The 42,954-nt window shown below is 59.3% G+C and carries 34 protein-coding genes and 5 pseudogenes; 22 read left to right on the forward strand and 17 right to left on the reverse strand.

The features are described from left to right. Together HX884_RS11160 and HX884_RS11165 are read right to left on the reverse strand one after the other, a co-directional pair. Positions 1-311: pseudogene (locus HX884_RS11160) on the reverse strand (hypothetical protein); the annotation flags it as partial. A 98-nt stretch (positions 312-409) separates the two neighbouring features. Continuing rightward, positions 410-865, reverse strand: a complete 456-nt coding sequence (locus tag HX884_RS11165; protein ID WP_178328160.1) for a hypothetical protein — start codon at positions 863-865, stop codon at positions 410-412. A gap of 22 nt (positions 866-887) precedes the next feature. Here HX884_RS11165 and HX884_RS11170 point away from each other — a divergent pair, with 22 nt between their 5' ends. After that, the gene (locus HX884_RS11170) at positions 888-1,178 is read left to right on the forward strand and encodes a hypothetical protein (protein WP_178328159.1); all 291 of its coding nucleotides are present in this window, start codon (positions 888-890) and stop codon (positions 1,176-1,178) included. Here the strand turns inward: HX884_RS11170 and HX884_RS11175 are convergent. After that, positions 1,094-1,975 (reverse strand): annotated as a pseudogene (locus HX884_RS11175) (LysR family transcriptional regulator). The gene HX884_RS11170 and the pseudogene HX884_RS11175 sit on opposite strands and share 85 nt — an antisense overlap. Positions 1,976-2,080: 105 nt before the next feature. On the opposite strand from HX884_RS11175, the gene budA reads away from it, so the two are divergent. The 4 genes from budA to HX884_RS11195 all read left to right on the forward strand — a co-directional run bounded on the left by budA (position 2,081) and on the right by HX884_RS11195 (position 5,956). Next, positions 2,081-2,860: an acetolactate decarboxylase gene (budA, locus tag HX884_RS11180; protein WP_094916046.1), complete on the forward strand. Its 780-nt coding sequence runs from the start codon at positions 2,081-2,083 to the stop codon at positions 2,858-2,860. Continuing rightward, positions 2,832-4,553, forward strand: a complete 1,722-nt coding sequence (gene alsS / locus HX884_RS11185) for an acetolactate synthase AlsS (protein WP_176601416.1) — start codon at positions 2,832-2,834, stop codon at positions 4,551-4,553. The genes budA and alsS overlap by 29 nt, the downstream gene beginning before the upstream one ends. 20 nt (positions 4,554-4,573) lie before the next feature. Next, positions 4,574-5,344, forward strand: coding sequence for a (S)-acetoin forming diacetyl reductase (locus HX884_RS11190; protein WP_013097651.1), 771 nt, complete (start codon positions 4,574-4,576; stop codon positions 5,342-5,344). Between the two features lie 138 nt (positions 5,345-5,482). After that, positions 5,483-5,956, forward strand: coding sequence for a cold-shock protein (locus HX884_RS11195; RefSeq protein WP_023620402.1), 474 nt, complete (start codon positions 5,483-5,485; stop codon positions 5,954-5,956). 44 nt (positions 5,957-6,000) lie between these two features. On the opposite strand, the gene betA is transcribed toward HX884_RS11195, so the two are convergent. Genes betA through betI form a run of 3 tightly spaced genes read right to left on the reverse strand, consistent with a single transcriptional unit; the run spans position 6,001 to position 9,752 of the window. Further along, the gene (gene betA / locus HX884_RS11200; RefSeq protein WP_013097649.1) at positions 6,001-7,665 is read right to left on the reverse strand and encodes a choline dehydrogenase; all 1,665 of its coding nucleotides are present in this window, start codon (positions 7,663-7,665) and stop codon (positions 6,001-6,003) included. Positions 7,666-7,678: 13 nt separating this feature from the next. After that, entirely contained in the window at positions 7,679-9,151 is a 1,473-nt protein-coding gene (betB, locus tag HX884_RS11205; RefSeq protein ID WP_178328161.1) for a betaine-aldehyde dehydrogenase, read from the reverse strand. 13 nt (positions 9,152-9,164) lie between these two features. Then, complete coding sequence (gene betI / locus HX884_RS11210) at positions 9,165-9,752, reverse strand: transcriptional regulator BetI (protein WP_178328174.1); 588 nt, start codon at positions 9,750-9,752, stop codon at positions 9,165-9,167. A 128-nt stretch (positions 9,753-9,880) separates the two neighbouring features. On the opposite strand from betI, the gene betT reads away from it, so the two are divergent. Continuing rightward, positions 9,881-11,914 carry a choline BCCT transporter BetT gene (gene betT / locus HX884_RS11215; RefSeq protein WP_013097646.1) on the forward strand — a complete coding sequence of 678 codons (2,034 nt, stop codon included), beginning with the start codon at positions 9,881-9,883 and terminating at the stop codon, positions 11,912-11,914. Positions 11,915-12,006: 92 nt separating this feature from the next. Here the strand turns inward: betT and entD are convergent, their stop codons facing one another. Together entD and HX884_RS11225 are read right to left on the reverse strand one after the other, a co-directional pair. Then, positions 12,007-12,654, reverse strand: coding sequence for an enterobactin synthase subunit EntD (gene entD / locus HX884_RS11220; RefSeq protein WP_178328162.1), 648 nt, complete (start codon positions 12,652-12,654; stop codon positions 12,007-12,009). 82 nt (positions 12,655-12,736) lie between these two features. Beyond that, positions 12,737-14,977, reverse strand: a complete 2,241-nt coding sequence (locus HX884_RS11225) for a TonB-dependent siderophore receptor (RefSeq protein WP_013097643.1) — start codon at positions 14,975-14,977, stop codon at positions 12,737-12,739. A gap of 67 nt (positions 14,978-15,044) precedes the next feature. Here HX884_RS11225 and fes point away from each other — a divergent pair, with 67 nt between their 5' ends. Genes fes through entF form a run of 3 tightly spaced genes read left to right on the forward strand, consistent with a single transcriptional unit; the run spans position 15,045 to position 20,399 of the window. Beyond that, positions 15,045-16,322, forward strand: coding sequence for an enterochelin esterase (gene fes / locus HX884_RS11230; protein ID WP_256737127.1), 1,278 nt, complete (start codon positions 15,045-15,047; stop codon positions 16,320-16,322). Positions 16,323-16,332: 10 nt separating this feature from the next. Then, entirely contained in the window at positions 16,333-16,545 is a 213-nt protein-coding gene (locus HX884_RS11235) for an MbtH family NRPS accessory protein (RefSeq protein WP_058650478.1), read from the forward strand. Then, positions 16,542-20,399, forward strand: a complete 3,858-nt coding sequence (gene entF, locus HX884_RS11240) for an enterobactin non-ribosomal peptide synthetase EntF (RefSeq protein WP_178328164.1) — start codon at positions 16,542-16,544, stop codon at positions 20,397-20,399. Before HX884_RS11235 ends, entF begins: the two co-directional genes overlap by 4 nt. A gap of 86 nt (positions 20,400-20,485) precedes the next feature. Here the strand turns inward: entF and fepC are convergent, their stop codons facing one another. Genes fepC through fepD form a run of 3 tightly spaced genes read right to left on the reverse strand, consistent with a single transcriptional unit; the run spans position 20,486 to position 23,279 of the window. Beyond that, the gene (gene fepC / locus HX884_RS11245) at positions 20,486-21,286 is read right to left on the reverse strand and encodes an iron-enterobactin ABC transporter ATP-binding protein (protein WP_020684607.1); all 801 of its coding nucleotides are present in this window, start codon (positions 21,284-21,286) and stop codon (positions 20,486-20,488) included. Further along, entirely contained in the window at positions 21,283-22,275 is a 993-nt protein-coding gene (fepG, locus tag HX884_RS11250) for an iron-enterobactin ABC transporter permease (RefSeq protein WP_178328165.1), read from the reverse strand. The genes fepC and fepG overlap by 4 nt, the downstream gene beginning before the upstream one ends. Next, on the reverse strand, positions 22,272-23,279 hold the full coding sequence (gene fepD, locus HX884_RS11255) for a Fe(3+)-siderophore ABC transporter permease (protein ID WP_178328166.1): 1,008 nt from the start codon (positions 23,277-23,279) through the stop codon (positions 22,272-22,274). The genes fepG and fepD overlap by 4 nt, the downstream gene beginning before the upstream one ends. Before the next feature lie 108 nt (positions 23,280-23,387). Here fepD and entS point away from each other — a divergent pair. Continuing rightward, positions 23,388-24,636, forward strand: a pseudogene (gene entS, locus HX884_RS11260) (enterobactin transporter EntS). Positions 24,637-24,682: 46 nt separating this feature from the next. On the opposite strand, the gene fepB reads toward entS, so the two are convergent. Continuing rightward, positions 24,683-25,642, reverse strand: coding sequence for a Fe2+-enterobactin ABC transporter substrate-binding protein (fepB, locus tag HX884_RS11265; RefSeq protein WP_178328167.1), 960 nt, complete (start codon positions 25,640-25,642; stop codon positions 24,683-24,685). Positions 25,643-25,830: 188 nt separating this feature from the next. Between fepB and entC the strand changes: the two genes are divergently transcribed. From entC to entH, 5 genes are read left to right on the forward strand one after another with little or no spacing between them, the layout of a single operon-like run. Continuing rightward, the gene (gene entC / locus HX884_RS11270; RefSeq protein WP_029883761.1) at positions 25,831-27,006 is read left to right on the forward strand and encodes an isochorismate synthase EntC; all 1,176 of its coding nucleotides are present in this window, start codon (positions 25,831-25,833) and stop codon (positions 27,004-27,006) included. A gap of 9 nt (positions 27,007-27,015) precedes the next feature. Then, positions 27,016-28,626, forward strand: coding sequence for a (2,3-dihydroxybenzoyl)adenylate synthase EntE (gene entE, locus HX884_RS11275; RefSeq protein WP_095427322.1), 1,611 nt, complete (start codon positions 27,016-27,018; stop codon positions 28,624-28,626). A 10-nt stretch (positions 28,627-28,636) separates the two neighbouring features. Then, the gene (locus HX884_RS11280; RefSeq protein WP_020684613.1) at positions 28,637-29,491 is read left to right on the forward strand and encodes an isochorismatase; all 855 of its coding nucleotides are present in this window, start codon (positions 28,637-28,639) and stop codon (positions 29,489-29,491) included. Then, positions 29,491-30,243: a 2,3-dihydro-2,3-dihydroxybenzoate dehydrogenase EntA gene (entA, locus tag HX884_RS11285; protein ID WP_178328168.1), complete on the forward strand. Its 753-nt coding sequence runs from the start codon at positions 29,491-29,493 to the stop codon at positions 30,241-30,243. Before HX884_RS11280 ends, entA begins: the two co-directional genes overlap by 1 nt. Then, positions 30,243-30,656 carry a proofreading thioesterase EntH gene (gene entH, locus HX884_RS11290; protein WP_020684615.1) on the forward strand — a complete coding sequence of 138 codons (414 nt, stop codon included), beginning with the start codon at positions 30,243-30,245 and terminating at the stop codon, positions 30,654-30,656. Before entA ends, entH begins: the two co-directional genes overlap by 1 nt. Before the next feature lie 67 nt (positions 30,657-30,723). On the opposite strand, the gene HX884_RS27630 is transcribed toward entH, so the two are convergent. Further along, positions 30,724-31,062, reverse strand: coding sequence for a M20/M25/M40 family metallo-hydrolase (locus HX884_RS27630; RefSeq protein ID WP_375138600.1), 339 nt, complete (start codon positions 31,060-31,062; stop codon positions 30,724-30,726). Positions 31,063-31,083: 21 nt separating this feature from the next. Then, positions 31,084-31,901 (reverse strand): annotated as a pseudogene (locus HX884_RS27635) (M20/M25/M40 family metallo-hydrolase); the annotation flags it as partial. Between the two features lie 208 nt (positions 31,902-32,109). Here HX884_RS27635 and cstA point away from each other — a divergent pair. Continuing rightward, on the forward strand, positions 32,110-34,215 hold the full coding sequence (gene cstA / locus HX884_RS11300) for a pyruvate/proton symporter CstA (protein WP_178328169.1): 2,106 nt from the start codon (positions 32,110-32,112) through the stop codon (positions 34,213-34,215). Positions 34,216-34,319: 104 nt separating this feature from the next. Continuing rightward, entirely contained in the window at positions 34,320-34,517 is a 198-nt protein-coding gene (locus HX884_RS11305) for a YbdD/YjiX family protein (protein ID WP_013097627.1), read from the forward strand. On the opposite strand, the pseudogene HX884_RS11310 reads toward HX884_RS11305, so the two are convergent. From HX884_RS11310 to HX884_RS11320, 3 genes and pseudogenes are all read right to left on the reverse strand, one after another. Next, positions 34,514-34,612 (reverse strand): annotated as a pseudogene (locus tag HX884_RS11310) (transcriptional regulator); the annotation flags it as partial. The gene HX884_RS11305 and the pseudogene HX884_RS11310 sit on opposite strands and share 4 nt — an antisense overlap. 71 nt (positions 34,613-34,683) lie before the next feature. Continuing rightward, positions 34,684-35,427 carry an SDR family NAD(P)-dependent oxidoreductase gene (locus HX884_RS11315; protein ID WP_013097624.1) on the reverse strand — a complete coding sequence of 248 codons (744 nt, stop codon included), beginning with the start codon at positions 35,425-35,427 and terminating at the stop codon, positions 34,684-34,686. A gap of 57 nt (positions 35,428-35,484) precedes the next feature. Next, positions 35,485-36,573 carry an oxidoreductase gene (locus HX884_RS11320; protein WP_178328170.1) on the reverse strand — a complete coding sequence of 363 codons (1,089 nt, stop codon included), beginning with the start codon at positions 36,571-36,573 and terminating at the stop codon, positions 35,485-35,487. A gap of 159 nt (positions 36,574-36,732) precedes the next feature. Between HX884_RS11320 and HX884_RS11325 the strand changes: the two genes are divergently transcribed. The 5 genes from HX884_RS11325 (at position 36,733) to HX884_RS11345 (ending at position 42,914) form a co-directional block, all read left to right on the forward strand. Continuing rightward, positions 36,733-38,235, forward strand: coding sequence for a sugar ABC transporter ATP-binding protein (locus HX884_RS11325; RefSeq protein ID WP_178328171.1), 1,503 nt, complete (start codon positions 36,733-36,735; stop codon positions 38,233-38,235). Next, a complete protein-coding gene (locus HX884_RS11330) occupies positions 38,232-39,227 on the forward strand; it encodes an ABC transporter permease (protein WP_178328172.1) in 996 nt (331 codons plus the stop codon). Before HX884_RS11325 ends, HX884_RS11330 begins: the two co-directional genes overlap by 4 nt. 19 nt (positions 39,228-39,246) lie before the next feature. Beyond that, on the forward strand, positions 39,247-40,311 hold the full coding sequence (locus HX884_RS11335) for a sugar ABC transporter substrate-binding protein (RefSeq protein WP_178328173.1): 1,065 nt from the start codon (positions 39,247-39,249) through the stop codon (positions 40,309-40,311). Positions 40,312-40,735: 424 nt separating this feature from the next. Then, positions 40,736-41,812 carry an IS110 family transposase gene (locus HX884_RS11340; RefSeq protein WP_000227969.1) on the forward strand — a complete coding sequence of 359 codons (1,077 nt, stop codon included), beginning with the start codon at positions 40,736-40,738 and terminating at the stop codon, positions 41,810-41,812. A gap of 46 nt (positions 41,813-41,858) precedes the next feature. Next, the gene (locus HX884_RS11345; protein ID WP_249166330.1) at positions 41,859-42,914 is read left to right on the forward strand and encodes an LVIVD repeat-containing protein; all 1,056 of its coding nucleotides are present in this window, start codon (positions 41,859-41,861) and stop codon (positions 42,912-42,914) included. Positions 42,915-42,954 lie beyond the last annotated feature (40 nt).

The following is a 42,954-nucleotide window of genomic DNA, read 5'->3' on the forward strand; positions in this document are numbered from 1 at the left end:
TCATCGGGCATTATCTGAACATAAAACACTATCAATAAGTTGGAGTCATTACCAAGCACATAAACATCGCAAAGGTAGGCGAAGGTAGCGTAATCTGTTATCAGGCGAGCAAAACCAATCTGATTTTCTTTATGGTAGACGCCGAAGTTAAGGCTGTTTTCGACTGACGCAGAGACAATATCCAGAGGAATGCCTTTTGCCCAGGTCGATCTCGTTAAATATCGATGGATGGCCTGTACATCCAGTTTTTCTCTGTCTGTACTCACCAGGTAGTTATTCTTACTCCATTCATATTTCTCTGAAATATTCACTTTTGTCCTGCCCGTAAGTGAGTGGGGAAATCTACCTTATCATTCGCTATCGAAATTGTAATGCCTGAATCGTCCGGGATTATCAGCCGCTACCTGGCTCAGTGCGCCGGGATATAAGGCTCTTTCACAAACTCCGCCAGCAGCCAGACCATATCGTGCAGCAGCCCGGTCAGGTCTTTTGCCACGTCCGCAGGCAGCGTACCGCCCCTTACCGCACGCGTAAGTGCCAGCGCATAATCCACCTGCAACATCGTCTCCTGCCAGCAGTCCGGCACACAGGAAACGATCTTTTCCCCCGCAATCAGTTGCTCAACCAGATGCGAGGGGAGTTCTGCATCGCAACGTTCACGCAGGCGTTTCAGTACCGCCAGCAGACGCTCGCAAAGGATGGCATGGGTAAAGGCATCGTCGGTTTCAATCAGCACGCTGACACAGGCGGCGCAGCTGTCTGCCAGTTCGAACAGATCCGCAGAATCGGGAAGGGGCAGATGAGTAAGGTGATACACCGCGCTTTCTTCAGCGAGCGAGTAAGAAAATCCAGGGAGAGTCGTCATTGGGTATCCTCTTCAGGTAAAAATGTCGCGTCATGCTTGTGGGTTCCTGGCCCCGGTTGCGGATGTGCCGCAACGCAGGCACTTTACGGCGGCAAAAAAAGGAAGGAAAGGGATGCCCATGAATTACATAAGGTTGCTTGCAGGTTTGCGAGGCGGCTTCCAGAAGGGCATTGCCGGATGGCGGTTACGCCGTATCCGGCCTACAAAAACTACCAACCAAACCGGCCACTACTCCTCGCTTATCATCGTCAAGAACCGCTTCACTGTCCGCGAGCGTTCAAAGCGCCGCCAGCAGAGCGCGATATCGGTATAAAGCTCCGGTGAGCTCAGCGCGTGGTAGGTGACATTCGGCGGAGAGATGGCCGCCATCGATTTCGGCACCAGCGCGAATCCACCGCCTGCAGAGACCATGCTCAGGGAGGACGAGAGCTGAGACGACTGCAGCGCGTGCTGTACGTCTATTCCGGCCCGTTCGCAACAGCTGTAAACCCGGTCGAACAGGCCGGGCGCGACCTACTGCGGGAACAACACCACTGGCGTATCCCGGAGTTGCTCCAGCGCCAGATCGCCGCTTGTTGCGAGCGGATGGTCGCGATGCAGTGCCACCACCATCGGCTCCCGGTCGAGGATTTTTAACTCGAATGCCTTGCTGCTCTCACACGGCAGCCGCACGAAGGCGATATCCAGTTCCCCCTCCGCCAGCATCGCCGTCAGCGAAGACATATTGGCCTCCACCTGGTGTACCTGCACCGCCATGTTCTGTACCTGAAACTGACGAATGAGCGCGAAAATTTTGGGATGAAAAGCATCTGAACTGGTGATGCCAATCGACAGGTTGCCGTTCAGACCGCGCGCGATGCCGCGGGCTTTCTCCAGCGCGGCGTCGCTCAGCGCCAGGATCTTACAGGCATCCTCGTAGAAGGCTTCTCCCGCTTCGGTTAGCTCCACACCTCTCGTCAGACGCCTGAACAGCGGCGTGCCCACTTCCTCTTCGAGCCGTTTGATCTGCTGACTCAGAGGAGGCTGTGAAATACCCAGCGCTTTGGCCGCCCTGGTGAAGTGTCGCTCGCGTGCAACCGCGACAAAATACCGCAGATAACGAAGTTCCATATCTAAAACGTCTCAAACCAGCATGGATTCTATATTGGAACTCTCTGCTGAATCGGGTCAACATTTATTTAACCTTTATAAATAAAGTTGAAGAGGACGAGCATGATGATGCACTCATCTGCCTGCGACTGTGAGGCGAGCTTATGCGAGACCCTGCGCGGGTTCTCCGCTAAACATCCTGACAGCGTGATCTATCAGACATCGCTAATGAGCGCCCTGCTAAGCGGCGTCTACGAGGGGGACACCACCATCGCCGATCTGCTGGCACACGGTGATTTTGGTCTGGGCACCTTCAACGAGCTGGACGGCGAAATGATTGCCTTCAGCAGCCAGGTGTACCAGCTGCGCGCCGACGGCAGTGCACGCGCCGCGAAGCCAGAGCAGAAAACGCCGTTCGCGGTGATGACCTGGTTCCAGCCGCAGTACCGCAAAACCTTTGAGGCGCCGGTCAGCCGTCAGCAGATCCACGACGTGATCGACCAGCAAATTCCCTCGGATAACCTGTTCTGCGCGCTGCGCATCGACGGCAACTTCCGCCACGCCCACACCCGTACCGTACCGCGTCAGACGCCGCCATACCGCGCGATGACCGACGTGCTGGACGACCAGCCGGTGTTCCGCTTTAACCAGCGTGAAGGGGTGCTGGTTGGGTTCCGCACGCCGCAGCATATGCAGGGCATCAACGTGGCCGGCTATCACGAACATTTCATTACCGACGACCGTCAGGGCGGGGGACATCTGCTGGATTACCAGCTGGAGAGCGGCGTGCTCACCTTTGGCGAAATACACAAGCTAATGATTGACCTGCCCGCCGACAGCGCGTTTTTACAGGCCAACCTTCACCCCAGCAACCTTGATGCAGCGATCCGTTCCGTCGAAAACTAACAGGAGAACTACCGTGAACAGTGAGAAACAGTCACGTCAGTGGGCGCACGGCGCCGATATGGTTGTCGGCCAGCTGGAAGCGCAGGGTGTTAAGCAGGTGTTCGGGATCCCGGGGGCGAAAATCGACAAAGTCTTTGACTCCCTGCTCGACTCGTCCATTGAGATCATCCCGGTGCGCCACGAGGCGAATGCGGCGTTCATGGCAGCGGCGGTAGGGCGTCTGACCGGCAAGGCCGGGGTGGCACTGGTTACCTCCGGGCCGGGCTGTTCCAACCTGATCACCGGCATTGCCACCGCCAACAGCGAAGGCGACCCGGTGGTGGCGCTGGGCGGAGCGGTGAAGCGGGCGGATAAAGCCAAACTGGTGCACCAGAGCATGGACACGGTTGCCATGTTCAGCCCGGTCACCAAATACGCAGTGGAAGTCAGCTCTCCGGATGCGATTGCTGAAGTGGTATCGAATGCGTTTCGTGCCGCCGAGCACGGCAGGCCGGGGGGCGCGTTCGTCAGCCTGCCGCAGGATATTGTTGACCAGCCCGCCACGGGCGCGATTTTACCGGCCAGCGGCCCGGCGCTGATGGGCCCGGCTCCCGAATCGGCCATCAACGATGTGGCGAAGCTCATCGACAAAGCCAAAAACCCAGTGATCCTGCTGGGGCTGATGGCGAGTCAGCCTGCCAACAGCGCGGCGCTGCGTAAGCTGCTGGAGAAAAGCCGTATTCCGGTCACCAGTACCTATCAGGCCGCCGGGGCGGTGAACCAGGAGCACTTCACCCGCTTTGCCGGCCGCGTCGGTCTGTTCAATAACCAGGCGGGCGACAGGCTGCTGCATCTGGCGGATCTGATTATCTGCATCGGCTACAGCCCGGTGGAGTATGAGCCTTCCATGTGGAACAGCGGCGACGCCACGCTGGTGCACATTGATGTGCTGCCGGCCTATGAAGAACGCAATTATGTACCGGATCTGGAGCTGGTGGGGGATATCGCCGAAACGCTGAACCTGCTCGCTAACCGGATCGATCACAAGCTGGAGCTGAGCCAGCGTGCGTCAGAGATCCTGGTCGATCGCCAGCATCAGCGCGATCTGCTCGATCGCCGCGGTGCCTCGCTTAACCAGTTTGCCCTGCATCCGCTGCGTATCGTGCGGGCCATGCAGGACATCGTGAATAACGACGTGACCCTGACCGTTGACATGGGCAGCTTCCACATCTGGATCGCCCGCTACCTTTACAGCTTCCGGGCGCGTCAGGTGATGATCTCCAACGGTCAGCAGACCATGGGCGTTGCGCTGCCGTGGGCTATTGGCGCGTGGCTGGTCAACCCGGGGCGCAAAGTGGTCTCGGTGTCCGGCGACGGCGGCTTCCTGCAGTCAAGCATGGAGCTGGAAACCGCCGTGCGTCTTAACGCCAACGTGCTGCACATCATCTGGGTGGATAACGGCTACAACATGGTCGCCATTCAGGAAGAGAAAAAATACCAGCGCCTTTCCGGCGTGGAGTTCGGCCCGGTCGATTTCAAAGCCTATGCCGATGCCTTTGGCGCCAGGGGTTTTGCCGTGGAGAGCGCCGATGCCCTTGAACCGACGCTGCGTGCGGCGATGGATGTGAATGGCCCGGCCGTGGTGGCCATTCCCGTTGACTACAGCGATAACCCGCTGCTGATGGGCCAGCTCCATCTCAGCCAGATTTTGTGACTCACTATAAGGACAGAGAAATGCAAAAAGTTGCTCTCGTAACCGGCTCAGGCCAGGGGATTGGTAAAGCGATTGCGCTGCGCCTGGTGAAAGATGGCTTTGCTGTCGCTATCGCCGACTATAACGATGAGACGGCGCGAGCCGTTGCCGATGAAATCATCCGTAACGGCGGTAATGCCATCGCCGTGAAGGTGGATGTCTCTGACCGCGACCAGGTGTTTGCGGCAGTTGAGAAAGCCCGCACCGCGCTGGGCGGTTTCAACGTGATTGTGAATAATGCCGGGATTGCGCCGTCTACGCCCATCGAATCCATCACGCCGGAGATTGTCGACAAGGTCTACAACATCAACGTCAAAGGGGTGATCTGGGGCATGCAGGCCGCGATTGACGCGTTTCGCAAAGAGGGACACGGCGGCAAGATCATCAACGCCTGCTCCCAGGCGGGCCATACCGGTAACCCCGAACTGGCGGTATACAGCTCCAGTAAGTTCGCGGTTCGTGGCTTAACCCAGACCGCAGCACGGGATCTCGCGCCGCTGGGGATCACCGTTAACGCCTACTGCCCGGGCATCGTGAAAACGCCAATGTGGGCGGAGATTGACCGCCAGGTGTCAGAGGCGGCAGGTAAACCGCTTGGCTATGGCACCGAAACCTTTGCCAAACGTATTACGCTTGGCCGCCTGTCCGAACCGGAAGATGTCGCCGCCTGCGTTTCGTATCTCGCCGGGCCAGATTCCGACTACATGACCGGCCAGTCTCTGTTAATCGATGGTGGGATGGTGTTCAACTAAAAACGTAATACTAATAAGCTCTGACATGAGTTTTCCCCTGCCCCCGTGCAGGGGCTTTTTTTTGTCTCCTCCGCCATTGTGCATTACACTGCGCGCTGCATAACTTTAGTCATGACGATTTGACAGGCGGTAACAGCGATGAACGGTACAATCACAACGTGGTTTAAAGATAAAGGCTTTGGATTTATCAAAGATGAAAACGGTGACAACCGCTATTTTCATGTGATTAAGGTCGCCAACCCTGATCTGATCAAGAAAGATGCGGCGGTGACTTTTGAGCCAACCACCAATAACAAAGGCCTTTCCGCCTATGCGGTGAAGGTGATCCCGGAAAGTAAGCACCTCTATATTGCGGGCGAGCGCGTGAAGCTCACCTCCATCAAATCCTTCGTGGTGTTTAGCGAAGAAGAGCCTGCGGATACGGGCATCGACAAAGAGAACGCGGTGCTGTCTGTCGGGCTGCTGATGAACAACATCAAACCGAAATCCGACAAAAAGCCGGGCGAAATGCGCACGGTGAAGAAGCTGGCGATCACCACCTTCCAGAACACCACGCTGATCTTTACCGAAGATGAAATCGATATCGATGCCACGGTTAAGCTGCTGAAGTAATTTGTTGCCGGGTGGCGGCTACGCCTTACCCGGCATCAGGCAACTCAGCGTCTTACCGGCGCTCCGTTCGCCACGTAATACGCCGCTGTACTTTTCGCCAGCGGCTCGCGCCCGCGAATGGCATCAGCAATTTTCTCACCGATCATAATGGTGGTGGCGTTCAGGTTGCCGGTGATGATCTGCGGCATGATCGACGCATCCACCACGCGTAACCCTTCCAGCCCGTGAACGCGGCCTTCGCCATCGACTACCGCCATCTCGTCATAGCCCATTTTGCAGCTTCCACACGGGTGGAAGGCGGTTTCGGCGTGGTTGCGCACGAACTCGTCCAGTTGCTCGTCGGTCTGACACTCAACCCCCGGGCTGATTTCGCGGCCACGGTATTTGTCCAGCGCGGGCTGATGCATGATTTCGCGGGTGATGCGGATCGCATCGCGGAACTCCTGCCAGTCCTGCTCGTGGGACATATAGTTGAACAGGATCGCCGGATGCTGGTGCGGATCGCGCGATTTAATACGCACGTGCCCGCGGCTTGGTGAGCGCATCGACCCAACGTGACACTGAAAGCCGTGCTCTTTCACCGCGTTGGAGCCGTTGTAGTTAATCGCCACCGGCAGGAAGTGATACTGAATGTTCGGCCACTCGAACTCCTCGCGACTGCGGATAAAGCCACCCGCCTCGAAGTGGTTGCTCGCTCCCACGCCGGTGCCGCCAAACAGCCACTCGGCGCCAATCTTCGGCTGGTTCCACCACTGCAGGGCAGGGTAGAGGGAGACCGGCTCTTTGCATTCGTACTGGAGATACATCTCCAGGTGATCCTGCAGGTTTTCGCCCACGCCGGGCAGGTCATGCACCAGCGGAATATCAAACTGCTTCAGCAGTTCCGCGTTGCCCACGCCGGAGCGTTGCAGGATCTGCGGAGAGGCAATCGCCCCGGCGCACAACAGCACCTCTTTGTTTGCCGATGCTTTGGACGGAATGGTGCTTTCGCCTTCCAGCCACTCGACGCCCACGGCGCGCTTGCCGTCAAAGAGAATGCGATCGGTCATGGCATGGGTACGGATGGTCAGGTTCGGGCGCTGCTTCGCCTGGTCCAGATAGCCGCGCGCGGTGCTGGCGCGTCGGCCCTGCGGCGTAACTGTTCTGTCCATCGGGCCGAAGCCTTCCTGCTGATAGCCGTTGAGATCGTCCGTGCGCGGGTAGCCCGCCTGTACGCCCGCTTCCACCATTGCCTCAAACAGCGGGTTCACGCCCGGTTTGGAGGTGGTGACGCTCACCGGGCCGTCGCCGCCGTGGTAGTCGTTTGGACCCACGTCGCGGGTTTCAGCCTTACGGTAGTAGGGCAGGCAGTTGAGGTAGCTCCAGTGGTCCAGACCTGGCTCTTTTGCCCAGTTGTCCAGATCCATCGCGTTGCCGCGCACGTAGCACATGCCGTTGATGAGCGATGACCCGCCAAGCCCTTTACCGCGTCCGCATTCCATGCGGCGGTTATTCATATAGGGCTCTGGCTCGGTTTCGTACGCCCAGTTGTAGCGCTTGCCCTGCAGCGGGAATGCCAGTGCGGCAGGCATCTGGGTGCGGAAGTCAAAGCGGTAATCCGGGCCGCCCGCTTCAAGCAGCAGAACGGTGGTATTCGGATCTTCAGTCAGTCGTGTTGCCAGAACGTTGCCGGCAGAGCCGGCACCAATAATGATGTAGTCAAATTGCAAAAAAACCTCCCGGTTAAAATATGGACTGGAATTTACCCATCTCAACCTGGATGGACTTCACCTGGGTGTAACTCTGGAGCGTCATCACGCCGTTTTCGCGGCCGATACCGGAGTGTTTGTAGCCGCCAACCGGCATCTCTGCCGGGGATTCACCCCAGGTGTTGATCCAGCAAATACCCGCCTCAAGCTGATGAATAGCGCGATGGGCCCGGTTCAGATCGGCCGTCACGATGCCTGCCGCCAGCCCGTAGTCGGTATCGTTGGCGCGGCGAATGGCTTCTTCATCGGTTTCGTAGGTGAGAATGGACATCACCGGCCCGAAGATCTCTTCGCGCACGATGGTCATCTCGTCGGTGCAGTCGGTGAACACGGTCGGAGCGACCCACGCGCCGCTGTCAAAGCCTTCGCCCTTCAGCACGTCACCGCCGCACAGCACGCGCGCGCCTTCCTCTTTGCCTTTGGCGATATAGCGCAGCACATTGTCGCGGTGCGGGAAGCTGACCAGCGGGCCAAAGTTGGTGCTTTCATCGAACAGATCGCCCGCGCAGATGCGGCCCACGCGTTCAACGATTTTCTGCTCAAACGCGGCCTTGAACTTCGCGGGTACGAACACGCGGGTGCCGTTGGTGCAGACCTGGCCGGAGCTGAAGAAGTTGGCCATCATCGCGATGTCGGCAGCGAGATCGAGATCCGCGTCGTCAAACACAATCAGCGGGGATTTGCCGCCCAGCTCCATCGTCACCTCTTTCAGGGACGAGGCCGCCGAGTTCGCCATCACCTTTTTGCCGCTGGCGACGCCGCCGGTGAAGGAAACTTTCGCGATGCCCGGGTGTTCGGTCAGGTACTGGCCGGTCTCCGCACCCACGCCCGGCAGAACGTTAAACACGCCGTCCGGCAGGCCCGCTTCGGTGTAGATTTCCGCAAGCTTCAGGGCGGTGAGTGGGGTGACTTCGCTCGGCTTGAAGATCATCGCGTTGCCCGCCGCCAGCGCCGGGGCGGATTTCCACAGGGCGATCTGGATCGGGTAGTTCCACGCGCCAATACCCGCCACCACGCCCAGCGGCTCGCGACGGGTGTAGACGAAAGAGGTATCGCGCAGTGGGATCTGGCTGCCTTCCAGCGCCGGGATCAGCCCCGCGTAGTACTCCAGCACGTCCGCACCGGTGACGATATCCACGGTTGAGGTTTCCGAATACGCTTTACCGGTGTCGAGGGTTTCCAGCTTCGCCAGTTCGTCGTTCCGCTCGCGCAGGATATCGACGGCGCGACGCAGAATGCGCGAGCGCTCCATGGCGGTCATTGCCGCCCAGATTTTTTGCCCTTGCCGGGCACTCTGGACGGCGCGATCGACATCTTCGCGCCCGGCGGCCTGTACGGTCGCCAGAACGTCGCCGTTAGCCGGGTTAATGGTCTCGAAGGTGCGACCGCTGGTGGCGGATGTATAACCACCATTGATATAAAGCTGCTGTTCTGCCATTCGGGACATAAATTCTCCTCGGTTATTCGGTCGGTAAATGCTGGCTGATAAAGTGGCTGGTGAGCGACTGGGCTACGTTTTTATCCAGCGGTTTGCCGCTTAGCGCGGCGCGCAGCCACAGCCCGTCGATCAGCGCTGCAAGCCCGTAACCCGCCTCCTGCGCCTGTTCACGCGGCAGTTCGCGGCGGAATTCGTACACCAGGTTTGAAAGCAAACGGCGGCTGCTTACCTGTTGCAACCGGTAGAGCATCGGCTGATGCATGCTGCTCGCCCAGAAGGCCAGCCAGGTTTTCATTGCCGCGCTGCTGATCTGGGTTTCATCAAAGTTGCCGCCGACAATCGCCTGCAATCGTTGCTCTGCGCTGCCATCCGGCAGGGCATGCAGGCGGCTCAGAACCGCGTCGCGCAGCTGGCCGGTGATGTCGCGCATGGTCGCTTCCAGCAGGCCATTTTTATCTTTGAAGTAGTGACTGATGATCCCGGTTGAGACTCCCGCCCGACGGGCGATCTGCGCGATGGTTGCGTCATGCATTCCCACTTCATTTATTGCTTCCAGCGTGGCGTTGATCAGTTGCCTGCGCCGGATCGGCTGCATCCCCACTTTGGGCATTTTTGCCACTCCATTCATCAGCGTTGGTTAACCATTAAAGCGGTTTTTGATTGGACGTTCAATATAAAATGTGTCTTAATTGTTGCGGATTTGGATTTTAATAGTTACAAAAAAAGTGGGGATACTGGATGACAGATCTTTCGCAAGACAGAGAAAAGGACAAAATCAATCCGGTTGTTTTTTATACATCCGCAGGACTGATTTTGTTGTTTTCCCTGATGACGATCTTCTTTAGCGACTTCTCTGCCGAGTGGATTGGGCGCACCCTGAACTGGGTGTCGAAGACCTTCGGCTGGTACTATTTGCTGGCGGCGACGCTCTATATTGTCTTTGTTGTCTGCATTGCCTGTTCGCGCTTTGGTTCGGTGAAGCTCGGGCCCGAGCAGTCAAAACCCGAGTTTAGTCTGTTAAGCTGGGCGGCGATGCTGTTTGCCGCCGGTATCGGCATCGACCTGATGTTCTTCTCCGTGGCCGAACCGGTCACGCAATATATGCAGCCGCCGGAAGGGGCAGGGCAGACGATGGAGGCCGCGCGCCAGGCGATGGTCTGGACGCTGTTCCACTACGGACTGACCGGCTGGTCGATGTACGCCCTGATGGGCATGGCGCTCGGATACTTTAGCTATCGTTATAATTTACCCCTCACCATTCGCTCTGCGCTGTACCCCATTTTCGGTAAAAAGATTAACGGCCCGATAGGGCACAGCGTCGATATTGCGGCGGTGATCGGCACCATCTTCGGTATTGCCACCACGCTTGGCATTGGCGTGGTGCAGCTCAACTACGGGCTGAGCGTGCTGTTTGATATCCCGGATTCGCTGGCGGCGAAAGCCGCGCTGATCGCGCTGTCGGTGATTATCGCCACCATCTCGGTCACTGCCGGCGTGGATAAGGGGATCCGCGTGCTTTCCGAGCTGAACGTCGCGCTGGCGCTGGGGCTGATTCTGTTTGTGCTGTTTGTGGGCGACACCTCGTTCCTGCTCAATGCCTTAGTGCTGAACGTGGGTGACTACGTGAACCGCTTTATGGGCATGACGCTGAACAGCTTCGCCTTCGACCGCCCGGTGGAGTGGATGAACAACTGGACGCTGTTCTTCTGGGCGTGGTGGGTGGCGTGGTCGCCGTTTGTCGGCCTGTTCCTGGCGCGTATTTCACGTGGTCGCACCATCCGCCAGTTCGTGATGGGCACGCTGATCATTCCGTTCACCTTTACCCTGCTGTGGCTGTCGGTCTTTGGCAACAGTGCGCTGCATGAGATCATCCACGGCGACGCGGCGTTTGCGCAGGAGGCGATGGCGCACCCGGAGCGCGGATTCTACAGCCTGCTGGCGCAATACCCGGCGTTCACCTTTAGCGCCTCCGTTGCCACCATTACCGGCCTGCTGTTTTACGTCACCTCGGCGGATTCCGGTGCGCTGGTGCTGGGGAACTTCACCTCGAAGCTGAAGGACATCAACAGCGATGCGCCAAACTGGCTGCGTATCTTCTGGTCCGTCGCCATCGGCCTGCTGACGCTCGGCATGCTGATGACCAACGGGATTTCCGCCCTGCAGAACACCACGGTGATCATGGGTCTGCCGTTCAGCTTTGTGATCTTCTTTGTGATGGCCGGGCTGTATAAATCGCTCAAGGTGGAAGACTACCGTCGCGTCAGCGCCAGCCGCGATACCGCGCCGCGCCCGCTGGGTGCCCAGGACAGACTGAGCTGGAAGAAGCGTCTCTCGCGCCTGATGAATTACCCGGGTACGCGCTACACCAGCCAGATGATGGAGACGGTCTGCTTCCCGGCAATGGAAGAGGTGGCGCAGGAGTTGCGATTACGCGGTGCCTACGTGGAGCTGAAAAACCTGCCGCCGGAAGAGGGCGAGACCCTGGGGCATCTGGATCTGCTGGTGCATATGGGCGATGAGCAGAACTTTGTCTATCAGATCTGGCCGCAGCAGTATTCGGTTCCCGGGTTTACCTACCGCGCGCGCAGCGGCAAATCGACCTACTACCGGCTGGAGACCTTCCTGCTGGAAGGCAGCCAGGGGAATGATTTGATGGACTACAGCAAGGAGCAGGTGATTACGGATATTCTGGACCAGTATGAACGGCACCTGAACTTTATCCATCTGCACCGGGAAGCGCCGGGGAATAGCGTGATGTTCCCGGATGTGTAAGCGAATCGCATTCTAAATTGATGCCGGGTGGCGGCTTCGCCTTACCCGGCCTACCGCGAGCCAACTTTGTAGGTCTGATAAGCGAAGCGCCATCAGGCTTGTAGCAGCGTCAACACGCTGTCATCCCTTTTGTGCCAGAAGAGGGTGAAACGTGTGCCCTCCGCATATTCTCCAGCCGGGCGCGAAAGCACCAGCACAAGGGTTTTATCATCTAACGCTGCGACTCTCGCACAGTCAAAACCCATGTAAATCTTTACCTGCGGAAACAGCGCTTTAAACAAACTTTCTTTCGCGCTAAACGCGAGCGTCAGCGCCTGTGCAAAAGGGTAGCCTGAACGCGTTAAACACGCCGCTTCCTGCCCATTGATGATACCGTCCTGGATTTCATGGGCTTCACGCTCGGAAAGGATCGCCTCTGTATCGATACCTACAAGGGCATGAGGATGGTGAACCACAACCGCCATCGCCTGCGTGCCGCTGTGGGTGATGCTACCCGAAACCCCGTGCGGCCAGAGCGGTTCGCCGCTGGGGCCGATGCCGGGAACGGCGTGGCCAGGTAAGGCATGCGCGGCGGCGATGCGGCCCGCCAGATGCTCGGCTTTGCGTTTGCGTCCGGCGTCAGCCAGCTGTTCGTGATGGGGGAGCCAGAGGAGATCGGCGTCGATGAAGGTGGTGGGGGCGAAGGTGATGCGGTGAACGGTGAGGCTGGCGAGAACGAACGTGCTGTGGGTTGTGTGCATGGTATTCCCTTCAGAATTGTGCGGCCTGTTGCCCTCACCCCGGCCCTCTCCCACAGGGAGAGGGGGGAAGTCACTGTCTGTATCAGAATCGGGTATTCACGCTCATATACCACGTGCGGCCTGGCTCATTATAGGTATAAGCCCCCGCGCCGTACATATAGGCACCCGTCGAGGTATTCCCGGTGGTCTGGGCATTACCCGCACGCCACTGGCGTTTGTCGAAGACATTATCCACGCCGCCGGTCAGGCTGACGTTTTTGGTCACGTCCCACGTCGCGCTCAGGCCAAGGATGCTATACGGGCTGACCTCGTCTTTCTCTGACCCGGTCACCGGCTGACCTTTGTAGTTGTACTTCTTCGGCTGCTGCTTGCCGTACCAGGTGAAGGTCGACTGGAGCGACACATCCTGATGCACCTGCCAGCTCAGGGTAGAGTTCAGCGTGTACTCCGGGATGATCGACAGACGGTCGCCGGTCTCCTTGTTCTTGCTCTGCAGCATGTAGGTGATGTTGTTGGTCCAGTTGATGGTGTCGCTGACCGGCACGTTCAGGGAACCTTCCAGGCCTTCAACCACCGCTTTCGGCACGTTCTCCCACTGGTAGATATCGGTGGTGACTTTGCTGGTGGAGGTCTGGCCGATTGGCGCATAGCCCGCTTCAATCTTGTTGCGATAGTCGTTGCGGAACCAGGTCACGCCCGCCAGCCAGCCGTCGCGTTTCCACTCCAGACCAATCTCTTTGTTGATGCTGGTTTCGGCTTTCAAATCGTCGTTACCCATCATGTAGCAGCCCACGCCGTCAGAGCTTGCGTAGCAGCCCTGGCCCTTGCTGTATAACAGGTAGTTCGGGTTGGTCTGGTACAGGCTCGGTGCTTTGTAGGCACGCGCAATACCCATCTTCAGGGTGAAATCATCCCCCAGACCCTGCGACAGGTTCAGGGACGGGCTCCAGTTGTTACCCACGATGGTGTGATGGTCGAAGCGCAGCGCCGGGGTTAGCATGGTGCTGTCGGTCAGCTCCATATTGTTTTCCGCAAACAGGGAGAAAATCTCTGCGGAGGTATACGGGCTGCGATCGTCGCTCATCCCTGGAATGGTCCCGCCCTGCAGGGTTTGCGAGAAGGAGGTGGAATCCTTCATGCGCTGCTGGTTCCACTCGGTGCCCAGCGTCAGGTTCTGGTTGACGATGAAATCAATCGGCAGGTTGATCTCACTGTGCAGCATGACGTCGGCCAGGTCGGTATCGGTGAATTTATCGCTGTTGAACAGCCCTTCGGTTCCTCCGGCCAGCCCTTCACCCAGACGTGAGTTGCGGGTGTGTTCGTACTGTGCCCAGTTGCTGGTGGTAATGCCGTTATCCCAGCCGCCGTTCCACGTGACGGCGAAGTTCTGACGATAGATACGGTTGGTCTCTTTACCGTAGTTCTTCTTCACCAGCGCATTGTCGTTGTTGGTGTTCTGGGTATCACCGGCGTAGAGGTTGTTCTGGCGGCTGTACCCCGCTTCAAACTCCAGAGACTGCATTGGCGCAAAGTCCCAACGCACCACGCCATTGATGTCTTTGTTTTCTACCCCTTCACGGCCTGCAGGCAGGGTGTTGGCATAGGCGCCGGTACGCTCGGACTGATGGCCCTGGTTGATGTCCCACGCATCGGCCTGGGTTTTGTCGAGGTTACCGTACATGCGGAAGCTGAAGTCGCCGCCCAGCGGGCCGCTCAGGCTGAAGTTGGTGCGTTTTGTGGAACCTTCATCCTTGTGTTCAGGCGCGTTCAGATAGGTGTTCCAGGATCCGTGCCACTGGTCGTCGAATTTTTTGGTGATGATGTTCACCACGCCACCTGCCGCACCGTTGCCGTAACGCGCGGCGGCCGGGCCACGGATCACTTCAATACGCTCGATCATCTCAGGCGGCACCCAGCCGGTATCACCGCGGGTGTCGCGCTCGCCGCGCCAGCCCAGACGAATCGAGTTACGGCTGGTGACCGGTTTGCCGTCGATCAGGATCAGGGTGTTTTCCGGGCCCATACCGCGGATATCAATCTGGCGGTTGTTACCGCGCTGGCCGCTGGTGGAGTTACCGGTCAGGTTAACGCCCGGCATGGTGCGGATGATTTCAGACACGTCACGCGCGGGCGGATTTTTACGGATCTCATCGGCGGTAATGGTGGAAACCCCCGGCGCCTGCAAATTCTGCTCGGCGGCGGTGATCACCATGGTGTCTTCATGCTGCGCGGAGGCGGTGTTGTCGTCTGCCATGGCAGGCAGCGCGACGCCATAAATCCCTAAATTGACCAGCAAGGCCAGAGAGTGAATCTTCTTATTCATTGGATGTCCCGCTTTTATGGTTTCTTATGAACGCGCTTCCCACAGCGCGGGCATTACGCTATTGCAAATGCAAATAGTTATCAATAATATTATCAATAAAATTTGTCCTGAAACAAAAAAGACTGTTAAACATGAGGTTAGAAGGGTGACGGTGTTAACAACGGGAAGTGAAGCCTGGTGGCAGTCGAAAAACGGCCCGGAATGGGTGCGTGAACAGGGGAAATATCGGGTCACGTTCTGGTGGCGCGATCCAGCGGGAACGCAACAGACCTCGGCGGTGAAACGCGTCTGGCTGTATATCACCGGCGTAACCGATCACCATAAAAATGCCCGCCCACAATCCCTCGAACGCATCCCGGACACCGATGTCTGGCAATGGCAGGGCGAGTTCAGCCCCCTGTGGCGCGGCAGTTACTGCTTTATCCCCTCAGAGAATACAGACGATTTTGCGCCCGATGTGTTTCACGGTGAGCAGCCGGATCGCCTGGCGCTGCGCGAAGGCTGGCGCAAGCTGCTGCCGCAGGCGATGTCTGATCCGCTTAATGCCCAGAGCTGGCGAGGCGGGCGAGGGCATGATGTCTCTGCGCTGGAGATGCCCGACGCTCCGGTGCAGCCCGGCTGGGATCGCCCCAATACGCCATACCGGCAGCCGGTATGCATTGACTGGCAGAGCAATCGACTGGGCAATCGTCGTCGCGTCTGGATATTTACCACCGGCGATGACGATCCGGAACGCCCGCTGGCGGTGCTGCTCGACGGCCAGTTCTGGGCCGAGAGCATGCCCGTCTGGCCAGCGCTGACGGCGCTAACCCTCGGACGCAAACTGCCGCCTGCCGTCTACGTTTTAATCGATGTGATAGATATGGCGCATCGCAATAACGAATTGCCCTGTAACCCCGATTTCTGGCTGGCAGTGCAGGAAGAACTTCTCCCTCTTGTAAAACAACACACGTCGTTCAGCGACCGCGCAGACCGTACGGTGGTCGCAGGCCAGAGCTTCGGCGGTCTCTCCTCGCTTTATGCCGCACTTAACTGGCCGCAGCGTTTTGGCTGCGTGCTGAGCCAGTCCGGCTCTTACTGGTGGCCGCATCGCGGCGGGCAGCAGGAAGGGCTGCTTATCACCCAACTGAAAGCGGGTGAGAAAACCGCACGCGGCCTGCGCATCGTCCTTGAGGCCGGGCGCAACGAGCCGCTGATTTACCGCGCGAATCAGGCCATTTACGACGAACTGCGCACACAGCAGCAGGTTTACTGGCGTCAGGTTGACGGCGGACACGACGCGCTTTGCTGGCGCGGTGGGCTGACGCAGGGGCTGATGACCCTCTGGCAGCCGCTTATTCACTAACGGAGTCTGTATGGAATTCAGCAATCCTTTCGATAATCCGCAGGGGCAGTTTGCTATTTTGCGTAACGATCAGGGGCAGTACAGCCTGTGGCCGCAGCAGTGCGAATTGCCCGCTGGCTGGCGCGTAGTATGCGACGCGCAATCGCAGGACGCATGCCAGCAGTGGCTGGCCGAACACTGGCAGACGCTCAGCCCCTCTAATTATGCGGGGGAGCATGCATGAACCGTCTGCCGCTTGTTGCCGCCCAGCCGGGCATCTGGATGGCGGAGCAGCTTTCCAGCCTGCCGAACGCCTGGAGCGTGGCACACTACACCGAACTGAAAGGCGATATTGACGCACCGCTGCTGGCAAAAGCCATTGCCGAAGGCATGATGCAGGCCGACACGCTGCGCATGCGCTTCACCGAGGATAACGGTGAGGTGTGGCAGTGGGTGGATGCATCAATGACGCTGCCTGAACCGGAAATCGTGAATGCCGGTTCCCATGACGCCGCCGTGGCGCTGATGGACGCAGACCTTAACCAGAACCTTCGTGTCGACAGCGGTCAGCCCCTGGCGTTTCACCTGCTGATTCAGATCGGTCCGCAACACTGGTACTGGTATCAGCGCTATCACCATTTAGTGGTCGATGGCTTCAGCTTCCCGGCGATTACCCGCCAGATCGCCGCGATTTATGCCGCGTGGAAGAGGGGCGAGTCCACGCCTGACTCCCCGTTTACGCCGTTCGCCGGGGTGGTGGAGGAGTATCAGCGCTACCGCGACAGCGAGGCGTATCAGCGCGACGGCGCCTTCTGGGCTGAGCAGCGCAAACAGCTTCCTTCTCCGGTTTCGCTTTCCTCTGCGCCGCTACCTGGGCGCGCCGCCACCACCGACATCCTGCGCCTGAAAATCGCCGCCGATGGCCGCGCCTTCAGCCAGCTTGCGCAGGCCGCAGGACAGGTACAGCGCACCGATCTGGCGCTTGCGCTGGTGGCGCTGTGGCTGGGCCGTCTCACCGGACGGCTGGACTACGCCGCCGGGTTTATCTTTATGCGCCGCATGGGCTCCGCTGCGCTGACCGCGACCGGCCCGGTGCTCAACGTGCTGCCGCTGGCGGTGAACATTCATCCGCACGAGAGCCTGCCGGAACTGGCGCAGCGCCTGGCAAACCAGCTGAAAAAAATGCGTCGCCACCAGCGCTACGACGCCGAGCAGATCGTGCGCGACAGCGGGCGTGCCGCAGGGGATGAAGCCCTGTTCGGCCCGGTGCTCAACGTCAAGGTATTCGATTACCAACTGGACATCGACGGCGTGGAGGCCACCACCCACACGCTGGCCACCGGCCCGGTTAACGATCTGGAGCTGGCATTGTTCCCGGACGAGCAGGGCGGGCTGAGCATTGAGATCCTCGCCAATAAACAGCGCTACGATGAAACCACGCTGGCCCGTCACGTGGCGCGCCTGAATGGGATGTTGACGCAATTTGCCGCTAACCCGGACCTGCGCTGTGGCGAGGTTGAAACGGTCTCAGAGCAGGAATACCAGCAGCTTGCACGCATCAACGATACCGGGCTGGCGCTACCGTCCACCACGCTTGCGGAACTGGTGGCGGAACAGGCGAGCAAAACGCCGGACGCGCCCGCACTGGCGGATGCGCACATCGAGCTCAGCTATCGCCAGATGCGCGAGCAGGTGGTGGCACTGGCGCATCTGTTGCGTGAGCGCGGCGTGAAACCGGGCGACAGCGTGGCGGTGGCGCTGCCGCGCTCGGTATTCCTGACGTTAGCGCTGCATGGCATTGTGGAGGCGGGGGCCGCGTGGTTGCCGCTGGATACCGGCTACCCGGACGATCGTCTGCGGATGATGCTGGAGGACGCGAAGCCGTCGCTGCTTATCACCACCGACGAACAGCGTCCGCGCTTTAGCGATCTGTCCGTTGGGACGTTTAGTTACAACACACTATTACCGGCTGCGGAGGCTGAACCGCTGCGGCTGGCAAAGCCGGAGCAGACGGCGTACATCATCTTTACGTCGGGCTCGACAGGGCGTCCGAAAGGGGTAATGGTCGGGCATACTGCCATCGTTAACCGTCTGAAATGGATGCAGGATCACTACCCGCTGACGGCGTGTGACGTGGTGGCGCAGAAAACACCGTGCAGCTTTGACGTGTCGGTCTGGGAGTTCTGGTGGCCGTTTATCGCCGGGGCGAAGCTGGTGATGGCCGAGCCGGACGCGCACCGTGATCCTCAGGCCATGCAGCACTTCTTTGCGCACTATGGCGTCACCACCACCCACTTTGTGCCGTCGATGCTGGCGGCGTTTGTCGCCTCGCTGACGCCGGAAAACGCCGACTGCTGTAAGAGCCTCAGGCAGGTATTCTGCAGCGGGGAAGCACTGCCGACGGAACTTTGTCGCGAATGGGAGCGGCTCACCCACGTGCCGCTGCATAACCTCTACGGCCCGACGGAAGCGGCGGTGGACGTTAGCTGGTATCCGGCATTTGGACCAGAGCTGGCGGCAGTTGCAGGTAACAGCGTGCCGATCGGTTTCCCGGTATGGAACACCGGGTTGCGGATCCTGGATGCGATGATGCGCCCGGTACCGTTTGGCGTGGCGGGCGATCTCTATCTCACCGGCATTCAGCTGGCGCAGGGGTATCTGGGGCGTCCGGATCTCACCGCCAGCCGCTTTATTGCCGATCCGTTCGCGCCGGGCGAGCGGATGTACCGTACCGGTGACATCGCCCGCTGGCTGGACAACGGCGCGGTGGAGTATTTAGGCCGCAGCGACGACCAGCTGAAAATTCGCGGCCAGCGCATCGAGCTTGGCGAAATCGACCGGGCGATGCTGTCGCTGCCCGACGTGGCTCAGGCGGTGGCGCACGCCTGCGTGTTCAACCAGGCGGCGGCCACGGGCGGCGATGCCCGTCAACTGGTGGGATATGTGGTTTCTGAATCCGGCTTACCGCTGGATCGCGACGCGCTGCTTGCCTCACTCAGATCGCAATTGCCGCCGCATATGGTGCCGGTGGTGTTACTGCAAATCAGTGCGCTGCCGTTAAGCGCAAACGGCAAGCTGGATCGCAAGGCGCTGCCGCTGCCGGAGCTGACCAGCAAAACCAGCGGACGCGCACCGGAAAGTGCAACCGAAATTGCCGTCTCGCAGGCGTTTGCGTCTTTGCTGGGCTGTGCGGTAAACGACATCGAAGCCGACTTCTTTGCCCTCGGCGGCCACTCGCTGCTGGCGATGCGCCTGGCCGCACAGCTCAGCCGTACGTTCGCCCGCAAGGTGACGCCGGGGCAGATAATGGTCGCCTCTACGGTCAGCAGGCTGAGTGCTCTGCTGGATTCGCCGATAAGCGACGAGCAGGCGCAGCGTCTGGGTTATGAAACCTTGCTGCCGCTGCGCGAAAGCGACGGCCCGACGCTGTTCTGCTTCCATCCGGCTTCCGGTTTCGCCTGGCAGTTCAGCGTGCTGGCGCGCTACCTTAGCCCGCGCTGGTCCATTACCGGAATTCAGTCGCCGCGCCCGGAGGGGCCGATGCAGCAGTGTGCGGATCTGGATGGGGTGATTGAACATCATCTGACTACGTTACGTGCCCGGCAGCCCTACGGGCCGTATTACCTGTTCGGCTACTCGCTTGGCGGTACGCTGGCGCAGGGGATTGCTGCGCGTCTGCGTGAACAGGGCGAAACCGTCGCCTTCCTTGGTCTGCTGGATACCTGGCCACCGGAAACCCAGAACTGGGCGGAAAAAGAGGCCAACGGACTCGACCCGGCGGTGCTGGCCGAAATTGAGCGCGAGCGACAGGCGTTTATCGCCGCCCAGCAGGGGCAGGGCTCCAGCGCGCTATTCAACGCCATTGAAGGTAACTACGCCGACGCGGTGCGGCTGCTCACCACGGCGCACAGCTCGCGGTTTGACGGGAAAGCAACGCTGTTTGTTGCCGAGCGCACGCGAACGATGGATCCGCAGGTGGCGTGGTCGCCGTGGGTAAATGAACTGGAGGTATACAGCCAGGATTGCGCCCATGTGGACATCATTTCGCCGCAGGCGTTTGAGAAGATTGGGCCGGTGTTGCAGAAGATGTTGGGGTAGTGATTTCCCCTCACCCTAACCCTCTCCCACGGGGAGAGGGGATGGTTTGCTCCCTCTCCCTGTGGGAGAGGGCCGGGGTGAGGGCATCAGCGCGCACGCTTTCCAAGCGGCACCACCAGCGGTGTGCCCGCCACCGGGTCGTCAATAATCATGCAGCGCATGCCATAGATCCGCTCAATAAGCGCTGGCGTCACAATCTCCTTCGGCGCGCCCTGCGCCACAATTTCGCCGTCGCGCAGTGCAATTAAATGCGTGGCATAGCGGCAGGCCTGATTCAAATCATGCAGCACCGCCGCCAGGGTGTAACCCTGCGTGCGGTTGAGCTCGCTCAGCAACTCGAGCAGATCGATCTGATGGCTGATATCAAGCCAGGTCGTCGGTTCATCCAGCAGCATAATGGAGGTCTCCTGCGCCAGCACCATCGCGATCCACGCCCGTTGACGCTGCCCGCCGGAAAGCGTGTCCACGCTCTGCCGGGCAAGGTCCGTAATGCCCGTTGCCTGCATCGCGCGGTTCACCGCGTCTTCATCTTCCTTGCGCCAGCGGGTAAACAGCGGCTGGTGCGGATAGCGTCCGCGTGAGACCAGCTCCTGCACCGTGATGTCTCCCGGCGTGGTGGCGTTTTGCGCCAGCAGCCCGATGCGCCTGGCCACCTCTTTACTGGCAAAGCGCTGGATCTGCTCGCCGTCGAGGAATACGTGGCCTTCAACCGGCGTCATCAGGCGGCTGAGGGTGCGCAGCAGGGTCGACTTGCCGCAGCCGTTCGGGCCGATAATCGCCGTGAAATGGCCGTCAGGAATGTTGACGGTTAAGTCATGGGCAACGATTTTTTTGCCGTAACCGAGAGTAAGGCTTTCGCCGCGCAAGCGGGTGGTTGAATCGGTCATTTCTTGCGTGACTCCTGAACGAGCAAGACGATGAGGTAAATCCCGCCAAGGCTGACGGTGACAACGCCCACCGGAAGTTGATAAGGCATAAACAGCCGCTGGGCGCAGAGATCGGCGGCCAACAGTAACATTGAGCCGCACAGCGCCGCCTGGGTTAAGCCCCAGCGGACCGTACCGCTAAGACGACGCGCAATGTGAGGGGCAACAAGGGCGATAAAGGAGATGGGTCCGGCAATCGCGGTGGAGGCCGCGGTGAGCAACACGGCGACCAGCATCAGCATCAGACGCGAACGCTCAACGCCGACCCCCAGCGCACAGGCGCTGTCGTCACCCATTTCCAGCAGCCGCATACGCCGCACCAGCAGCAGCGCGGCGATAAACATCAGCAGAATCAATGGCGCGGCAGGCCAGACTTTGCCCCAGGTCAGGCCGTTGAGGGAACCGGCATACCACAGCCCGGCCGACAGCGCCGTTTCCAGCGAAGCCTGCAGCAGCAGCCAGGTATTGAACGCCATCAGCATGGCACGCACGCCGATACCGATAATGATCAGGCGGAAAGTGTCGATACCGTTGCGCCAGGCAAGCAGCCAGATCACCAGCGCGGTCAGTATCCCGCCGGTCATCGCCGTCACGGTGATGGCCGTCAGATGCTGACCAAACAGCACCATCGCGACCAGCACGCCGCTCCAGGCGCCGGTGTTGAGACCCATTACATCCGGGCTACCGAGCGGATTGCGCATCAGCGACTGGAAAATCGCGCCGCTGACGCCAAGCGCGGCACCCACCAGCATCGCCATTGCCACGCGCGGCAGTCGCCACTCCGTCACCACCATCGTGACAGCGCGCGGGGCGCTGCCGGTGAGCGCGTTAAACACCTGGGCCAGATCGAGCGTCACTGCGCCGCTGCACAGGCTTGCGATTGCCAGCATCAGAATGGCGATAACCAACAGCGAAACGCTGACGATCAAACGACGAGAGGGGGCCATCATGCGTCACCTCCGCGTTTACGTCGTACCAGGAAGATCAGGACCGGCGCGCCGATAAAGGCGCTGACCACCGAAACGCGCAGTTCGCCGGGAACCAGAAGACGCCCGACAACATCAGCGAACAAGAGCAGGGCCGGGGTTGCCAGCAGCGTCACCGGCAGCGACCAGCGGTGATCGGCCCCCACCAGCCAGCGCGACAGATGCGGCATCATCAGCCCGATAAAGGCAATCGGGCCGACCACTGCCGTCGCACTGCCGCACAGCACGGTGATGACCACTAATCCCGTCAATTGGCTTCGTGCCACGCGGTTGCCGAGCGCGGTGGCGGTGTCGCTGCCAAGGCTCAGGCTGTTCAGCGCCCGGCTTAAACCGAGTGCCACGGCGGCGGCAATCATCACCGGGATGACCACCACCTTAAGCGTCTCCAGCGTGCGGATATCCAGCGAACCGGCTTGCCAGAAGCGGAGCTGGTCGTAAACATCCGGGTTAAGCAGGGCGATGCCGTTAGATAACCCTTCCAGCACGGCGGCAAGCGCCACGCCCGCCAGCGTCAGACGTACCGGGCTAAGCTGCCCGCCGCCCTGGCTGCCGGTGAATGCGACAATCAGCGAGGCCGCCAGCGCGCCGCAAAAGGCCATTACCAGTTGTTCTGAGGGAGAGGTAAACCCGAACAGCGCCGCACCAAGCACAATGGCAAAGCTGGCACCGCTATTCACGCCAAGAATGCCGGGGTCAGCCAGCGGGTTGCGGGTGAGGGTTTGCATAAGTGCCCCCGCAAGCCCCAGTGCGCCACCGGCAAGTAATCCGGCCAGGGTACGGGGCAGGCGGGCATCCAGCACGATGGTGCAGTCGGCGCTCTGACAGGTACCGGAGAGCGCATCAACAATCACGGAGGCGGGCAGCGGTTTCGCACCAACCAGCAGACTGAGCGCCATCGCAAGGATTAACAGCAGCAATAACACGGGCACGGCAACGGCGCGCACCGCAGAAGAAGAGGAAAACGACATAGCAACATCCATGATTTGATAATGATAGTGATTATCGTTATCTATCTTATTTGGCTATGTTAGCATGTGCGCCCATGGAATGGGTAGAAATAGACTCAAGGTCTTGTCATGAATCAAAAATCCTGGCTGATTAACCTCAGCCTGCTGAAGACGCACCCGGCGTATCGCGCCGTGTTTATCGCGCGTTTTATCTCCATTTTGTCCCTCGGCCTGCTCGGCGTTGCCGTCCCGGTACAGATCCACACGTTGACGCACTCAAGCTGGCTGGTCGGGCTGTCGGTCACCTTAACCGGCGGGACGATGTTTATCGGTCTGATGATCGGCGGCGTGCTGGCCGACAGGTACGAACGCAAGAAGCTGATCCTGCTGGCGCGCGGCACCTGCGGGGTGGGGTTTGTCGGATTGTGCCTGAACGCAATGCTGCCAGAACCCTCCTTACTCGCCATTTACGCCCCTTGGGCTGTGGGATGGTTTCTTTGCTTCGTTAGGCGTGACGGCGCTGCTGGCCGCCACACCCGCGCTGGTAGGGCGTGAGAATTTGATGCAGGCGGGGGCAATTACCATGCTTACGGTCCGTCTTGGCTCGGTGATATCGCCGATGGTGGGCGGCCTGCTGCTGGCCACCGGTAACGTGGCGTGGAACTACGGCCTCGCGGCGGCGGGGACGTTTATCACCACCTTAACCTTGTTGCGTCTGCCGCTTCTGCCACCGCCACCGCAGCCGCGTGAGCATCCGCTGAAATCGCTGATGGCGGCGATCCGGTTTCTGTTCAGCAACCCGCTGATTGGTGGTATTGCGCTGCTCGGTGGTCTGCTGACGATGGCGAGCGCCGTACGCGTGCTGTATCCGGCGCTGGCGGGGGTGTGGCAGATGAGCGCCTCAGAGATTCGCGTGCTGTACGCCGCCATTCCGCTCGGCGCGGCGTGTGGTGCGCTAACCAGCGGCAGGCTGGCGCAGAGCGCGCGTCCAGGGTTGATTATGCTGTTGACGACACTGGCATCGTTTATCGCGATGGGGTTCTTCAGCCTGATGCCGGTCTGGGCGCTGGGTGTGCTGTGTCTGGTGCTCTTCGGCTGGCTGAGCGCCATCAGTTCTCTATTGCAGTACACCCTGATCCAGACCCAGACGCCGGAGGGGATGCTCGGGCGCATCAACGGCCTGTGGACCGCGCAAAACGTGACGGGCGATGCCATTGGCGCGGCGATCCTCGGTGGGCTGGGGGCCGTCATGACGCCGGTGGCTTCGGCGAGCACCAGCGGGTTTGCGTTAGCCGTTGTTGGTGGGATCCTGTTAATGGTATTAGCAGAATTGCGCCGGTTCAGGCAGGAGGTTGTATTGAACGACGGTGCGGCCTGATGCTCTCACCCCAGCCCTCTCCCACGGGGAGAGGGAGGGAAAATGCCTACTTAAACAATGCATTTAATCTCTCTAACACCAGCATCGCGCTGTAATAATCCAGGCGGAACGTCTCCGTTCCCAGTGCCCACACGCGTTTATTCTTCACCGCAGGCAGGTGAGCCAGCAGCGGGTTGGCGTAAATCGCCTCAACGTCTTTTTGATCGCCGGCAAACAGGAAAAGGCCTTCACCGTTCAGCCCGGTAGCCAGATTTTCACCGCCTAACTGGATGATGTCGTGACGTTTGCCCTGACTTTTTGGTGTGTGCAGCCCGGCAGGCAGTTCGGCCAGGGTAAAGCCTAACTGGTGCAACAGCTGGCCCTGGGCAGACTCCGCGGTCCACAGGTTAGCGCTGTGCGCGGCAGCAGTGTACACAATGGCGTTCACCGGTTGCGGCGGCAGCGTCATCTGCTGTTTCACCTGCGCGAGTTGTTTATCGAATGCTGCAATGCGTTCGGCGGCCTGTTTTTCCTGTCCGGTTATCGTGCCTAACTGCTTCAGCAGTTCCTGCCAGCTTTTGTCGTCGTAGTTGATGATGAGCGTCGGCGCGATGGCGGAGAGCTGATCGTACAACGCCAGGGCCGAATCTCCGCCGGTCGCGCTAATCAGAATCAGATCCGGCATCTGCGCCGCCACCGCTTCCGCACTCGGCTCGCCAATGTACAGGCGCGCCACGTTGCGCTGTTTCGCAATATCACCCCACTGACGTAAAAAGCCCTGCGCATCCGCCACGCGGTTATTGGGCGTGGTCGCCCCGCTGGCCACTACCGGAGCGTCAATCGCCAGCAATGAGCCGGTCAGGGTCACGCTGGTGGAGACAATGCGCGTGGGTTTGCTCTCCAGGGTATGCACGCCGCGGCTGTCGGTTACCTGACGCGGCCAGTCGGCGGCGATGGCTGAGGTTAGTCCTAAAACAAAACATCCCGTTAAAAGAAGGGCATTACGGCAAACGGCGGGGAATTTCACAACGCGGCATCCTGTTCTCTTTGAAGTTAATGCTTCTCATTTTCATGATTGCGGCGAGGGGATGCAAGCGATACTCGCACAAGATGTTCGCTCTGCGGTTGACACCGGCGCGATGTGGGATTAGGTTAGCCAACGAAAATATAAATGATAATCATTATTGCTTCTTTTATCATTTTATGGAGGATGATATGGATACGTCCCTGGCTGAGGAAGTTCAGCACACCGCGACCACGCTGCCATCAGACAGCTTTTTCTTTATGTCGCCTTACCGCAGTTTTACCACGTCAGGCTGTTTTTCCCGTTTCTCTGAACCCGCCGAGGGCGGTGATAACCCGTCGGGGGCCTTCCAGCAGAAACTGGCTCAGGCTTTCCGCAACGCGAAGGCCAGCGGCATTGCCCATCCCGTGATGGTGGGAGCCATCCCGTTCGATACCCGCAAGCCCTCATCCCTGTTTATTCCGCAGCACTGGCAGACCTTTTCACGCCCGGCGCGTCAGCAGTCCGCGCGCTATTTTTCTGCTTCCCAGGCGTTGAGCGTGGAAACCCGCACTGAGATCCCGCCGCAGCCCGTGTTTGAAGAGATGGTTGCCCGTGCGGCAGCGCTCACCGCCACGCCACAGGTGAACAAAGTGGTGCTGTCGAGGCTGATTGATATTGCGACGGATAAAAAGATTGATAGCGGCGCGCTGATGGAGCGACTGATCGCCCAGAATCCGGCCAGCTTCAACTTCCATGTGCCGCTGGAAGATGGCGGCGTGCTGCTGGGCGCGAGCCCGGAACTGCTGCTGCGTAAAGAGGGGACACACTTTAGCTCTCTGCCGCTGGCGGGCTCTGCGCGTCGTCAGCCGGATGACGTGCTGGATCGCGAGGCGGGTAATAAGCTGCTGGCCTCCGAGAAGGATCGCCACGAGCACGATCTGGTGACCCAGGCGATGAAAGCCATTCTGGCACCGCGCAGCCATCATCTCAGCATGCCAGCTTCCCCGCAGCTGATCACCACCCCAACGCTCTGGCATCTGGCGACGCCAGTGGAAGGGGAGGCCCGTGAAAATGAGAACGCCCTGACTCTGGCCTGTCTGCTGCACCCGACGCCTGCGCTGAGCGGTTTCCCGCATCAGGCGGCAAAAGAGCTGATTGCCGGGCTGGAGCCGTTCGACCGCGAACTGTTTGGCGGCATCGTTGGCTGGTGTGACAGCGAAGGCAACGGCGAGTGGGTGGTGACCATCCGCTGCGCACGTTTGCTTAAAAATCGCGTTCGCCTGTTTGCCGGTGCGGGCATTGTGCCAGCCTCCTCCCCGGTGGGCGAGTGGCGCGAAACCGGGGTGAAGCTCTCCACCATGCTCAACGTTTTTGGTTTGCACTGAGGAATCATCATGACCATCCCCTTTACCCGTTGGCCTGAGGAGTTTGCCCGGCGCTACCGTGAAAAAGGCTACTGGCAGGATCTGCCGCTGACCCACATTCTGACCGACCACGCGGAGAAAGATACCGTCGCCATTATTGACGGTGAACGTCACCTGACCTGGCGCGCGTTCAACCAGGCGGTGAATAACCTGGCCTCCGCCCTGCAGGGGCAAGGCGTGCGTCGTGGCGAGACCGCGCTGGTTCAGCTCGGCAACGTGGCTGAGTTTTACATCACCTTTTTCGCGCTTCTGCAGGTGGGTGTGGCCCCGGTGAACGCGCTCTTCAGCCACCAACGCAACGAGCTGAACGCCTACGCCGCACAGATCAAACCCGCGCTGCTGATTGCCGACCGCGAGCACGCCCTGTTTGCAGGCGATGATTTCCTGAACCGTTTTGTGGATGAACATCGCTCTGTGCGTGTTGTCCTGCTGCGTGGCGATAACGGCGCACATGCCCTGGAGGCGGCCATCGCCCACCCGGCGGCCCATTTCATCCCCAACCCCACGCCCGCCGACGAAGTGGCGTTCTTCCAGCTTTCAGGCGGCAGTACCGGCACGCCAAAGCTGATCCCGCGTACGCATAACGATTACGACTACAGCATTCGTCGCAGCAACGAAATTTGCGGCATTACCGCGGATACCCGCTATCTGAATGCGCTACCGGCGGCCCATAACTACGCCATGAGTTCCCCGGGTTCGTTAGGGGTATTCATGGCTGGTGGCTGCGTGGTGCTGGCGCACGATCCGAGCGCCACGATCTGCTTCCCGCTGATTGAACGCCATCAAATTAACGTCACCTCGCTGGTGCCCCCGGCGGTCAGCCTGTGGTTGCAGGCGATTGCCGACGGCGCGGGCAATGCGCAGCTTAAATCGCTGAAGCTGCTGCAGGTGGGGGGCGCACGCCTCTCCGCCACGCTTGCCGCGCGTATTCCGGCGGAAATTGGCTGCCAGCTACAGCAGGTGTTCGGCATGGCGGAAGGGCTGGTGAATTACACCGCTCTCGACGATACCCCGGAACGCATCATCCACACCCAGGGCCGTCCGATGTGCCCGGATGACGAAGTATGGGTGGCGGACGAGCAAGGCAACCCGCTGCCGCGTGGCGAAACAGGACGTCTGATGACCCGTGGGCCGTACACCTTCCGCGGCTATTTCAACAGCCCGGAACACAACGCCAGCGCCTTTGATGCCAACGGGTTTTACTGCTCCGGCGATCTGATTGCCATCGACGAGCAGGGGTACATCACCGTGCAGGGGCGCGAGAAAGATCAGATCAACCGCGGCGGGGAGAAGATCGCCGCTGAAGAGATCGAAAACCTGCTGCTGCGCCATGAGGCGGTGATCCACGCCGCGCTGGTGAGCATGGAGGACAGCCTGTTGGGCGAGAAAAGCTGCGCGTTTCTGGTGGTGAAACAGCCGCTGCGCGCGGTTGAGGTGCGTCGCTTCCTGCGCGAGCAGGGCGTTGCCGAATTCAAACTGCCGGATCGCGTGGAGAGCGTGGATGCGCTGCCGTTAACGCCGGTCGGCAAAGTCGATAAGAAACAGTTGCGCCTGTGGATCGCTGAACGCGCCCGGGCCTGAGGAACAGAGTATGGCTATTCCAAAATTAACCGCTTATGCGCTGCCAACTGCCGCAGAGTTGCCGACAAGTAAAGTGAACTGGGCGTTTGAGCCTGAACGTGCCGCGCTGCTGATCCACGATATGCAGGAGTATTTTCTGAACTTCTGGGGCGAAAACAGCGCGATGATGCAGCAGGTGGTGGCGAACATCGCCAGACTGCGCGCATACTGTAAAGCGCACAACATTCCGGTTTACTACACCGCCCAGCCGAAAGAGCAGAGCGACGAAGACCGCGCCCTGCTGAATGACATGTGGGGCCCGGGCCTGACCCGCTCCCCGGAGCAGCAGCGCATCGTCGCTGAACTGACCCCGGATGAAGCGGACACCGTGCTGGTGAAGTGGCGCTACAGCGCGTTTCATCGCTCGCCGCTGGAGCTGATGCTGAAAGAGACAGGCCGCAATCAGCTGCTGATCACCGGCGTGTATGCTCACATCGGCTGCATGACCACCGCCACCGATGCGTTTATGCGCGACATCAAACCCTTCTTTATTGCCGACGCGCTGGCAGATTTTACCCGCGAAGAGCATCTGATGTCGCTCAACTATGTGGCGGGGCGTTCCGGCCGCGTGGTGATGACCGATGACCTGTTGCCGTCGGTTCCGGCCTCAAAAGCGGCGCTGCGTGAGCTCATCCTGCCATTACTCGATGAAACCGACGAACCGATGGATGACGAAAACCTGATCGACTACGGCCTGGATTCGGTGCGCATGATGGCGCTCGCCGCACGCTGGCGTAAAGTCCACGGCGATATCGATTTCGTGATGCTGGCAAAAAATCCGACCCTCGACGCCTGGTGGGCGCTACTCTCCCGCGAGGTGCAGTAATGTTTTTTGATTTCACCGGCAAAGCCGTCTGGGTGACAGGGGCGGGTAAAGGGATTGGTTATGCGACGGCGCTGGCCTTTGCCGACGCGGGCGCGAAGGTGACCGGATTCGATCTGGCCTTCCCGCAGGGGAATTATCCATTTGCTACCCAAACGCTGGACGTATCTGACGCGGCGCAGGTGAGCGATGTCTGCGGGCGCTTGCTCGCCGTAGAGGAACGTCTGGATATACTGGTCAACGCCGCCGGCATTCTGCGCATGGGCGCCACGGACCAGCTTTCGCAGGAGGACTGGCAGCAGACGTTTGCGGTCAACGTTGGCGGGGCGTTTAACCTCTTTCAACAGACGATGGGCCAGTTCCGTTGTCAGCAGAGCGGGGCGATTGTCACCGTGGCGTCCGACGCGGCCCACACGCCGCGCATCGGGATGAGTGCCTATGGCGCCTCGAAAGCGGCGCTGAAAAGCCTGGCCCTCACCGTCGGGCTGGAGCTGGCGGGCAGCGGCGTGCGCTGTAATCTGGTGTCGCCGGGGTCAACGGATACCGATATGCAGCGCACCCTGTGGACCTGCGACGATGCGGAGCAGCAGCGCATTCGCGGTTTTGGCGAGCAGTTTAAGCTGGGGATCCCGCTGGGGAAAATTGCCCGTCCTCAGGAGATTGCCAGCACGATCCTGTTCCTGGCCTCCGATGCTGCCAGCCATATCACCCTGCAGGATATCGTGGTGGACGGCGGCTCCACGCTGGGGGCGTAATGATCTGGAAACGCCATTTATCGTTAGATGCGCTGAACGCCACCAGCCAGAACACGCTGGTGGCGCATCTTGGCATCGTTTATACCCGCCTTGGCGACGATACGCTGGAAGCGGAAATGCCGGTGGATGCGCGCACCCATCAGCCGTTTGGCCTGCTGCACGGTGGCGCGTCGGCGGCGCTGGCGGAAACGCTGGGCTCAATGGCCGGTTTTCTGATGACCCGCGACGGGCAGAACGTGGTGGGAACGGAGCTGAATGCTACCCATCATCGTGCGGTAGCGCAGGGGACCGTGCGCGGCGTGTGTCAGCCGCTGCATCTGGGTCGATCCAGCCAGAGTTGGGAGATTGTGGTGTTCGACGAGCAGGGACGGCGGTGCTGTACCTGCCGGTTGAGTACGATGGTGCTGGGGTAATGTTGTGCGGCCTGTTGCCCTCACCCTAACCCTCTCCCACAGGGAGAGGGGACGGTGTAGTACAAAATTAGAGCATTGAGACGACGCGTTTAAGTAACCGAATTCGCGGCGCAATGGACGCTTTGTCCAGCCACTCCGCCGGGCTGTGGAAGCCCGCGCCAATCGGCCCTAAGCCGTCAAGCGTGGGGATACCCAGCGCAGCGGTGTGGTTGGCATCGCTGCCGCCGCCGACCGCCTGCCAGGTAATGGCGATGCCTTCCGCTTTACCTGCCGCTTCAACCTGCTGCATCAGTGCCTGAGTCGCAACGCTTGCTGCCATCGCCGGTTTGTGATTGACCCGCGTCAGCGTCGTCGTCACGCCGTCTAAAAAGCCTTTTTCACATAAGGCTTCCAGCGCCTGATTCACCCGGTCGTACTCGTCGTTTTCCCAGAAGCGAACGTCGAGCTCGGCCACGGCGTTGTCCGCCACCACGTTTGCCGCGCTGCCGCCGCTGTGGTGCCGCGCGACCCGTCGCTCAGCGCATTCAGGGCAACGATGCAGTTTGCCAGCGCTGTGATTGCCGAACGGCCTTTCTCCGGGTCGTTACCCGCGTGTGCCGTCACGCCCTTGAAGGTGAGGTGATAGCCCGCCATACCTTTACGGGCTTTCACCAGAGAGCCATCAGCACGGGCAGCTTCGCACACCAGCACGCAGCGGGAGCGTTGTGCCAGTGCACCGATCCATTCGTGGGAGTATACCGAGCCCGTTTCTTCGTCCGGATTCATCGCGACCGCGATTGCCAGGCGATCTTTATCCGCAGGATCTAGCTCGCGCATTGCCCACAGAATATTGAGCAGTCCGCTTTTCATATCAGACACGCCGGGGCCGTAGAGACGCGTATCGTCCTCGCTCAACGGGCGTTCGGCCACGGTGCCGGGGGCAAAAACGGTATCAAGATGGCCGACCAGCAGCACGTCGAACTGCTCTGCCTGCGGCTTGTTGCTGACGAAGAGGCCCGGGCCAACTTTCTCGCCCAGGTTTACCTGCCCGGTATGCCAGCCTTCGCGTTGCCAGAGTGATTCTAAAATGCCAGCCACGGCGGCAACGCCCGCGATGGTCTGGGTGCCGCAGTCCACGTTCACCAGGCTTTTCAGCTCTTCAATGTAGCGATCCAGATTCATTTCCTTTTCCTTGTAAGCGGTAAGCGCGCGATCGCTCAGGGTCATTCTGGCGAGGTTGAGCGTAAAAAAAATGATACAAATCATCCCGTAAGGTTGAGCCAGGACGAAAAACGCAGAAGTGTGACCGATGACAGCGACGGGGTTGTTTCAGCCTGAAAGTGATCGACTTAACACTGTGGTGTAAATCTCTGGTTTGACCACGCATTATTGCGTTTCAAAGTTGTTAAATTTTACGCGTTGTTCTAGAAACAAAATGTAACATCTCACTGTTCCACAACAACGGACAACAACTATGAACAACTCAGGGAAATACCTTACATGGGCACTGCTTTCCGTTGTGGGAGCTTTTGCCCTGGGCTATATCGCCCTCAACCGGGGGGAACAGATCAATGCGCTCTGGATTGTCGTTGCCTCCGTCTGCATTTATCTGATCGCGTATCGTTTTTATGGTCGCTATATCGCCAAAACGGTGCTGGCGGTTGACGGCACGCGCATGACGCCCGCCGTTCGTCATAACGACGGGCTGGACTACGTTCCGACCGATAAGAAAGTGCTGTTCGGTCACCACTTTGCGGCGATTGCCGGGGCAGGCCCGCTGGTGGGGCCGGTGCTGGCGGCGCAGATGGGCTATCTGCCGGGGATGATCTGGATCCTTGCCGGCGTGGTGCTGGCGGGGGCCGTACAGGACTTTATGGTGCTGTTCGTCTCCACCCGTCGCGATGGCCGTTCGCTTGGCGAGCTGGTGAAAGAGGAGATGGGCGCGACGGCCGGGGTGATTGCGCTGGTGGCGACCTTTATGATCATGGTGATCATCCTTGCGGTGCTGGCGATGATTGTCGTGAAAGCACTGACCCACAGTCCGTGGGGGACTTACACCGTCGTGTTCACCATTCCGCTGGCCATTTTTATGGGGATCTACATTCGCTACCTGCGTCCGGGACGCATTGGTGAGGTGTCGGTGATTGGTCTGGTGCTGCTGGTGTTCGCCATTATCTCCGGCGGCTGGGTGGCAGAGAGCCCAACCTGGGCACCGTTCTTCGACTTTACCGGCGTACAGCTGACCTGGATGCTGGTGGGGTACGGGTTTGTGGCGGCAGTGCTGCCGGTGTGGCTGCTGCTGGCCCCGCGTGATTACCTCTCTACGTTCCTGAAAATTGGCACCATCGTCGGGCTGGCTATTGGTATTTTGATCATGCGTCCGACGCTGACCATGCCAGCGTTAACCAAATTCGTTGACGGTACGGGCCCGGTCTGGACCGGTAACCTGTTCCCGTTCCTGTTTATCACCATCGCCTGTGGTGCGGTGTCTGGCTTCCACGCGCTGATTGCCTCCGGGACCACGCCGAAGATGCTGGCGAATGAAAATCAGGCCTGCCTGATTGGCTACGGCGGCATGCTGATGGAGTCCTTCGTGGCGATCATGGCGCTGGTCTCTGCCTGCATTATCGACCCGGGCGTCTACTTCGCGATGAACAGCCCGATGGCGGTTCTGGCTCCGGCGGGCACCGCCGACGTGGTGGCATCCGCAGCACAGGTGGTAAGCGGCTGGGGCTTTGCCATTACCCCGGATACGTTATCGAGTATCGCCAGTGAAGTGGGTGAGCAGTCGATTATCTCCCGCGCGGGTGGCGCGCCTACGCTGGCGGTGGGCATGGCCTACATCCTTCACGGTGCGCTGGGCGGGCTGATGGATGTCTCGTTCTGGTATCACTTCGCCATTCTCTTTGAAGCGCTGTTTATTCTGACGGCGGTGGATGCGGGGACGCGCGCAGCGCGCTTTATGCTGCAGGATCTGCTGGGTGTGATCTCCACGAACCTGAAGCGTACCGATTCGCTCCCGGCGAACCTGCTGGCAACGGCCTTGTGCGTGCTGGCGTGGGGGTACTTCCTGCATCAGGGCGTGGTGGATCCGCTTGGCGGCATTAACACGCTGTGGCCGCTGTTCGGTATCGCTAACCAGATGCTGGCAGGGATGGCGCTGATGCTGTGTGCGGTGGTGCTGTTCAAGATGAAGCGCCAGCGTTATGCCTGGGTGGCGCTGCTGCCTACTTCCTGGCTGCTGATTTGTACCCTGACGGCGGGCTGGCAGAAAGCCTTCAGCCCGGACAATAAAGTGGGCTTCCTGGCGATTGCCAATAAGTTCCAGGCGATGATCGACAGCGGTAAAATCCCGGCGCAGTATACGGAATCACAGCTGTCGCAGCTGGTGTTTAACAACCGTCTGGATGCCGGGCTGACCATCTTCTTTATGGTGGTGGTCGTGGTACTGGCGTTGTATTCTCTCAAAACCGCGCTGGCGGCGTTGAAAGTCGACAAGCCAACGGCAAAAGAGACGCCTTACGAGCCAATGCCTGAAAACCTGGAAGAGATTGTCACCCAGGCCAAAGGGGCGCATTAACCTGTGTGCCGGGTGGCGCTAGCGCTTACCCGGCCTACATTTCTTATCCTCCCTCTCCCTTTGGGAGAGGGGCCAGGGTGAGGGAAACAAACGAGAAATGACTTATGTTCGACACCCTTTCCAAAGCAGGTAAATACCTGGGCCAGGCCGCCAAAATGATGATTGGCGTGCCGGACTACGACAACTATGTCGAGCATATGCGCGTCAACCATCCAGACCAGACGCCAATGACCTACGACGAATTTTTCCGCGATCGTCAGGACGCCCGTTACGGCGGCAAGGGCGGAGCGAAGTGCTGTTAACCCTCTTTCGGTAAATAGAGGCTGATCTGCTCCTGTTTACAGCCGTAGATCGCCGCCAGCTTTTCACGGGTGCGCTTTTGCGGACGGGAGTGACGATGCTGTAAGCGCCAACGCGTACTTTAAAAACGCCTCTGCCGGGCGACAGAGGCTTGCAGAAAATGTGCGATCAGGCGTTCAAACCGCCGTCCACATCCAGCCCCGTACCGGAGATCTGTCCGGCGGCCGGGCTGGCGAGGAAGGTGACCGCCGCCGCGATATCTTCCGGTTGTCCGTAATGACCGACGGCAATCATCTGACGCTGGGCTTCTGCCTGTTCGCCGTCCTCCGGGTTCATATCGCTGTTGGTCGGGCCGGGATGCACCAGGTTCACGGTAATACCGCGGGGCCCCAGATCCCGCGCCAGACCGCGCGTGAAGGAGTTAAGCGCGGATTTGGTCATGGAGTAGACGGAGATACCCGGCATCGCCACGCGGTTTGCCAGACAGCTACCGATATTGATAATGCGTCCGCCGTCAGACATGTGTACCAGCGCTTCCTGCGTGGCGATCACCACGCCGCGAATGTTGACGTTAATCAGGGCATCGATATCCGCCAGCGTCATGGACTCCAGCGGGCCGCCGCGGGCGATACCGGCGTTATTGACCAGAATGTCCAGCCCGCCGAGGGTGCGCGCCGCATGGGTGACCGCGTCCTGAATAGCCTCTGCACTGGCGCTGTCGGCCTGAACCGCCTCACTGTGCCGCCCCAGCGCGCTTATCTCATCGACCACGGCCTGGGCTTTATCGACTGACTTTTCATACGTGATAACCACATCGGCACCGGCGCGTGCCAGCGACAGCGCGATAGCACGGCCCAATCCCCGGCTGGCGCCGGTGACCAGCGCTTTCTTACCTGTTAAATCGATCTGCATGATGACCTCGTTGCGAGAGTGGTGAGAATCATCATTAGGTATAGTCGCTCGGCGCGTTTAACGGCTGAAGGATTCCACTTTCTCGAACGCCGCGCGCAGAACGTCAGGTGTGAGCGCCACGGGCAAATAGTGAATCGACTCCACCGGGCGCAGGGTGTGATTGATGACCTTGTCCAGTTCGTCACGGTTGTTGATATCCACCTCCAGCTCGCGAAGCCGGGTCGGCAGGTTAAAGCGCTGATACGGGGTGACAAGCTGCGCCAGCACGTCGTCCTGACCGAGCAGGGCGCTTTGCACCAGAATGCCGTAGGCCACTTTGGTGCCGTGCAGGTATTTTTCCGTCTGCGGCAGGACGGTTAAGCCGTTATGCACCGCATGTGCCGCCGCCACGCGTGTATAACGTTCGCCGAGCCCACCGACCATGCCGCCACCGGCAATAATGGCATCCACCACATCTCTGAATGCCTGCGTTGCTTCGCCGCGCTGCTGGTCAGCCAGCGCATCCTCGCTGCGTTCCAGCAGCACGTCGCGGATAGCCAGCGCGCCGTTAATCCCCAGACGTACGGTCAGCGGCAGGTGTTCAGGCTGCGGTGCGAGTACAACCGCTTCATACCACTTCGCCAGGGTATCGCCGATACCAGCCAGCAGGTATTCCGCCGGGGCGTTAAGGATGATTTGCGGCTCCACCAGCACCAGGAAGTTGGCATCGTCGAAAATTTCAAACTGCAGCGCCTGCCCGGCATCGTTGTACCAGACGGAGAGCGGCGTCCATGCCGCACAGGTAGCGGCGATGGTCGGGATACCCACGAACGGAACGCCCAAACGACGCGCCACGGCTTTGACCGTATCCATCACCGCTCCGCCGCCAACACCAATCACCACGGCCGCCTCGCTGCCGGATTCATTCACCAGATGGGTGACGTCACGCTCGCTGCAGTGGCCTTTGAACAACAGGTGTTTTGCGCCGGGGGCCGCAAAGCTCTCCGGCAGGTAGGGACGTGCGCCTTCAAGCGCGCGTTCGCCGTAGATCCACACCGCGCGGGAAAGCTGCTCCGGGGTGAAGAAGTCATGCAGATGCGCAAGGCTTCCGGGATGAGAAAAGTAGTTCGCCGGGCCGGGAACGACGCGGATATCGGTGTTGCTCATGGTGTTGTCCTTTTTTAGCAAGCGCTAACCCGATGTTATGTCTGGACATCCGGATGGCTAATAATATTTGGCTTTATCTTATGCCTTTTCTGTCGTTGTCAGTCAACCGGAGCTGTGAAAAATTCAATAAATCAAACTATTAATGAGGATCCTACGCGGATGGTTTCCAGTCGCCTTGAGATGCGCGGTATCAGCCTGGCCTTTTCCGGCTTTCAGGCGCTGTCGCGCGTGGACTTTACCCTGAACGGCGGATCGGTGCATGCATTGACCGGGGCTAACGGCGCGGGGAAATCGACGCTGATGGCGGTGCTGTGCGGAACGCACGATCGCTATGAGGGGGAGATCTGCATTAATAACCAGCCGGTGACGATCCGCGAACCGCTCGATGCCAAACGGCTGGGGATCCACCTTGTGCAGCAGGAAGTGGACGTGGCGCTGGTTCCGGGGCTGAGCATCGCTGAAAACATCATGCTCGACCAACTGGCGCAGCCGGGACATCGCTACCGCTGGCGTGCTATTCGTCAACAGGCGAAGCAGGCGCTGGCGCAGCTCGACGTTACGCTGGACGTTCGCCGTTCCATCGACAGCTGTTCATTGGCTGAAAAACAGCAGATCCTGCTGGCGCGGGCGCTGTCGCATCACTGCCGTTTTTTGATCCTCGATGAACCTACCGCACCGCTGGATGCCCACGACAGTGAACGCCTGTTCGCGGTGGTGCGGCGTTTAAAGCAGCAGGGCATTGGCGTGGTATTTATCTCGCACCGCATTCATGAGCTAAAAGCCATCTGTGACACCTTAACGGTGCTGCGCGATGGCAAGCTGATTGAGACCGGCCCGATGGCGGATCTCAGCGGCGAAGCGATCGTCGAGAAGATGCTCGGCCACGAACTGAGCGATATCTACCCGCCAGCACGTCCTGTGCATCGCGACGAGACGCTGCTGCGGGTTGAGGGGCTGCACGACGACGCGTTGCTGAAAGATATCTCCCTGCATCTGCGTAAAGGCGAAATCCTGGGCATTGCCGGGCTGGCGGGCGCAGGCAAAACTGAACTCTGCAAGGCGCTGTTTGGTGCCAGCAAAAGCCGGGTGGAGCGTGGCGAGCTCAATCATCAGCCCTGGAAACCGCGCGATCCGGCCGATTCCGTGCTGCGCGGGCTGGCGCTGGTACCGGAGGAGCGACGCAAGGAGGGGATTTTCATCGACGAGCCGGTGAGCATGAACCTGGCCGTGACGGCAGATAACAGCTTTTCGCGCTGGAGTCTCTTTGGTCATCGTCAGGCGTGGCGCTGGGCGGAAGAGGTGATAGCCCGCGTTGGCGTGCGTACGCGCGGGCCGGGGCAGGTTTTACGTCGGCTTTCTGGCGGTAACCAGCAGAAGGTTGCTATTGGCAAATGGCTGCGCAATGACGCCAGCGTGCTGATATTTGACGAGCCGACCAAGGGCGTTGACGTCAAAGCGAAGACCGATCTGTTTCAACTGATCGACGGTCTGGCCCGCGAGGGCAAAGGGGTGATTTACGCTTCGGGCGAATTTGCCGAACTGGTAGGGCTGTGCGACCGCATCTGCGTGCTCTGGGACGGACGCATCGTGGCGGAAATCCCCGGGGCCGAGGCGCGGGAAGAGACACTACTTTATTATTCAACCGGAGGAACGGCGTCGTGAGCAAAGCCCTTTCAGTGACCGCGGCGGCGTCTGGCCGTCAACAGATTTTCGATTTTCTCTACCGGTGGGGCATGTTGCTCACCGTGGTGGCGCTGGTGGTGATTTTTGGCCTGGCGTCGGACAGCTTCCTCGATCCGAACAACATCATCAACATTCTGCGCTCGATCGCCATCGTGACGGTGATCGCCATCGGCGTATCGATTTCACTCACGGTGGGCGGGTTTGATCTCTCCGTCGGCTCAACGGCGTCGCTGGCGAATGCGCTGGTGATCTCGCTCTTCGTCTGGCACGGCTTCGGCACCACCGAATCGATTGTGATCACCCTTGCGCTCTGCACGCTGGTCGGCCTGTTTAACGCCTTTCTGATCGTCATTCTGCGCATCCCGGACATGCTCGCGACGCTTGCCAGCCTGTTCGTGATACAGGGCGTGGCGATGACCTACAGCTACGGCGGGTCGATTACCGAGAACATGGTGCTGCCGAGAGGTGATATGGCGGAAGGAACCATTCCGGCGGCGTTCAGCCTGCTGGGGCAGGTGCCGACCATCGTCATCATCATGCTGGCGGTGACCCTACTGGCACAGCTGGGATTGTCACTGACCACCCACGGCCGGCGCATGTACGCCATCGGCGGTAACCCGGAGGCGGCGCGCCTTTCAGGCATTCGCACCACGCGTTACAAGGTCGCGGCCTACGTGCTTGCCTCGCTGCTGGCCGGACTGGGCGGGATTTTGCTGGCCTCGCGCATTGGGTCGTCGCAGGTGAATGCGGGCGGCGGGTATCTGATGGACGCGGTGGCGGCAGCGTGGATCGGCTTTTCGCTGGCCGGTTCCGGCAAGCCGAACGCGCTGGGAACGCTGGTGGGGGCGGTCATTCTGGGCGTGCTGTCGAACGGGCTGGTGATGCTCTCCGTACCGTATTACGCCATGGACATTATAAAAGGGCTGGTGCTTGCCGTGGCGCTGGCGATTACTTACATACAAAAACGCTGACAACACAACGGGATAAAAAATGAAAAAGATTGCACTCTCTTTGGTGGCTCTTGGGTTACTCACCTCTCTGCCGGGCTTTGCGGCCACGCCTGCACCGGTTCCGGCGGCCATTGCCAACCACGACGGCCCCATTCGCATTGCGGTGATCCGCAACCTTGGCTCGGATGACAACACCACGCAGTTTGTCGCCGGGGCGATTCAGGAAGGGAAAAAACTTGGCTTTAAGGTCAGCACCTTTTTAAGCAACGGTGACGACGCAAAATTCCAGGACTTTGTGAATCAGGCGATCAGCCAGAAATATGACGGGATTATTCTCTCTCAGGGGCGTGATCCGTATGCGACCGCGCTGGTGAAGAAGGCGGTGGATGCCGGGATTAAGGTTTCGGTGTTTGATACCGCCGTCAACGGCGAGATCCCAGGCGTGACGGTCACCCAGCAGGACGATGCCTCCCTGACGAATCTCTCCTTCGGCCAACTGGCGAAAGATTTCAACGGCAAGGCCAATATCGTCAAGCTGTGGGTCGCCGGTTTCCCGCCGATGGAGCGTCGTCAGGCGGCGTATAAGGAACTGCAGAAACAGTACCCGAATATCAAAGAGCTGGAGTCTATTGGCGCGGTGTCGTCGGACGTGCAGGGCGATACCGCCAACAAGGTCGGGGCAATTCTGGCGAAATACCCGAAAGGTAAAATCGACGCTATCTGGGGCACCTGGGACGCCTTCAGCCAGGGGGCGTATAAAGCCCTGAAGGAGAATGGCCGCACTGAAATCAAGCTCTACAGCATCGACATCTCCAACCAGGATTTACAGCTGATGCGCGAGCCGGGAAGCCCGTGGGCAGTGAGCGTGGCGGTGGATCCAAAGCTGATTGGGGCAACTAACGTGCGTCTGATCGCTAACAAGATTGCCGGAGAGCCGACGCCTGCGACCTATGATTTTAAAGCAGCGGCGATCCCGCAGGCGCTGCTGAGCGCCCAGCCGGGTGCGGTGAACGTGGCGTCGCTGGGGAAAATCATTCCGGGCTGGGGACAGACCGAAGACTTTATTGCGCCGTGGTTTGCGACGCTGGAAGCGAAGTCAAAATAGTGCCCGGTGGCGCTTCGCTTACCGGGCCTACGGTGTGGTAGGCCGGGTAAGGCGCTGCAGCCACCCGGCGAAAGGAGCTAAAGGTGACAACATTACCCACCCCTGAATACAGCCGCAATATGCGGCTGATTGGCCATAGCGACAGTAATAATGCCGATGTCAGTCTTTACCACCACTTAGTTTGCCGTTTAACCAGATTGGTGTGATTACTGATGCAGTGAAGACCTTCCCGCATCCTGACTCACACAGCGATCGACCTTTTGTGTCCTGCCCTGGACCCGTCGGTTGCCGGAAGCGCCTTCATGCGAGGCATCTCCTCACCGATGCGCGTGACTCAAGAAGGGCCTGACGTCTTGTCTCGTTACTGTCCTGTCCGGGTTATCTGTCTGGAGATTCAACTCTGTTTCCTCACAGGAGCTCTGTCATGGTTGATAAAGTTACCGAAGCTGCCGTTGTGGGTGGCGTGGATACACATAAAGATTTGCACGTTGCCGCTGTCGTAGATCAGAACAATAAAGTCCTTGGGACTCAGTATTTCTCCACAACACGACAAGGTTACCGGCAGATGCTGGCATGGATGACCTCGTTTGGGACATTAAAGCGAATTGGTGTTGAGTGCACAGGTACCTATGGTTCCGGTTTGCTTCGTTATTTTCAGAACGCCGGGTTAGAAGTTCTTGAGGTGACTGCTCCAGACCGGATGGAGCGACGCAAACGGGGTAAAAGTGACACAATTGATGCTGAATGTGCCGCTCATGCAGCATTCTCAGGCATCAGGACAGTTACTCCCAAAACGCGTGATGGCATGATTGAGTCCCTGCGGGTATTAAAAACTTGCCGAAAAACAGCAATATCAGCCCGCAGAGTCGCTCTCCAGATTATCCATTCAAATATTATCTCTGCCCCGGATGAATTACGTGAACAGCTCAGAAATATGACGCGCATGCAGCTCATCAGGACCCTGGGTTCCTGGAGACCTGATGCCAGTGAATACCGCAATGTAACCAACGTTTATCGCATTTCATTAAAGTCCCTTGCCCGACGCTATCTCGAGTTACATGACGAAATCGCTGATCTGGATGTCATGATTGCGGCAATTGTCGACGAGTTGGCACCTGAGCTGATTAAACGTAATGCTATCGGATACGAAAGCGCTTCACAGTTGCTGATCACTGCCGGAGACAATCCTCAACGGTTAAGATCAGAATCAGGATTTGCGGCACTGTGTGGTGTCAGCCCGGTCCCCGTTTCTTCTGGAAAAACGAACCGTTACCGACTTAATCGTGGTGGAGATCGTGCTGCAAATAGTGCACTTCACATCATCGCCATCGGACGCTTACGAACTGACGCAAAAACAAAGGAATATGTCGCCAGGCGTGTAGCCGAAGGACATACAAAAATGGAAGCGATACGCTGTCTAAAGCGATATATCTCCCGCGAAGTTTACACGTTACTGCGCAATCAAAACAGGCGGATCAACAGTATCCCGATAACAGCTTGACTCTTAGAAGGGCGTCCAGGGCGGTCGCCCGGACGGCGTGCAACTGATGGTGCACCGCGGTTATGCGTATATTGGTCATATGGTGTCGCAGGGCTTTTCGATTGTTGACGTGCGCGACCCGAAAAACCCGAAAGCGGCGGGTTATGTACCTGCGCCGCCCGGCACCTGGAATGTGCATTTGCAGGCACACGACGATTTACTGCTGGTGATTAACGCCCGGGATCTGTTTGCCGATGCCCGCTTCGCCGATGAAAAGGTCTACTACACCCGTCAGGTGGGGGAGACCGTCAGCGACGTGCAGGACAAAGGCTGGAGCGCCGGGCTGCGCGTATTTGATATCTCCACGCCGGACAGGCCGCGTGAAATCGGCTTTCTGTCGTTAAATGGCATTGGTATCCACCGCATCTGGTACGTCGGCGGTCGCTGGGCCTATGTGTCGGCGCTGATCGACGGCTTTACCGACTATATCTTCCTGACCATCGACCTGGCCGATCCGCGTAAGCCCGAAGTGGCGGGGCGCTGGTGGCTGCCGGGGATGAACCAGGCCGCAGGTGAACGGCCAGAGTGGCCGGAAGGCAAACGCTACGCGCTGCATCATGCCATTATTGCCGGGGATACGGCATACGGCAGCTGGCGTGACGGTGGTTTAACGCTGCTGGATGTCAAAGATCGCACTCAGCCGAAGCTGATTAGCCACCGCAACTGGAGCCCGCCGTTTGGTGGCGGGACGCATACCGCGCTGCCGCTGCCGGACCGCGATCTGCTGGTGGTGCTCGACGAAGCGGTGCTCGACAACCAGGAGGACGGCGAGAAGTTCATCTGGCTGTTTGATATCCGCGAGCCGTCGAACCCGGTAAGTATCTCCACCTTCCCGCAGCCGGATGAAAGAGACTACGTGGCGAAAGGCGCGCATTTCGGCCCGCATAATCTGCACGAGAACCGGCCGGGAAGCTTTGTCAGCTCCACGCTGATCTTCGCCACCTTTCAGAATGCAGGGGTGCGTGCGTATGACATTTCGAATCCCTACCGCCCGGTGGAAACGGGGGCGCTGGTACCTGCTGCACCCGAAAGGATGATGGATACACGCGGCTTTGTTGAATAAATCAGATTTCGGGTAAGTCTCCCCCGTAGCGGGTTGTGTT

It is taken from the genome of Enterobacter sp. SECR19-1250, assembly GCF_013391025.1.
Lineage (GTDB): Bacteria > Pseudomonadota > Gammaproteobacteria > Enterobacterales > Enterobacteriaceae > Enterobacter > Enterobacter cloacae.

Excerpts from the sequence above, each read along its gene's own strand:
- HX884_RS11165 (WP_178328160.1), bottom strand. The coding sequence starts at position 865 with ATGACGACTCTCCCTGGATTTTCTTACTCGCTCGCTGAAGAAAGCGCG.
- HX884_RS11170 (WP_178328159.1), top strand. The coding sequence starts at position 888 with ATGTCGCGTCATGCTTGTGGGTTCCTGGCCCCGGTTGCGGATGTGCCG.
- budA (WP_094916046.1), top strand. The coding sequence starts at position 2,081 with ATGATGCACTCATCTGCCTGCGACTGTGAGGCGAGCTTATGCGAGACC.
- alsS (WP_176601416.1), top strand. The coding sequence starts at position 2,832 with ATGCAGCGATCCGTTCCGTCGAAAACTAACAGGAGAACTACCGTGAAC.
- HX884_RS11190 (WP_013097651.1), top strand. The coding sequence starts at position 4,574 with ATGCAAAAAGTTGCTCTCGTAACCGGCTCAGGCCAGGGGATTGGTAAA.
- HX884_RS11195 (WP_023620402.1), top strand. The coding sequence starts at position 5,483 with ATGAACGGTACAATCACAACGTGGTTTAAAGATAAAGGCTTTGGATTT.
- betB (WP_178328161.1), bottom strand. The coding sequence starts at position 9,151 with ATGTCCCGAATGGCAGAACAGCAGCTTTATATCAATGGTGGTTATACA.
- betI (WP_178328174.1), bottom strand. The coding sequence starts at position 9,752 with ATGCCCAAAGTGGGGATGCAGCCGATCCGGCGCAGGCAACTGATCAAC.
- betT (WP_013097646.1), top strand. The coding sequence starts at position 9,881 with ATGACAGATCTTTCGCAAGACAGAGAAAAGGACAAAATCAATCCGGTT.
- entD (WP_178328162.1), bottom strand. The coding sequence starts at position 12,654 with ATGCACACAACCCACAGCACGTTCGTTCTCGCCAGCCTCACCGTTCAC.
- HX884_RS11225 (WP_013097643.1), bottom strand. The coding sequence starts at position 14,977 with ATGAATAAGAAGATTCACTCTCTGGCCTTGCTGGTCAATTTAGGGATT.
- fes (WP_256737127.1), top strand. The coding sequence starts at position 15,045 with ATGCAAATAGTTATCAATAATATTATCAATAAAATTTGTCCTGAAACA.
- HX884_RS11235 (WP_058650478.1), top strand. The coding sequence starts at position 16,333 with ATGGAATTCAGCAATCCTTTCGATAATCCGCAGGGGCAGTTTGCTATT.
- entF (WP_178328164.1), top strand. The coding sequence starts at position 16,542 with ATGAACCGTCTGCCGCTTGTTGCCGCCCAGCCGGGCATCTGGATGGCG.
- fepC (WP_020684607.1), bottom strand. The coding sequence starts at position 21,286 with ATGACCGATTCAACCACCCGCTTGCGCGGCGAAAGCCTTACTCTCGGT.
- fepG (WP_178328165.1), bottom strand. The coding sequence starts at position 22,275 with ATGATGGCCCCCTCTCGTCGTTTGATCGTCAGCGTTTCGCTGTTGGTT.
- fepD (WP_178328166.1), bottom strand. The coding sequence starts at position 23,279 with ATGTCGTTTTCCTCTTCTTCTGCGGTGCGCGCCGTTGCCGTGCCCGTG.
- entC (WP_029883761.1), top strand. The coding sequence starts at position 25,831 with ATGGATACGTCCCTGGCTGAGGAAGTTCAGCACACCGCGACCACGCTG.
- entE (WP_095427322.1), top strand. The coding sequence starts at position 27,016 with ATGACCATCCCCTTTACCCGTTGGCCTGAGGAGTTTGCCCGGCGCTAC.
- HX884_RS11280 (WP_020684613.1), top strand. The coding sequence starts at position 28,637 with ATGGCTATTCCAAAATTAACCGCTTATGCGCTGCCAACTGCCGCAGAG.
- entA (WP_178328168.1), top strand. The coding sequence starts at position 29,491 with ATGTTTTTTGATTTCACCGGCAAAGCCGTCTGGGTGACAGGGGCGGGT.
- entH (WP_020684615.1), top strand. The coding sequence starts at position 30,243 with ATGATCTGGAAACGCCATTTATCGTTAGATGCGCTGAACGCCACCAGC.
- cstA (WP_178328169.1), top strand. The coding sequence starts at position 32,110 with ATGAACAACTCAGGGAAATACCTTACATGGGCACTGCTTTCCGTTGTG.
- HX884_RS11305 (WP_013097627.1), top strand. The coding sequence starts at position 34,320 with ATGTTCGACACCCTTTCCAAAGCAGGTAAATACCTGGGCCAGGCCGCC.
- HX884_RS11315 (WP_013097624.1), bottom strand. The coding sequence starts at position 35,427 with ATGCAGATCGATTTAACAGGTAAGAAAGCGCTGGTCACCGGCGCCAGC.
- HX884_RS11320 (WP_178328170.1), bottom strand. The coding sequence starts at position 36,573 with ATGAGCAACACCGATATCCGCGTCGTTCCCGGCCCGGCGAACTACTTT.
- HX884_RS11325 (WP_178328171.1), top strand. The coding sequence starts at position 36,733 with ATGGTTTCCAGTCGCCTTGAGATGCGCGGTATCAGCCTGGCCTTTTCC.
- HX884_RS11335 (WP_178328173.1), top strand. The coding sequence starts at position 39,247 with ATGAAAAAGATTGCACTCTCTTTGGTGGCTCTTGGGTTACTCACCTCT.
- HX884_RS11340 (WP_000227969.1), top strand. The coding sequence starts at position 40,736 with ATGGTTGATAAAGTTACCGAAGCTGCCGTTGTGGGTGGCGTGGATACA.
- HX884_RS11345 (WP_249166330.1), top strand. The coding sequence starts at position 41,859 with ATGGTGCACCGCGGTTATGCGTATATTGGTCATATGGTGTCGCAGGGC.